Origin of the sequence: Paenarthrobacter sp. AR 02 (assembly GCF_021538675.1) — a bacterium.
Lineage (GTDB): Bacteria > Actinomycetota > Actinomycetes > Actinomycetales > Micrococcaceae > Arthrobacter.
The window spans coordinates 55,953-113,623 of the sequence record NZ_JAJUKH010000009.1 but is presented as its reverse complement, the minus strand read 5'-3'; the positions used below and the strand labels follow the sequence as shown (position 1 = coordinate 113,623).

Genomic DNA, 57,671 nt, shown 5'->3' with positions numbered 1-57,671 from the left:
TCCTACAACACGCTCGCCTACGACGAGTGGGACAAGACGTACGGGCACGTCTACCGCGAAATGATTGGCCACGGCGTGCAGTCCATCATGGTGGGCCACATCGGCGCGCCTGAGGTGTCCAGGCATTTCCGTCCCGGGTTGCCTGATGCTGACGTTCTGCCCGCGACACTGGCTCCGGAGTTGCTGCAGGATCTCCTGCGTGGCGAGCTTGGCTTCAACGGGTTGGTCCTCACGGACGCTTCCCTGATGGTAGGCCTGACGCAGGCCATGAAGCGTCGCGACCTGGTGCCGGCCACCATCGCGGCCGGTTGCGATATGTTCCTGTTCTTCCGGAACCCGGATGAAGACTTCCAGTACATGCTGGATGGCTACAAGTCCGGCGTCATCTCCGAGTCCCGCCTCCAGGATGCACTTCGGCGGATTCTGGGCCTGAAGGCGAGCCTGGGACTGCACCTCGCTTCCCGGGAATCGTTGGTTCCTTCCGCGGATGCCCTCTCCGTCATCGGCAGTGAAGCTCATCGTGCAGTCGCGGCCGAGGTAGCTGACAAGACCGTCACCCTGGTGAAGGACACGGCCCACAACCTGCCCCTCACTCCCGAAACCCACAAGCGTATCCGGCTCTACGGCGTCTCGGGTGGCGCGGACTTTACCCGCGCCGATCCGTTGGGCTATCTGGACACCGTCCGGGAAGAGCTTGAAGCTGCAGGCTTCGAGGTCAGCGTGTTCAAGACCGCTGAGCAGCGCGAAGCAGCGGGGGATTCCGGCATGAACTTCATGCGGGTCCTTACCGAGGAAGCCACAGGCGACTACGCGGAGCGGTTCGACGCTGCTTTCGTGTTCGCCAACGTCAAGGGCTTTGCCCAGGAGGCGGCGATCCGCATCAAGTGGTCTTCGCCCATGGCTGCTGAAATTCCTTGGTACGCCACCGAGGTCCCCACCGTGTTCGTCTCCTTGAACCAGCCGAACCATCTGATCGACGTGCCCATGGTCAAGACCGCAATCCATGCGCACGCGGATTCGCTCGAAGCCATCCGGGCAACCATCCAGAAGATCCAGGGAAAGTCCGATTTCCAAGGTACGTTCAACCAGAACGTCTTCTGCGATTCGTTCGACACCCGCCTCTGATTCCCTGTTCCCAGCAGGGGAGAGTTCCTCGTGCCATCACGGAGGAACGCCTGAACCCGGTACCGCCCACAAGGGGGTGCCGGGTTTTTGGCATTCCGCGAAGAATCGGACGCCAATTGTGAACGCTAACAACGTTTCAAGTCAAGGGTTGGGTACCCGACAGTAGCTTGCAACCATTTCGTGATCTACAGCACTTGACCGACGGTATTGTTAGCGTTCACAATGGCAGTCGCACCACCTTGAAGTGGCATGTGCCGCCCCCAAGCCCACAGGCCCACCAAAGCGTTACCGTGCCGGACGCGCAGATGCTCCGGCTGCATCAGAGTTCGCGGCAATGCTGCCGCGGAAGGAGAGCAACGTGAGATTGAAGAAACTCCTGGGCGCCGTAGCGGTTGTCCTCACCTTGACCGTCGGAGCCACTGGCTGCGGCAGCCGTGGAGGCGGTGCCGAGGCCAGCAGCGCCGCGAAACCTGCCGATTCACTGGTGGGTATTTCGATGCCGACGCAGACGTCCGAACGCTGGATCGCTGACGGCGCCAACGTTGAGAAGTCCTTGAAGGACCTCGGCTACAAGACCGACCTTCAGTTCGCCAACGATGACATTCCCACCCAGGTTTCCCAGATCGAGAACATGCTGACGAAGGGTGCCAAGGCACTCATCATCGCCGCGATCGATGGCACCACCCTGACCGATGTCCTGGCCAAGGCCAAAGAGCAGAACGTCAAGGTCATCGCTTATGACCGCCTCATCAACGGAACGCCCAACGTCGACTACTACACCACCTTCGACAACTACACCGTTGGCGTCCAGCAGGCTACCTCCCTGCTGACCGGCCTGGGTCTTCTTGACGCAAGCGGCAAGAAAGTAGACGGCAAGGGCCCGTTCAACGTTGAGCTCTTCGCCGGCAGCCCTGACGACAACAACGCCAACTTCTTCTGGACCGGCGCCATGGACACACTCAAGCCCTACATGGACGCAGGCACGCTGAAGGTTCCCAGTGGCCAGACCAAGTTCGAACAGGCAGCCATCCTTCGCTGGCAGGCACCCGTAGCCCAGAAGCGCATGGAAGACATCCTCACCTCCGCCTACAGCTCAGGCACCAAGCTCAACGGTGTTCTGTCCCCTTATGACGGTCTGTCCATCGGCATCATCTCCGCACTGACCAGCACCGGCGGTTACTCCACCGGAAGCCTGCCGGTAGTGACGGGCCAGGACGCCGAGAAGGGCTCTGTGAAGTCCATCATCGCCGGTGAGCAGTACTCCACGATCTTCAAGGACACCCGCCAGCTCGGCGCGCAGGCCGTGAAGATGGTTGACGCGGTCCTCAAGGGAACCGAGCCGGAAACCAACGACACCAAGACCTACAACAACAAGGTCAAGGTTGTCCCGGCCTTCCTCCTGAAGTCCGTCATCATCACCAAGGACAACTTCCAGAAGGAACTCATCGACTCGGGTTACTACAAGGAATCTGACGTCAAGTAGCACCCTGCGTGGCTCCGCCGTCCAGCAGCACGGCGGAGCCACGCCTCCTCCAGAGCCTGTCGAGTCCTCGGCCCGGCCAAGTTTCAACCAGTCAGCGGGAATTGACGATGAACGTACCCATTCTTCAAATGCGAGGAATCACCAAGACTTTCCCCGGGGTGAAAGCCCTTCAGGACGTCACCCTGGACGTCAACAGAGGTGAAGTCCACGCCATCTGCGGTGAGAACGGCGCCGGGAAGTCCACCCTCATGAAAGTCCTGTCCGGCGTTTACGCCCACAACACTTTCGACGGCGACATCCTCTTCGAGAACGAACCCTGCGAATTCTCCAGCATCACGGACAGCGAGAAGCGCGGCATCGTGATCATCCACCAGGAGCTGGCTTTGAGCCCGTACCTGTCCATCGCAGAGAACATCTACCTCGGCAACGAGCTGGCCAACAACGGCTGGGTGGACTGGCGGAAAACGAACCTGGAAGCCGCAAAGCTACTGGCCCGGGTGGGCCTCAGCGAAAACCCGGTCACCCCCATCCAACACATCAGTGTCGGCAAGCAGCAGCTGGTTGAAATTGCCAAGGCGCTCTCCAAAGAGGTGAAGCTCCTTATCCTTGACGAGCCCACGGCGGCCCTGAACGATGAAGACTCGGACCACCTGCTGGACCTGATCCTGCACCTCAAGGGCCAGGGCGTCACCAGCATCATCATCAGCCACAAACTCAACGAGATCCGCAAAGTGGCAGACGCCGTCACCATCATCCGCGACGGCAAGTCGATCGAAACGCTGCGGCTCGACCAGGGCCAGATCACCCAGGAACGCATCATCCGCGGCATGGTGGGCCGTGACCTTGAAAGCCTGTACCCGGACCGGACTCCCACCATCGGTGAGGAAGTCCTCCGCATTGAAGACTGGACCGTCCAGCACCCACAGGACCACTCCCGCATGGTGGTCAACAACGCCAACCTCAATGTCCGCAAGGGCGAGGTTGTTGGCCTGGCAGGACTCATGGGAGCTGGCCGGACCGAGCTGGCCATGAGCGTCTTCGGCCGCACCTACGGCCGCGCCGTTTCAGGCAAGGTCTACAAGTACGGCAAGGAAATCAACACTTCCACGGTGTCCGACGCCATCGATAACGGGATCGCCTACGCCACCGAGGACCGGAAGCACTATGGCTTGAACCTGATCGAGGACATCAAGCGGAACATCTCCATGGCGTCCCTGGGCAAGCTGGCCAAACGAGGCTGGGTGGACGGCAACAAGGAGACCACGGTTGCCAACCAGTACCGGAAGAGCATGAACATCAAAGCACCTTCGGTTGCGGCCATCACGGGCAAGCTCTCGGGCGGCAACCAGCAGAAGGTGGTGCTGAGCAAATGGATGTTCTCGGACCCGGACGTCCTGATCCTGGACGAACCCACCCGCGGCATCGACGTGGGCGCCAAGTTCGAGATCTACACGATCATCGCCCAGCTCGCTGCGGCTGGGAAAGCCGTCATCGTGATCTCATCTGAGCTTCCGGAGCTCCTGGGCATCTGCGACAGGATCTACACACTGTCGGCAGGCCACATCACCGGCGAGGTCCCCATCGCCGAAGCCACCCAGGAAACCCTCATGCACTACATGACCAAAGAGAAGGAATAGCGAACATGTCCGCCCTACGAGAATCCCTTGGCTTCCTTACAAGCCGCCTCCGCCAGGTTGGCATCTTCGTCGCCCTGATCCTCATCGTCATCCTCTTCCAGGTCCTGACCAACGGCATCCTGCTGGAACCGCAAAATGTCACCAACCTGGTAGTACAGAACAGCTACATCCTGATCCTCGCCATCGGCATGGTCATGGTGATCATCGCAGGCCACATCGACCTTTCCGTTGGTTCCATTGCCGGCTTCATCGGTGCCGTTGCCGGCGTGATGATCGTGCACTGGGGCTGGGCGTGGTGGCTTGCCATCCCCGCTTGCCTCCTGGTGGGTGCACTGGTGGGAGCATGGCAGGGTTACTGGATCGCCTACGTGGGCATCCCGGCCTTCATCGTCACGCTTGCAGGCATGCTGATCTTCCGCGGCCTGACCCTGATCACCCTGAAGAACCAGCAGATCACCCCGTTCCCCAGCGAACTGCGCGCCCTGGGCGGTGGCTTCCTCCCGGACATTTCCGGCGGCACGTCCGTCCTTGAATGGCTGACGGTCATCCTGGGTGTTGGCGGCACGGCAGCCATCCTGTTCCAGGCCCTGAAGGAACGCCGGGTCCGCCGCAAGTTCAACCTGGAGAATGAGCCGATGGCCTGGTTCGCCGTCAAGAACGGGTTCATCGCAGTGCTGATGCTCATCATCACCTTCCTGCTGGCCAGCTACCGTGGAACCCCGATTGTCCTGATTGTCCTGGCCGTCCTGGTGATCCTCTACTCGGCGCTGATGAACAACAGCATTTTCGGCCGGCACACCTACGCAATCGGTGGCAACCTGCACGCTGCTGAACTCTCCGGCATCAAAACCAAGAAGGTCACCTTCCGCCTGTTCGTCAACATGGGCGTCCTGGCAGCACTGGCCGGCCTGGTCTTCACCGCACGTTTGAACTCGGCACAGCCAGCAGGCGGCACCGGCTTCGAGCTCGACTCCATCGCAGCTGCCTTCATCGGTGGCGCTGCGGTCCAGGGTGGTATTGGTACGGTGGCCGGTGCCATGATCGGTGGCCTGATCATGGGCGTCCTCAACAACGGCATGTCCATCCTGGGCCTTGGCACGGATTACCAGCAGCTCATCAAGGGCCTGGTGCTCCTGCTCGCCGTCGGCTTCGACATCTTCAACAAGAACCGGACCGGGGCCGGGGGAGGCTCCGGCATGGCCCGCCGCTTCAAGTGGAAGACCACACCGCCGGCCACCGAAGCCGCTCCGGCGGCCAAGGCCGAACCGGTCGGTGTCGACGCCAAATAGGCGCAGCATCCAGGTGGCCCGCGTTGCGTTCCGTGACAACTGAACGAAACGCGGGCCGTTCCTGCCCCTTCAACGCAGAAGCGAGGTGCGGATGTCTTCACATGCATCGCACGGCCGACCTCCCGTGATGGGCGACGTTGCCAGGATGGCCGGTGTCTCGCACCAAACCGTCTCCCGGGTCCTGAACAACCACCCGAACGTCAGCAGCAAAACCAAGGAGCGCGTGGAAACCGCCATCGAGCACCTTGGCTACCGCCGCAACACCGCCGCACGCAGCCTGGTGACCCGACGGTCCCGGACCATCGGAGTCCTGGCCTGCGAAACGGGCCAGTTCGGGCCAGCGAACACCCTCCTCGGAGTCGAGCAGGCCGGCAGGGAAGCGGGCTACTTCGTCAGCATCGCCAACCTCCGCGAAGTGACCAGCGAGAGCATCAACGACGCAATCGCACACTTCCGCAACCAAGCGGTGGACGGCATGGTCATCCTGGTCCCGCACCCCGACGTCCTCGCCGTCATGCGCGACGTTTCCGTGCCCGTCCCGATCGTCGCGGCCGGTTCCGGCGCGGGAACCGAGTTGGCTGGTGCTTCCCTGGATCAGCGCATGGGTGCCCGCCTCGCCGTCGAGCATCTGATCGGGCTGGGGCATCGGCGTATTGCGCACATCTCCGGACCGCCCCACTGGATCGACGCCGCCGAGCGCATCAAAGGATGGCAGGAAGCCCTGGGGGCTGCCGGCCTGGATGCCGACGTGCTCCTCCAAGGCGGATGGGACGCGGCCTCGGGCTACCGCGCAGGCCTGGCCCTGGTGGAACACCGCACGGTCACTGCCGTGTTCGTCGCCAACGACCAAATGGCGGTGGGTGTCCTCCGCGCAGTCCAGGAAGCCGGACTCCGGGTCCCCGGCGATATCAGTGTGGTGGGCTACGACGACCAGCCCGAGGCGGAGTACTTCATACCACCCCTCACCACCGTCAAGCAGGACTTCGAAGAACTCGGCAGGCGATGCATGGAAGCTGTGTTGGAACAGCTCGGCGGAGAAAGCGGCAGCGAAGCGCAAATCGTCAGCCCCCGGCTGGTAGTCCGCTCCACCACGGCTGCCCCCACCCCAGACACGGAGCCGGGCCCCGACGACGGCCCCGCTCCGTCCCCACTAAACTAGGACCCATGACTTCCACGCCTGACACTGCCGCTGCCCGTGCCCGCCTTCTTGAACTCATCAAAGAGCTGGCGGTTGTCCGCGGCAAAGTGATCCTTTCCAGCGGAAAGGAAGCCGACTACTACATCGACCTGCGCCGCATCACCCTCCACCACGAAGCCTCCAAGCTGGTGGGACAGGTCATCTTGGCAATGATCGACGACGCCGGCGTTTCAGTTGAGTGCGCTGGCGGGCTCACCATGGGTGCCGACCCCGTCGGTACCGCCGTCATGCACGCCGCCGCAGACGCCGGCCGCGCAGTGGACGCCTTCGTTGTCCGCAAGGCACAGAAGTCCTATGGCATGGGTCGCCAGGTGGAAGGCCCCTCGGTGGAGGGACGCAACGTTGTTGTCCTCGAAGACACCTCCACCACGGGCGGGTCCGCGCTGACCGCCGTCGAAGGTGTCCGCAAAGCAGGCGGCAACGTCGTGGCCGTCGCCGTTATTGTGGACCGCAACACTGGTGCCAAGGAGAAAATCGAAGCCGAAACCGGCGTCCCGTACCTCTTCGCTTTCGGCAAGGACGAGCTCGGCCTCGACTAAAGAATATTGGTGCGGCCGATGCCTTTGTAGGGGCATCTTAAGGGCATTGGCTGTCCACAATCCACGGGGCTGCAAGGCGGCCCCGCGAAGCCTATGCTTGCTGCGTGGACGTTCAAGTAGGGAAGCTCCCGGCGCCGCCGGAGGTGAACGAAGACCTCCCGACGCCGGTGGCTCCGCAGCCGGAGAAAGTTGAGGATCCGGGCTCCTGGGCCCGGATCCTGCCTTACGCTGCCAGGCTCAAGAAGACGTCCCGGCGAAACTTCCTTGTGACGGCCGGGGTGTCCGCCGCGCTCGCCGGGGACATGCTTTTTACCCGCCATGTGCAGGCTGAGCGCCGCGCCACCAAGATCCTCCGCGTCCCCGATTCCTACTCGGACCTGTACTTTCCGAAGGCCAGCTGGATCCTCTTCCCTGGGTACAAGACCAGTTGGGAAGAGGCCCAATGGATCCTCAACTCGCTCCGCCCCGCGCTGCACCAGCGCGGCCGGCTCGCGGCGATCGGGTACTCCAACCTGGGACTGGATGTGGACGAAATCGTCCGCGAACTCATCCTCCATGTCCGCGAACTCGGTCTGGAGAAGCTGTACTTTTATGGCCACAGTTTCGGCGGCATGCTCGCAACCCAGGTTGCCGCCCGGCTGCTGGAGCTCCACGGTGTGGAAACCCAACTGATCGTTCTTGACTCGAGCCCGTTCAGCCGTGCCGACGTGCTGGACCAGAGTTGGTTCGACGGCGTGGTGTTCCTTTACGAGAATGGTTTCCGCATTCCGTCAGTCTTGCGGGGTGGCTACGAACTGGGGGAACGCGTGGCCCACAAGGATGAACGGACCTGGCGGCAGATCCTGGACCAAACCATGGAACAGTTGTCGCCGATCGCGCCGTCCAGCGTTCTCATCCAGACGGAGTCGGCCTATATTTACCACTTTGACGGGCTGCGGCTCGCGGGCAAGATCGGGGGGACCCGGATGGCTTTCATGGGCAACTCCGACGACGGCACCGTGAACTACGAGACGGCCCGTGCTGGCTGGAGCAAAGTCTTCGGAGCCAACATGGCCCTGCCCACGCTCAGCACCGAGGGTGCACGGCCTGCGCACGCCAGCCCGCAATGGAACGGCGGCCTGTACCGGCCGTTGCTGGAAAAAGTCCAGAATGAACTCGATCCGCTGCCTCCGGAACCCGAGATACCGTCCTACAAGGAACCGAACGGCAAGGTCGTCAGGCCCGTCTAGCCGTTAGCGGCCGTCCCTGAGCGCCTGAACCTCGACTTTGGTGAGGCCCGCCTGTTCCAGGAAACGGTGGACATCTCCGAATTCGTGCGTGAAGCCCGCGAGGAAATGCCGTATCGCGGCTTCCGGGCTCTGCAGGATCATGAGGTCCGGGCTGAAATAACTGGAGGGTGTCGAGGGCACGCTCAGACGCCACGTTTCGGCCATGATTTCCAGGACCCCGGGAAGGTTGGCGGTGGTTGCCGTGTAGTCCGCCACCACCTGGTCCTCGGTGCCACCCGTTGCGAGGAGCCCAATGGCCGACACCACTCCTGTCCTGTCCTTACCCAACGAGCAATGCACCAGGGTGCGCTTGCCGCGGGCTACCGGCCGCAGGGCATCCGCTACCCACTCCGGCCGCAACCGGACCCAGCCCAGATACAGCTCCCCAAGGTCCTCGGCCGTTTCAACAGCCTGCAGCGACCCGGCCACGGCATTGGGGTCGAGCGGATTGTTGATGAGCTCGACGTCGGGCGGGACGACGGCGGCTAGCCCACCGCCGTCGTCTGGCCCGGCCACATCCGGCGACGTGATGCTGCCCGAAGCAGTTCCGGCATCACCCACCAGCCATGGAACCAAGGAGCGCTCAAGCTCACTGCGCAGGTCCACTATGGCTTGGATGCCGTGCTCCGCCAGGAAACCGGACGTCGCTGCGGCATCCAGCCCGAACGGCTGGCTCCCCCTGAGTATCCGGCCGCCGGCCAAAGGACGCAGGTTGAGCACAGCCATGGTTGTTGTCCTTACTTAGATTTGGCTCTTGAGATCGGCCACGGAGTCCAGGATCTGGTTGGGCCGGAATGGGAAGGACACGATTTCCTCGCGCTGGGTGATGCCGCTAAGCACCAGGACCGTGTGAAGGCCCGCTTCCATGCCCGCAACGATGTCCGTGTCCATGCGGTCACCGATCATTGCGGTTGTCTCAGAGTGTGCGTCGATCTGGTTCATCGCCGAGCGAAACATCATGGGGTTGGGCTTGCCCACAATGTACGGTTCACGCCCGGTGGCCTTGGTGATCATTGCCGCGATGGCACCCGTTGCCGGCATGGGGCCGTCCTTGGAGGGGCCCGTAGCGTCCGGGTTGGTCGCAATGAAGCGGGCGCCGGCCAGGATGTGGCGAACAGCCATGGTGATCGCTTCGAAGGAGTAGGTGCGGGTCTCGCCGAGGACCACGAAATCGGGATCGGTATCGGTGAGGATGAACCCGGCCTCATGAAGCGCGGTAGTAAGGCCGGCCTCGCCGATGGTGTATGCGCGATTGCCTGAGTCGGATGACTGGACCTGGTCCTTGAGGAACTGGGCTGTGGCCAAGGCCGATGTCCAGATGTTTTCCTCCGGTACTTCAAGCCCCGATGCCCGGAGACGGGCTGCGAGGTCGCGCGGGGTGAAGATGGAGTTGTTGGTCAGGACCAGGAACCGCTTGGAGGTATCGACCCAGCGCTGGATGAGTTCAGCTGCGCCGGGAATCGCCTGGTTCTCATGGACCAGGACACCATCCATGTCCGTGAGCCAGCATTCGATCTCGTGACCGTTCCGGTAAACCGACGTGGACGTGTGGGGCGTGGATTCTTCTGCCATATTTGCCTCCGGCTGGGGTTGTTCCTGCACTGCGTCCCAGTCTTCCATCAATCCGGCAGACAGACATCCCGGGTTGCCGCGTATGTGGATAGTTCTACCCATGTGGAAAAGGGCCTTGACTTGTGCCGCGCGCCCACGACTGAACTACGCTTGGGTGCGGCGCAGGCGTGCTGCCACCGTGGGTCGGGGGATCGACACGGCGGATCCAGGATGCCGCCAGCGCTACAGCAGGTCCCCTTTTACCGCATTGTCCATCGGTTCCCAGTACACAGCCGGTGTCCCACAGCATCTGAAAGGGCCAGCCATGAGCAACGACAACGGGGCACCCCAGCCTCCCTACAACCCCAACGGCGTCCCGCAGCCGCGCTACGGATCGGGCCAGGAGCCCTACCGCCAGTACCAGCCGGGGCAAACCCAGCCGATCTACCAGCCGGAAGAACAGCAGCCGGGCCAGCCGCAGCAGCCACCGACCCAGGCTTTCCCCACGCAGCAGTACCCAGCGCAGCCGGGCAACCCCACCCAGCAGTACCCAGCGCAGGCGTTTCCCGCACAGCCCGGATACTCGGGGCAGCCGGACAACCCCGGCGGACCCCACCAAGGCCCCGGCGACCACAACAAGAAGTCCCTGTTCCTCATCCTCGGCGGGGTCGCCGTCGTCGTTATCATCGCCCTGGTGGTTGCGTTCACGTGGCTCATTCCGTCGATGACCAAGCCGGTCGCTGAGAACACTCCGGCGCCCTTAGCGACCTCATCCAACGAGGCCTCGGAAGCGGCGGCCGAGCCGTCCGCGGAAGCTGAGCCGTCCGGTGACGCGTCGGCGTCCACCGACATGCCTGCCGGTGCCATCCCGCTGCCCGCAGTCTGGGAGCAGCTCGCCGGACCTTCGAACGTCCCGGCCGACGGCGATCCGCTGTTCAGCAAGTGGGTCACTGGCGAATCCTCCTTCCAGTATCTGGCCGAATGGACGCACGACGAATCTTTCGGCATCACCAAGGACCCCACCACAGGTGAAGAGATCCAGAAGAGGGCCCAAGGCACCGTGGAGACCGATGCCGACGGAATCGCGCTCGCCTACGCGTTCTTCGCGGAGTCGGAGGAAGGCAAGTTCGGGAAGAACCCTGAGGACGTCAAGAAGGCAATCAAGGACATCGAAGCCCGCTACAAGAACATGACCGCCACGGAGTTGCCGCAGAACCTGGTGGGCCACAAGTGCGCGTCAGACTTCAAGACCAGCATGCCGGAGGCGCGCGAGTTCCGCCGAGGCGCCGCAGTCGTGGTGGGCTTCACCTGCAACAACGCCCGCGGCGAAGCGATCCAGGCCGTGAACCTGTTTTCGGTGACCCCTTGGGGCACCCCGCAGATGCTGGGTGTCAGCGGACACAAGGAATACTGGGATGCCCACCCGGGACTGTTCGAGCAGCTGGCCAACTCGTACCGCATCAACAAGTGGAAGATGGGCTAGGTCCGGCCAAGCACCAACACGGGCAGGGCTAAAGTTGAGGGGTGACTGACCTTCCCCCCAACACTGCCCTGCCCGCCCCTGCCGAGGACCTGACCGGGACGACGCATGACGGCGAGGCAGAAGCGAAACCCGAGGTCGGCGTCGGGCCTTGGGAAGGTGAGCTGCCCGAAGGTGAGCACTGGGACCCGGACCTTTTGAGGGACGGCGACCGCCGCAACGTGGTGGACCAGTACCGTTACTGGAAGCACGAGGCAATCGTGACCGACCTCGATTCCAAGCGCCACGAATTCCACATCGCCATTGAGAACTGGCAGCACGACCTCAACATCGGCACCGTGGTGCGGACCGCCAACGCGTTCCTCGCCAAAGAGGTCCACATCATCGGACGACGGCGGTGGAACCGCCGCGGGGCCATGGTCACCGATCGCTACCAGCACGTCCGCCACCACCCCACCGTTGAGGATTTTGTCCAGTGGGCTGAGGGGGAGGGGCTGGCGGTGATCGGCATCGACATCTTCCCGGATTCCGTGCCGCTGGAAACCTATGACCTCCCAAAGAAGTGCGTCCTGGTGTTCGGACAAGAGGGCCCAGGCCTCACCCCCGAGGTGCACGACGCCGCCGTCGCAACCCTGTCCATTGAGCAGTTCGGGTCCACACGTTCCATGAATGCGGCGTCGGCCGCGGCGATCGCCATGCACGCCTGGGTCCGCCGGCACGTTTTCCAGCAGCCCGTGTCCTGACCAACTCGGCGGAAGTGTTAAGGGCCCCAGTGACCGGAAACACGGCGTCCCGGCGGATATCGCTAGGATGGTGCTAGCCGTAAGCGGTCTACTCCAGGGCTACCCGCCCACAGACGAATTCAGCATAGGAGTCACCATGCCCATTGCAACCCCAGAGATTTACTCCGAGATGATCGACCGTGCGAAGGCTGGCGGTTTCGCTTTCCCCGCGGTGAATGTGACGTCGTCGCAGACTCTGAACGCTGCGATCCGCGGTTTCGCCGAGGCCGAGTCGGACGGCATCATCCAGGTTTCCACCGGTGGCGCAGCGTACTGGTCCGGTGCTTCGGTCAAGGACATGGTGGCCGGTTCGCTGGGTTTCGCCGCGTTCGCCCGTGAAGTTGCCAAGAACTACAACGTCAACATTGCCCTGCACACGGACCACTGCCCGCAGGATAAGCTGGCGGACTTTGTCCTGCCGTTGCTGTCCGCGTCCGAGGAAGCCGTGAAGGCCGGCAAGGACCCGATCTTCAACTCGCACATGTGGGACGGCTCGCACGAGACCCTGGAAGATAACCTGCGCATCGGCCGTGAACTGCTGCAGCGCGCGGCTGCTGCGAAGATCATCCTCGAGGTTGAAATCGGCACCGTCGGTGGCGAGGAAGACGGCGTGGAGAACGAGATCAACGAGAAGCTTTACACCACCACCGAGGACGCCCTGGCCACGATCGAGGCCCTCGGTGCCGGGGAGAACGGCCGTTACCTGACCGCGTTGACGTTCGGTAACGTGCATGGTGTGTACAAGCCGGGCAATGTGAAGCTTCGCCCGGAACTGCTCAAGCAGATCCAGGCCGAGGTGGGTGCGAAGATCGGCAAGGAAAACCCGTTCGACCTCGTCTTCCACGGCGGTTCGGGTTCTACGGAGCAGGAAATCGCTGACGCTGTTTCCTATGGTGTGATCAAGATGAACATCGACACCGATACCCAGTACGCGTTCACCCGCCCGGTGGCCGGACACATGTTCTCCAACTACGACGGCGTCCTGAAAGTCGACGGCGAAATGGGCAACAAGAAGACCTACGACCCCCGCGTGTGGGGTGCTTCGGCCGAAGCAGGCATGGCCGCACGCATCGTCGAAGCCGCCCAGCAGCTCGGATCCGTCGGCAAGACCTTCTAATGTCCGACGAATTCCGCAAGAACCTAATGGGGCCGGAGCCCACGCTCCTGCCCGCTGAAAACGAGATCTACCAGCACCTGGCCCTCGGCAAGGAAGCACTGGACCTCGTAGCGCAGAACCCGACGTCCTCACTTTTGTGGGCGATCCTCGCCGAGGAAGCCTGGGCGGAAGGCCGGACCATCGAGTCCTACGCCTACGCCCGCGTCGGCTACCACCGCGGCCTGGACTCCCTGCGCCGCAACGGCTGGCGCGGCGTTGGACCCATCCCGTGGGAGCACGAGCCCAACCAGGGCTTCCTGCGTGCTCTCTACGCATTGGGCCGTGCAGCGTCGGCGATCGGCGAAGCTGAAGAGCCCGAGCGGATCGAGAAGTTCCTGAACGACTCTGACCCGAAGGCCAAGGCAGCGATCGAAGCCCGCTAAATCGGACGCAAGCAAGAAACGACGACGGCGGCCCTCACCAAAAGGTGGGGGCCGCCGTCGTGTGTGTTGTGTGGCCCGGTCTGCTTGCTGAACCGGGAGTTTAGGGCGCAGAGCGGGCCCCGCAACGAAAGTGTGTGTGTTGTGTGGCCCGGTCTGCTTGCTGAACCGGGAGTTTAGGGCGCAGAGCGGGCCCCGCAACGAAAGTGTGTGTGTTGTGAGGCCCGGTCTGCTTGCTGAACCGGGAGTTCAAGGCGCAGAGCGGGCCCCGCAACGAAAGGGGTGACTAGGCCTTGCGCGGGATACCCGTGCGGGCCATCGCCTCGGCGTACGCACCGTGGATGGCGTCCAGGTATTCCTGCTGGCGTGCCGGGGTACCGGCGAAGGAGCGGCCACCGAGGGAACGGACCTTGAAAGTCTTGAAGCCGCGGCGGGCGATGCTGGCCGGTGCGGCCTTCATGAGCTGGTCGGCGAGGCGGTGGGCCTCGTTGCCGTGTGCCACCAGCGCGGAGGTGCGGGGCAGGAGCTGGAGAAGGCGCAGCAAGGGCTTGAGGCCCTCGGTGATGTTTGCCGGAGTGAGCTTGCCGGGTTCCTCGTTGGGCTCGATCCAGGGGTACGCGTTCCACGGGATCATGAGCTCGGGACGGAGCCCCAGCTGCCACTGCATGCCCAGCATGCGGGTGGTTGCTTCGGCGTCACCCGGTGTGATGAAGCCCTCGCCCGAGGTGGTGCGCTGATTGGAGAAAAGGCTGACGATGCGGCAGTCGTCCATGCTGTGGGCGGGGTCGATGTAGAGGACCTCGCTGCCTGGCTTCTGTTCCTTGATGGAGTCGCACAGCTCGTTGACCTCAGCGATGTGGGGTTCGTAGCGGCGGTTCCAGAGGAGTTCTTCGGGTGATTCAGTCGCCAGGTCTTGCATCAGGGGTTGTGTCTCCTAGGTGTTACAGCGCACCAGTCCGAGCGGCCGCGGGCATGCCGCAGCAAAATCTCAGGGGGTGCTGTTGGGGGCTAACTAACCTTACCGGACTAAGCGGGTGAACGGGGCCCGCTCCGGCGCGCCTCCAAATGCGACACGGCGTGTTGCCCTGGAAACGTGTCGGGCGTCTCGACAGCTGGATTAACCCTTAAGTGCAGGTCACCGCCTCCGTCACCGGGCTGAGTGGATCATGGGTTCGAAGAGGCAGCCATGTTGATACCCGTCGACGCCGACATTGATCTTGGGGGAACCATGTTCGCACAGGAAACAACCACAGCCGAAGCCAGCCAGCGCCTCCGTAAAGCGCCGAAAATCAGGGCGATCCTGGCCGGTGGATTGGTCCTCGGAGTGGGCGCGGCCATCACCTTGGCAGCCTGGAATGACTCCGAATTTGCCCAAGGCACCTTCACCGCGGGTGCTTTCAACCTTGAGGGCAGCACGGACGGATCCGATTTCGGCGAGAACCCGGTGACCGCGCCGGCGACGCTCGGCTTCACCGCGAACACTGCCAACATGGCTCCCGGCGACGTTGTCACGGCACCCTTCGCCGTCCGGCTGGACAGCACCACAACCAGCGACGCCACAGTTACCGTGTCCACGGAAACCTCCACAGGCGGCCTCGTGGGCCTCACCTACGCCTTGACGCAGTCGACGGCGTTCGGCTGCGGCCAAGCGGTGACAGCCACGTTGGTTCCGGCCGGCCAATCATTGGGTACGACGCCGGGCAGCGTCACCTTTGCGTTGACCCAAGGAGCCGGGACTGACCCTGGCGCACCGGTCAACCTATGCTTCCGGATCACGGCCGATCAGGACCTGGTCCAATCCCAAACCGGGAGCACCACCTGGGAATTCGCGGCGCAATCGCAGTGATCCATGGGTCGCCGACAAGCCGCAAGCAAGCCCAGCGCAGCTTACCTCCGCCTGCGTGCGCTCCTCGCAGGGGCATTGGTGCTGGGAGTGGGCAGCTCCGTGACGCTGGCCTCCTGGACTGACAGCGACTTCGCTGCCGGTTCCTTCGGCGCGAGCGTATTCCAAACGGAATCCAATGCCTCCAAGCCATACGACGTCCAGGGCGCGTGGAGTGCCAACGACATCTCCCCGGGAGCCACGCTGGTTTTCACCGCATCCGCCATGAGCCCCGGAACGGTGGTTTACGCACCGTTCGCCATCCGGACCAAGGCCGCGTCGGTTGCCGGCGAAGTGGTGCTCGGAACGCCTGCCGTGACCAGCAGCGGGACGGGGAACGCGGACTTGGGGGCCGCCCTTCGCTACCGCGTAATCCGTTCGGCCACGTGCCAGGCGTCGTCCTTCACGGGAACGCCCACCTTTGTGGTGGGCAGCGACGGGGCCAAGCCGTTCACGCAGGGGCAAGCGGCCGGCGTCGTGAATTCCTTGGCGGCCGCCACCGCCACCCTCCCCGGTGCGCCGACGCAATTCTGCTTTGAAGTGACGCTGCCCGCGGGTGCCAACAACGCCCTTCAAGGCCAGACAGCCACGGCCATCTGGCACTTCACCTCAACGTCCAGCTCATGAGCCGCCACCCGTACCGGAGCCGACTGCGGGAAGCCGTGCTGAATGTCGCGGCCGCTGGGGGTGCTGTCTGCATTCTCGCGGTGGTCTGTGCGCTGCTGTTCAACATCACCCTGATCATGTTCAAGACAGGATCCATGGCGCCGACCATCCCGGCTGGTTCCGTTGCCGTGGTGCGGGAGATCCCCGCAGGCGAGATCAACGTTGGCGATGTTGTGACGGTGGACAGGCCCGGGAAGCTGCCCATTACCCACCGGGTCCAGAGCGTGGCTCCCGCCGGAGGGAACGCGCAGGCCATCACCATGAAGGGCGATGCCAATTCCGAGCCCGATCCAGCGCCGTATGTGGTGGAACGTGTCCGTCTGGTTCTTTGGTCGGTGCCCGGGCTGGCGCGCCCCGTGGCCGCGGCCGCCAACCCGGTGGTTCTCGGTGCCACCACCGTTGCTGTGTCGGCTTTGGTGACGTGGGTACTGTGGCCGCGGGATGTGCGGCGCAGAAGCGGTCAGCATGTTGCGGCGTAGTGTGGTTTTGCTGTCCGTGCTGGCGGGCGCGTGCCTGTTGGGACCGGCTCCCGCGGTTGCGGATGGCGGGCCTTCCGGCTGGTTGGAGCTCGACGCCGGTCCCGCTGGGCAGGGGCATCGTCTCACCCCGGGCGGGAGCGCGGATTGGGAAGTCGATGTCCGGGTCCGTGGCGAGCCCGCGAAATCACTCCACCTCGGGCTGCAATCCGAGCCGGCGCTGACCGGTTCGCTGCGGGATTACCTGACCGTAGGGCTTCGTTCCTGCACCCTGCAATGGGCTGGGAGCACCTGCTCCGGTGCCCAACGCGTCCTGATGGAACCCGCAGCGCTGGCCACCGCGGAGGGTGTGCGGGTGGACCTCATGGACCCCGGGAGCCTGGAGGCTGCAAGCGCCCATGTCCTGGTGACCGCAACCTTGGCCAAGGACGCGCCCCGGGACGTCCAGGGCAGCAGGACGCACATCGTCGTGGGCGTCCACGGTTCCGGGGACGACGCAGATGGAGCTGGCGCCGGGGGCGGCCCGGGCGGGAACGCCGGAAACGGGACCCCTCCCGGAATGCCAACCCGACCGCCGTCGGGCGTCCTGGCCGACACCGGAGCCCGGCTGGGCGGGTTCGCAATCCTGGCGTTGGTGGCGGTAGCCGCGGGATTCGGGCTTGCCCGGGTGCGGGGTGCCGCAGAATGAACCTGTTCTTGAAGACCCGGGCGGCGTTCCTGCTTGCTGCGCCGCTCGCCGTAGTGCTGGTGGTGTCCAACCCGCCTGCCGCGACGGAAGCGGCGTGGCAGCAGGAGACGTACGGAACGGGAACGTTCGGCACCATCACCATCCCCGCCCCTACCTTGAACGGCACGTGCACCTACAACCCGGGCATCGCGGGCCTTGGCGCCTATGTGCGGATTTTTTGGAAACCGCCGGCGGGCTACACCCTGGCCAATGCCGAGATGCAGGCCTCCACCAGTGGATTGGGTTCCTTGCTTGCGCCGCTGACGGGCTTCTCCATCACCTCCAGCACCACGGGGTCGGCGGCCGCCGGTTACGTCACGGACGTTCCGGTCAATCTCCTGGGCGGCCTCCTGGGCCTTGGGACAGAGCTCCAGCTGGCAATCGTCGTCCGGGATCCCGTGAATCTTTGGGTGTCCAAGCCGGCGTCCGTGGCAACGAACGCGGGGCCCATCGCCGGGTTGGGCGCCAGCTGCCGGAACCTCCCGCCGGGTACCTGACCACGTGCGGCGCCGCCGCGCACAAAACTTCACCCGACCGCCGTCGAACGTTCCTTGACACCAGACTTTCAGGCCGCATCCGCTAAACTTGGCTGGTAAGAGCCCCGAACTCTTGCGTTGGTCACCGCCCGCGGTGGGCTGCACCGGTTATGTCGGGGCATTCTCATGTACGGCGCCAGGCCCCGGTCATCCCGCTGGGGTCAGCCCGAAAGAATGGGGGAGGATCCCATGCCCGCTATCGTGATCGTCGGAGCCCAGTGGGGCGACGAAGGCAAAGGCAAAGCAACCGATCTGCTCGGTGGCCGCGTTGACTACGTGGTCAAGCCCAACGGCGGTAACAACGCCGGGCACACCGTGGTTGTTGGCGGTGAGAAGTATGAGCTGAAGCTCCTTCCCGCGGGCATCCTGAGCCCCAACGCAATTCCCATTATTGGCAACGGCTGCGTGGTGAACCTGGAGGCACTGTTCCAGGAAATCGACGGCCTTGAGGCCCGCGGCGCGGACACGTCCCGCCTGCGCGTTTCGGCCAACGCCCACCTCGTTGCGCCCTACCACCAGGTGCTGGACAAGGTGACCGAACGCTTCCTCGGCAGCCGTGCGATCGGCACCACCGGCCGCGGCATCGGGCCGGCGTACATGGACAAGGTGGCCCGCCTGGGTATCCGCGTCCAGGATGTTTTCGACGAGTCCATCCTCCGCCAGAAGGTGGAAGGATCGCTGCGCCAGAAGAACGAACTGCTGGTCAAGGTGTACAACCGCCGCGACATCATCGCGGACGAGATCGTGGAGTACTTCCTGTCCTTCGCCGAGCGCCTGCGCCCGCTGGTCATCGACAGCACACTGGTCCTCAACAACGCGCTGGACGAGGGCAAGGTTGTGCTCATGGAAGGCGGCCAGGCCACATTCCTGGACGTTGACCACGGCACCTACCCGTTCGTGACCTCGTCCAACCCCACGGCAGGCGGCGCCTCCGTTGGCTCGGGCATCGGGCCCACCCGCATCTCACGCTCGATCGGCATCATCAAGGCCTACACCACCCGTGTTGGCGCTGGCCCGTTCCCCACCGAGCTCTTCGATGAGATGGGCGTTTACCTGCAGAAGACCGGCGGCGAATTCGGTGTGAACACCGGCCGTCCCCGCCGCTGCGGCTGGTACGACGCCGTACTGGCCCGCCACGCTTCCCGCGTCAACGGTTTCACGGACTACTTCGTCACCAAGCTGGACGTGCTCACGGGCATCGAGCAGATCCCCGTTTGTGTTGCCTACGACGTCGACGGCGTGCGCCACGACGAGATGCCCATGACCCAGACCGAGTTCCACCACGCAGTGCCGATCTTCGAGTACTTCGATGGCTGGACCGAGGACATCACCGGCGCCCGCACCCTGGAAGACCTGCCCGAGAATGCCCGCAACTACGTGCTGGCACTGGAGAAGCTTTCCGGTACGCGCTTCTCCGCCATCGGCGTTGGCCCGGACCGCGACCAGACGATTGTTGTTCACGACCTGATCAACGACTGATTGCTGCAGCAGGCCAGGGATCCTGCTGAAGCGAAAGCGTCGGCAGGATCAGCCGGCCGGCGGGGACTCCCGAAGCGCCAAGGTGGTCTCAAGTCCTGAAGACCTCACCGTCAAAAGGAACGCAGGGCCCAAGCCCGCAGTCGGGTGGCCGTCCGGCGCATCGTCGGCCGCGAGCATAGGGTTTTCGGCGACGGGTACTGGTTGCCAACTGGCTTTTTGCATGGCGGAGTCAGTATGCCTCGATATGGGCGCGGACCAGGCTGCCGTCCTCGCTCAGCCAACCTTTGCCGGCGGCGTAGACAAGCATGTTGGCAAAGCGGTAGTTCCACCCCATGCCGATCCGGCCGGCGGATTCGTTGCGTATCCAATCCACCGACACCAGGACATCTCCCTTGTCCAACCGTCCTGCGGTGGTGGTTTTGAGCAATCCGGGCAGGTTTTCCCGGGCGTCTTCGGACAACAGGACTTTGAAGCTTGTGCAGTCATCGGGTTCGTCCAAAGCTACGGATCCAGGGCTGACGCGAACGTGCACGGCAGTTCCTTTCGGTCGACATTATGTGGTTGTTTCCACTATGCCGAGGCGCAGGAAGTGTCAGGAAGACGAGCTTTTGGATAGCCGGTATCGCTGGCAGTTATGCCGCGTCCGTGGGGTCCTGCGTGGTGTCCATCAGATATGAAGCAACCATGCCTGCGAGCTTCTCCGAAATTTCGGGCCACTCGAACTTTCCGCTGCCCTCCATGGTGCTGCCCAAGCCAAGCCTACGGGCAATGACGCTGTAGGAAACGTTGAAGCACCAGTCGATTTCGTCCTGCCCAAGGTAGCCACCCTGCCAGGAGCGCAGCACTTTGGCGAAGTTCTCGGCAAGGACAGCGTGGGAGGCCGCCCCGCGTCGGGAAATGGTTTCATCGTTGGTGGCCCTAAGCATGAAGGGCCGGAGGATATCGGCATACTGCCGGAGGACCTCGATGGTCTTGTCCATGGCCTCGCGGACTATGGCTTGGAGTCCGTCCCCAGGGCGGGATGGCAATGACTCAAACAGGTAGTTGGACACGGCATCGATGTCATCCATCTTGCGGCCGTGGGCCACGCTGACCAAGTCATCTTTGCCTTCAAAGCGGGCGTAGATGGAGCCTATGGACACACCCGAACGGGCGCTGACATCGGCCAAGGTGAATTCGTCGTTACCGCGCTCTTCCAGCAGGGCCAGGGCCGCCTCGATCGTCTTTTCAAACGACTGGCGGCTCCTGGCCTGCTTTGGTTCGCGGGACTTGGTCTCCGGAAGGGTCACACTGTGATCCTACAGAGCATTCCTTCGGCGGAAGCGTTCCGGGACACCCGGACCTCCCATTCGCCGGACGGGACAACCCAGGCCGACACAGAGGAGTCCCAGCGCCTGAAGTTCAAGGGCTCCAGTGCGATGTCCACCTCACGGCTTTCCCCGGCGTCGAGAGTGATACCCGCGAATCCGGCCATCCGGAAGTCAGCCTCATGCGGCGCCCTGAGATACACCTGGACAACGTCCCGGCCCCCGGAGGCACCGGTGTTGGTGATTGTTGCCTGAACCGAGCCTCCGCGCAGCCCCTCCGCGGGCTCACCCTTACCGGCCGAACCGGCATGGGCACTGGCGTCCACCAGTTCAAAGGTTGTATAGCCAAGCCCGTATCCGAAGGGGTAGCGGGGCTGCTGTTGCGCGGTGTGGAAGTGCCGGTATCCCATGGGCTCGCTGGCCGCGTAGTCCAGCGTGAGGTCGGCATCCAGTCCGGTTCCCCAGCCCGGAATGTCTTCGTCCCGCCGCGGAAAGGACACCGGCAGCCGGCCGGAAGGAGACCTGCTGCCGCTCAGGACCGCAGCCAACGCCGGGCCGAACTCCTGTCCGGGGAACCATGCCATCAGCACTGCCTTGACCTTGTCCACCCATGGCAGCAGCACCGCGCGGGAGGCATTGACCACCACAATGGTCTCGGCCGCGACGCCGGCAACAGCGTCAACCAAGCGGTCGTCCGATGGGTCAAGTGCCGCCGTCGTGCGGTCCGCACTTTCACGCGACGAACCTTGCTGGTCGCCGACAACAACCACCACAGCGTCAGCCCGCGCTGCCAGCTCAACCGCGGCAGACAACGGATCGGTGACTTGCTCCGGCGTGGCTACGGCGGTGATCGCCTGTACACGTCCCGGCTGGAACGCCATATCGATCACCAGTTCCACCGTCCCCGCAGGCAGGTCCAGGGCGATTTCCTGGGTGTCGGCCCGCGCCACTACCCCCATGACGTCATCCGGCGCTGGGGGAGGAACAACCAGCACCTCGCGGCCATCAATCCGGAGGGAAGTCACGCCAGTCCCGCCCGCACCCACTGCCCAGCGGGCCGGGGCGGGAAGGTGGACATGCGCGGTGATGCGTGCCCGGCCCGGAACGCCCGCGCCCAGTCCCGGCACCGGGCCGAACCAGACGAACGCAGAGGATTGGCGGACTTCGCTGTACAAAACCTCTTCACCGTCCGCCGGCAGGACTTCCAGAAGGACACCCGGTGTTCCGTTCGGTGCCTTGCTTCCAAGTTCCGTTAGGGACAAAGCCGACGCCGGTGCAGCACCGGGTTCGTAGAGAACTTCGACGCCGGGACCAGCCGCCGCTCGGATGGCGTCCAGGGGCGTGACTACCTCGCCCTCCGGACGAACCGTGGCGAAAGTTCCGCCTTGGAAGCACGGCTTGTGCGCGTTGTGTCCCAGCACTGCCAGCGTCTTGACCGCAGACACGTCCAACGGCAGGATGGCGTCCTTGTTCTCCAACAGCACGAACGACTGGGCGGCTGCCTCGCGGAGTACCTCCCGCTGCTCCTCCTGGTTGCGAAGGCGGGCAGGCGCCGGAGGGGTGGTTCCGGTGCGTCGGCCGGTTCGGTCAGCAAGACGGGTAATGCGTTCCACCGCATCATCCAGGCGCTCGGGTGCCACCGCACCGGAGGCCACAGCCTCGGCAAAGCGTGCGCCAAGGTAGGTAGCAGGACCGGGCATTTCCAGGTCCAACCCGGCAGTGGCTGCCGCAACAGTGTCATCCACGCCGTACCAGTCGGACACCACCACGCCGTCGTACAACCACTCGTCCTTCAGGACGCTGATAAGGTCCGCGTTCTGGGAGCAGTGGGTGCCATTGACGCGGTTGTAGGCCATCATCAACATCCACGGGTTGGCAGCGCGGATCGCTACCTCAAACGGCAACAGGTACGTCTCCCGCAAGGTGGCTTGCTCCACGCTGGAGTTCATCCGGCGTCGTTCTGTTTCGGTGTCATTGGCAACAACGTGCTTGGTGCAGGAACCAACGCCTTGCGATTGCAGGCCCTTCACCCACGCGGCACCCAGGATGCCGGTCAGGTAGGGGTCCTCCGAAAACATCTCGAATCCCCGGCCGGTCAGCGGTGACCTGGGCATGTTCAAATTCGGGCCGAGGATGGCCGAAACGCCGCGTTCGACGCCCTGCTGGCCGATGACCTGGCCTATCTCCGCTACCAGATCAGGGTTCCACGTGGCGCCCAAGGCTGTCCCGGAAGGCATGATCAGGGAGGTATCCCGTTCATCCATGGCCTTGCTCACAATCCCCAAAGGGCCATCCAGCAAAACCATTTCCTGCACGCCGGCCGCCTCGCTTGCGGCGGTGCTCCAGCCGTTCAAACCGCCCGTAAGGCTGGCGCCAACAATCCCGGGGGCGTGTGGATCAATGTGTTCGCTGGTGGCAGCTCCGGCCGTCACAGAGCTGCGACCTTTTCTGCATCCTTGAGGGCTTCGTTGGAGCGGAGCAGGGGTTGGACGCGCTCAGCGAACAGCCGCATGGTCTGGGCTGTGAAGCGGCGGCGTTCCTCCGTCAGGGGCCCACCCATTGCCGCCATGAGAACGTTGCCGATGCCCAGATCGGCGTACTTCTGAAGCTCGGCGGCCACGGTCTCCGGGCTGCCGTAAAGGCACCAGGTTCCCTTGTAGCCCTGGGTCCTGGCATCTGGAGTGGGTCGCAGATCAACGCCACTGATGGCTTCGGCGGCCTTGTTCGCTGCGTGCTCGCGCTCAACGGTTTCCTGGTACTGCTCAAGGATGATGTCCATTTCGGCTGCGGCTTGCTCGTCGGTTTCGGCGATGTGCACATGCTGGTAGGAGTGGGTGGTCCATTCCAGGGCGGCGCGGACGGCCTCTCCCGGGTGGCCCGCTGCTTCAAGGGCGCTGCGGTAGATACCGAAGTTCTTTTTCACTTCCTCGAAGGCGTTTCCGCTGTCTATGACCGGCGGGGTGAAGGCGAGGATGAAAGCGGGCTGCGCCTTCTTGGCCGCGCGCTCAACACTGGAAGGCCGTGCGGCCACGGACATGACGCGCGGTTCCGGCTTGGTGTACGGCGTGGGCACGATCCGGGACACCACTGCACCCCGGTAGTGGCCGTTGTCGAATGTCACTGCTTCGTCGCCGGGCTGCTTGGCCCAGAGGCGCTCTGCGATTTCCAGGTTCTCGTTGGCCAGGCGTGAACTGTCCTGGTAGTTCACCCCAAAGCCGATCATTTCTTCAGGCGTGGTTCCGCTGCCAACGCCAACCAGAAGTTTGCCGTCGGTCAGCTGGTCCAAGAGAGCGAGGCGCTCGGCGAAGCGGACCGGGTGGTGCAGGGCCAGGGTTTGGACGGAAAAGCCGAAGTGCATGCGTTCCAGTTTGCCTGCGAGGTATGCCGCGAAGACGAAGGGATCGCTGGCCGGTGGAGCGTAGCCGGTGAAGTGGTGGTCAGGGAGGAACACGGCGTCGAAGCCCTTTTGTTCGGCGTCGGTGGCGTGCTCCACCATCGCCTGCATCACGGCGCGGTCTTCTTCCGGACCGCGGGACCGGGAGGTGAGGAACAGAGAGAAATGCATGGAAACTCCTGAAGTATTGGTGTGTCAGGCAGAAACAGCGTGTGCCGTCAGTGGCTCGGCGTGTTCTGCCCCGGATGGTTCTGTGGTGTGGGTGGACGTTGGCTCAAGCGGTTCAAGGCCGGGCTCGGCAGCAGCGCCGGGTCCAGCGGCTGCGTCGAGTTCAGCTGCCGCGCGGGCAACAAGCCGCCGGAACCACTGGTGCCCCGGGTCCGGGGTCTTGGAAGGATGCCACCAGGCGCACTCCACCAAAGTGGGGAGGCTGATGGGCAGTTGCATGATCCTGACGCCGGCCACGGATGCGAGCATCCGTGCGAGCCGTTCCTGGACCAGGGCGAGCCGTGAAGTTCCTGCTACTGCGAAGGGCAGCATGAGGAAGCTGTCAACAATGATGTCCGTCCTCTCGCCCAGCTGGAGGTCATAGACCCTCCGGTCAGCCAGGGTTGAGTCGACCTCCGTGCCAAACAGCCTGGCCCAGCGGGCATCGCGCATTTCCTCAACCGTCAGGGTCTTGTCCGGCGTGGTGTCTCCCGTGACGCACACCCAGTTGTCGGTGAACAACTCTGTGTGGGGGAAGCCGGAGAAGTGCCCTTTAGGTATGAGCATGAGGTCCGCCGTCTGGAGTGTTTCCTTGATGCGTTCTACGGCTTGCGGGGTGACGGCATCGAAATGCACTTGAACGCCCGGAGCCTCCTGCTGCAGCATGCTCATCAACCTGCCGGACAGGGCTGTCAGGCAATAGTCGGATGTCACTATGCGGAAGCTGCGCGTTGAGAGAGCAGGATCAAAGACAGCTTGCGCATCGAAGGTACGTTCAACCATCCGGAGTATCTGCGAGACGTCCTCCTTGAGGACCTGCGCCAGGGGAGTGAGTTCGTATGCTGAGCCGATCCGGGTCAGCAACTGATCATCGAATTGCCGGCGCAGCCGCTGCAGGGATGAGCTCATGGCCGGTTGGCTGATGCCGATCCTTGCACCCGCCCGGGTGACGTTCCGCTCCATGAGCAGGGCGTCGAGGGCAACCAGGAGGTTGAGATCGGCAGTCAGTAGGTTGACCATGGGATTCTCCTAATCCGAATTAGAATACTGATACTAATTATGAGGCGCGTCACATCCAAGGTCAATAGCCGGCTTTGGTCTAGGGAGTCTGGGGCGGGGGGTTACCTCCGATCGCTTCCGTGATGGACCGTGCAGCTCCGAGCAAGCTGTCGCGGCACTCCTCCAGGCGTGACAATGGTTCATTTCCAGGGAATCCGTTGAGCGTGAGCGTCACGGCAACCTGCCCTTCGGAATCGAAGACCGGGGCATGCAAGGACGTGACCCCCGCAGGATCATCCAGCCCGGCAGGCCCGGAGGACGCTGCCCTCTCGATAAGGAGGGGCAGAACGCCGCTGAGATCGGGTGCTGCGGTGTCGCTGGGTACGTAGACAATCCGCTCAAACTCGGCTGCAGCGCCAACATCCACGGAGACGGCGTATCCCAGAGAGCGGACCTGTTCCAGCTCAGCGTGTGCCAACGTGGCGTCGACCTCACCTACGACATCGCGGGCGTTGTCGATCCAACGCTTCTCCGCAGCCTCTCCCGCCCATGCCACGTAGAGGGGCGCCAGGGGAGCGGCGAGGCCGAAAGAGACCCCCACCCGTGACGGCGAACCACCGGGAGAGCTGTCCACGCCGGCCGCTGTCAGTACCACCACGGAATCATCAACAACTCCGCTGACCAGGACCTCAAGCTTCAAAGCATCCGCCAGGGCTTCAATGACGGGACGGGCGGCGTCAGCGGCTTTGACATGCCGGGTCAGTGCCGTTGCGGGAGAGATAATGGAGGGAATGGTGAACGAGCCGTAACCGCCACGAAGGAACAGCAAGGGCAGTTCCCGGGAGGATCCCACGCCCAGGGCTTTGACGCGCCCAATCACGATGTCGTGGTCCCCGGAACGGATCACGTCCTCGATGTCGCAGTCGATCCAGGCCGCGGCACCTTCCAGCCGCGGGCTGCCGGACGGGGTATCGCCCCATTGGTTGGCCGTGAAACGGTCTTCGGCTTTGCGGGAGAAGGCCCGGCAAACATCCTGTTGCCCGGCGGTCAGGACATTGGCGCAGAAGGACCCCGTTTCGCGGATTTTGGGCCAACTCGTCGAACGGACGTCGGGCATGAAGGCCACCAACGGAGGATTCAGTGATACGGAACTGAAGGTGCCCACCACCATTCCCACTGGTTCGTCGTCATCGGTTGCGGCGGCGATCAGCGTGACACCGGTGGGGTATTGGCCCAGGACATAACGGAACCAGGCTGCGTTCTCCGGGCTGGTGTCCTGGGTTTCTGTGGTGGAAGCGCGGATGCTCTGTGTCATCGTGGTGCTCTCCTCTTCGTTGAGATTTCCTCCAGTAAACGCGGGAGAGAGGGGGCTGCGGAAATAGTTCCGGGGTATGCGGAGTATCGCGAATTCCGATGTTGGAGCACCCGGCGTTGCGGCCCACGCCGATGATAGATTCGTTGCGATACCGGGGCTCTTGGGCCCGTCGGTTGGGGGTCAACGTTCCTCCGGGCGCGCATCTGGCCGGTATCGAGCCGCCTTTGCCGGCTCTCCCGGAACGAGGTTGCGGTGCGCCGTTCAAACGTGTCCCCATCCACCATCCCGGACGATGTGGATGGTTCTCCTGCCCTTGGCGTGACAGCGGAAACAGGTCCGTCCACGCCGTCCGATTCAGTAGCCCAGCCGCCACCCCAGGTACGGGTCGGCCCGATCTACGCAGCGTTGCTGATCATCGTGTTGCTGGGCGCGCTGGACCACACGATCGTGGCCACTGCGCTGCCCACTGTGGTGGGTGAGCTGGACGGTGCGCGCCACATGGCATGGATCATCACGGCCTATACGCTGGCGATGACTGTCGGCATGCCTGTCTACGGGCGGTTGGGGGACCGCTATGGCCGGCCTTTGCTCCTCATGGTCGCGTTGACAATCTTCCTGGGCGCCTCCGTTCTGTGTGGTTTCGCCCAGGACATGTTCCAGCTCTCCCTCTACCGGGGAATCCAGGGGCTGGGTGGAGCAGGGCTGGGTGTTCTCCCGCCGGCGATCATCGCAGACCTCGTGCCGCCACGGCAAAGAGCCAAATACCTCGGCCCCTTGGGATCGGTGTTTGGCGTTGCCACGGTGATCAGCCCGCTGGTTGGCGGCGCCATCACAGACACCGTTGGGTGGCGGTGGGTGTTCTGGATCAACCTTCCCGTTGGTCTCTTGGCGCTGGCCATGGCGTTTTCCCTGCGCCGCCTGAAAACCGCGCGTGGCTCCGGCGGCGTCGATTGGCCGGGGACCCTCCTGATGGTTCTTTTCACCTGCTCGTTGGTGGCTGTGGTCTCGTTGGGCACCGAGCCGGGCATCTCCGCGGGCATTCTCTGGACCATCGGCGCGGTGGCGGCGATTTCCGGCGTGCTCTTCGTGGTGGTGGAGATCCGCTCCAAGCACCCCCTGATCCCGATGAAGATGTTCAAGAGCTGGCCTGTAGTCAACGCTGCCGGCCTGGGCCTGGTTATCGGTGCGGGTCTGTTCAGCGTGGTCGCATATCTCCCCAGCTACGTGCAGATGGTGTACTCCACCTCGGCTTCAGTTGCCGGAATGATCCTCCTGCCCATGGTCCTGGGGATGATGGTGTCCACCAACCTCACCGGATGGCTCGTCAGCCGTACAGGGCGGTACAAGATTTTCCCCCTGGCAGGCTCGGCATTGGCCGTTGCGGCAGCCATTGGCCTCAGGCTCCTGCAGCCCGGTACCCCGCTTCCCGTAGTGGGGATCTTGCTGGCACTTTTGGGATTGGCCGTGGGCAGCTTCATGCAGATCACTGTCGTGGCAGCGCAAAACGCCATGCCGCATTCGGTGGTGGGCAGCGTCACCGCATCCCTTGGCTACCTGCGTGAACTGGGGGTCACGGTGGGCACGGCGGTGTTCGGAGGCCTTTTCGCCGCCATGCTGGCGCGGGGTGCGGCTGAGAACACTTTGGGTGTCCCACCCTCCACCATCACTGATCCGCACGCGGTCCAGCAGTTGCCGGCACATCTGCAGGCCGGGGTGGCGGTTATCTACACCGACACCTTCCTGCCGATCTTCGGATTGCTGGCGTGCATCTTTGCGGTCGGTGTTCTGCTGTCCGTCTTCATGCCGGAGCAGCGTCTGGCGGACCATAAAGACCTGAAATAGCAGCGCCCGTTACTCCGCCGCCTTGTGTTGCGGAGTAACGGGCGTTTCACTTGGCTTTTCCGGGTCAGTCGTCCAGGACCAGCAACCGCACCGGGCCGTGCAGGCCGGCAGGCATGGTTGGTGCATCCGGCTCAAAGATGGAGGCCGCAGGGCGGGTGAAGTTCCCCTCTGCGGCATCGCCGGCAAGCCGGTTCCACCAGGTATTGGTCACAGCTATTTCCACCTCATTGGTGCCGGCCCGGATCGCGTCTGTGATGTCGATGCGGAACGGGCAGGTCCACAAAGTGCCCACAGTGCTGCCGTTGACCCTGACCTCAGCCAGTTCACTCACCCCGCCCAGATCCAGCAGAAGCCGCTTGCCGGGTTCGGTCAGAATCCCATCGCTTGAGAAAGTGTGGCGGTACGTTCCTGTTCCCGAGAAGCCGGTCACATCGGACCCGTGGGCGTCGGCTCCGGGTCCGGCCCAAGGGGCCACGACCGGCATCACAATGGCGGATGGAGCCTGGCCATCGCCGTCGAAAGTCACTTCCCAGGGGCCTTCAAGCGTGTGCTCTGCGGCGATCTCCTCGCCAGCATCGGGGACATTCACGGTTGCCCCACCGCTCTTGTGCAGGAGGACGAAGGCCGAACCGAAGGGTTCCAACTGCAGCTCCACTGCGGTTCTTCCGGCCTCCGGGCGAAAGACGATGGGAGACCGGGAAGCGGTCACCGGATCCCAGCATTCGGCAGCGGTCGCCGTGCCCCTGAAAGAGGCGCTGACCTGTTCGGCACGATCGCGCTGGTTGCTGACGAAATACAGTTCTGCGTTCGGCAACTGCCGGTGGATAACGGGCAGGTTCGCTGCCGCCGCGGCCTCCAGAACCCAGTCGGGCTCTACCCCCGCCCGGGCCAACGCAGTGGACACGCCCTCTTCTGCAGCCACACCCGCGAGGTCAATCAAGCCCGGATGTCCGGCCCAAAGAAGGTCGACGGCGGCTCTCCACTCAGCGGGATCGTCGCTTTGGCTGGGGGAGCGTTCGGGACGCCATCCGGCCACGAGGGCTCCGTCCTGCAGCAGTTCGATGAGTCGCCGAACCGCCCGGAGCGTCATCCGGTGGCTGGTCCCTCCGAGATAAAGGAGCCGGTAGGTGGTGCCGCCAGTGGTGAGAAGGCCGCCGTCGGGCGTTACTGTGAGGTGGTTCAGCAGACCGTCCAGGTTGATGAGATCAAAGCCGTGGCCTGCCGGGACTTCGGGGGCGGTATCGCCGAAAACGCCGGTGACAGGCGCTTCCTCACCGTAGAAGTAGGCGACGTCGGCCGCGTAGGTACCCTGCTGCAGCAGATAGCTGCAGCGACCGAGGTAATCGAGCCACGGCTTCGCCGCGTGCGCCCAAGTCTCGTTACGGGTAAAGGACTGTCCAAGGTAAGGGGACAGGGTGACTCCGGGCTTGGGCACTGCCTCGGGCTGATGGGGTGACGTGTGGATGTTCAGGAGGTTGACCCCCAAAGCGAACTCCAGATCCGCGATTGGTTTGAGCGTCCGGGGTGCAAAAGCGAACGGTTTGCCAAAGGCGCTCATGGATTCCGCCCCGGTGGCTGCCTTTCCGTATACGTGGGCAACCGACGCGGCCCCACGAAGATCGGCAACGTAGGTGGGCTGGGGTCCCTTGTCCGGCTCGAAGCACCACATGGCACCCATGGGAACATCAGCGTAGGAGCGCATCCCAACGTCGTCACCCAGCTGGGGCCGGTGATCTTCCAAAGCCTCCGCGTAATACGTCAGGCCCCGTTCCCGGGCGATGTCCGCGATGGTTCCATAGTGGTTCTCCGCGAGGAGTTCGGAAATGGTCTTCCGGAGGTCCCACAGGAAGGAATCGCTCTGCTCCGGGGTGCCAACAACTATGCCGCTGATGGCCGGAAGCCACGGCAGCAGATCGTAGCCGCGGCGCTTCGTGAACTCGGCGCGCATCGCACCGGTCCAGTTCTGGGGGCCCGATTCGATGCTGTCGCTGAGCAACGCAGACACCCCATCCAGGCAGCTGCCGAGGGCTTCTTCGAAGAAACCCAGGTAATCGCCGAAGTACCGGGCAACCAAAGCGGCGTCCAGCTTGTCCACTTCCAAGCCGGTGGCGTCGACAGGTGCCGGGGCGTTGAGGTGCCCGGTCAGGGCATACCCGTACCGCAGGATGGTCCAATCTCCGCTCTCCGGTGTCCAGTCGAGGATTCCGTCGGTTCCAAGGAACGCGGTGACATCAATGACGTCCTGCGGCTGGACAGCGTCGGACGGCTGGCAAGAGCCGCCGTCGAGCGCGTAGTAATCGGGCACCGGCGCGTAGCCGGCCTTTTCCTCCGACCTGGCCACGCGCCCGCCGGAGAACAGCTGGAAAGCTGAAACCTTGAACGTCCCGCTGCCCTTGGAAGTTGCAAAAGGCAGCGGCTTTATCCCCTGCGCCAGAGGGAATTCGTGGCCTTTTCCGGTCTCCAGGACCAGCCGAAAACAGCGTGCTGAGATCGTGGGGAAACTTGCGGACCGGACAGGCGACCCCGATGCCGGGAGGTCGGCCACCTTGCTGAACGTAACGCCGTCGGCGCTGGCTTCCACGTACGCTTTCGGTGCCGGCGCTACGCCGAAACCACGCGAGGCAGGGAGCCCCACACGCACCGAGGAAACGGGCGTTGGCTGGTCGAATTCTTCCGTTATCCATGCAGTGCCGGAGGCTGCCGTAACCTCCGTCGTCGGCCAGAACGTGCCGTCGGCCAAGGACTCAGGATGCCTGTCCCCGGAAGTGGTGCCACTGGCAACCACCCGTGAAGGCGTCAGCTGGAAGTGTCCGCCGCGCCGGGGCAATGCCAGTACCGCCACGTCGTCGTAAAACTCCGGGACGCCAACAGGATCATTGCGGATCGCTCCGAAGGGGACGTCCTGGAAAGGGCCGGATACCGACGGCGGCAAGGCCAACCGGGGCAGTGCCGGCTGGCCGGCGGTCACCGCCGTGGTGCTCCAAACGAGCTTCTTCATTCCGGCGTGGGGTGCCACCCAAGGCCCGCCCGTCGCACTCCAACCGGCGGAGGTGGCCACGGCCAGTTCCAGTCCCAGCCTGGTGGAAGTGGACGCCGCGCAGGAGATGGCCGTTTGCCATGCCGGGGAACGGAAAGAGACGCGCTCCCGGGTGTACTGGGGGATGCCCATGGAACCGGTGAAGGCCTGGACTCCACCTGCGCCGGAGGAGGCAAGCCACTCAAGGTCCTTGACGATCCCGGCGGGGTCGATGTTTCCGTCCATCCAGTGCCACCACACCCGGGGGCGGGCCGTGACGGGTGGGTCCGCGAATCCGGGAAACAAAGCATCGGCAGCTGACGGGAGGGCAGGCGTGGCATCGTCGCTCACGGAAACATCCTTTGGTGGTGGGTGGGGAAGCGGCTCAGGCCGGAGCATCCGGATTCAGCCTAAACGCAGGCATTTGCCAGTGGGAGGAAACAGGCATGCAGAGAGAAGATGGTGAGCATAGACGATAACTATTTCCATGGCTGCTCTGGCCTGCCCTACCTTGAATGACAGGAGCCAGCTTGTGATCCAGGAAACACAAACTGACGCAAGGCTCGAATCCACTGATCACTAGATGGTCAGGACAACGACGTCATGAAAGGCCACATCATGAAGAAAGCACCAAGCCCGGCTGGCCGGAGGTTTCTCTCCGTTGCGGCACTGGCATCCGTTACCGCATTGGCGTTGAGCGCCTGTGGCGGGGGCGACACCAACAGCAACGCACCCATCGCTGAAGAAACCGGCCCTGTTGAGATCACCCTCGCAACCCCTGCCTTTACAGGTGGTGGCTCAGGAAACCCCTACCTGACATTGATCGACGCCTTCAAGGCCAAGAACCCAAACATCACGGTCAAGCTGGTGGAGTCGCCCAATGACCAGCACGGTCAGACCATGCGCACCCAGCTCCAGGCAGGCAACGCGCCGGACATCTTCTACGTCACGGCAGGGCGGGGAAACAACCAGTCGTTCGCCTCGTTGGCTGAGGCAGGCTACTTGCAGGACCTGACGGACCAGAAGTGGGCAGCCGACGCGATCCCCGCTTCCGCCAAGAACCTGTACTACGACGACGACAAGGTCTTTGCCGTTCCGGCCGACCTCGCACCGATCACCATGCTTCAAAACACGGGTGTCTTGAAGCAGCTTGGGCTCCAGGAACCCGCCACCCTGGATGAGCTGATCACCCAGTGCAAGACTGCACGGGCAGCCGGCAAGTCGTACTTCGCAGTGGCAGGAACCTCCGGCGCCAACACGGGCCTGCAGGCAATGCAACTCGCGGCATCACTGGTTTACGCCAAGGACCCCCAGTGGGACGCCAAGCGCGCCAAGAAGGAAACCACCTTCGCCGACTCGGACTGGAAGAAGGTACTGGAGCAGATCGTGAAGTTCAAGGACGCCGGCTGCTACCAGGACGGTGCCGCGGGTGCCGGCTTTGACCAGCTTTTCCCGTCAGTTGCCCAGGGCAAGGTGGCGGCAGCATTCGCCCCCGCCGGCGCTGTTGCCGCACTCCGGGCGCAGGTCAAGGACGGATCCTTCGATGTAGCTGTTCTGCCGGGCGAAAAGGCCGAAGACAGCCGGCTGATCGCAAGCCCGGGCAACGCCCTGGCCGTCAACGCTGCGGGCAAACACAAGGGCTCCACCCTTAAGTTCCTTGAATTCCTGGCCCAGCCCGCCAACCAGGATGCCCTGGCGAAAGCAAACGGAAACGTATCAGTCACCTCGGCACTTTCAGGTACCGTGCCCGAGCAGTTCCCGCTGCTGGAACCGTACTTCTCTGAGCCCGAGAAAAAGATCGTCACCCAGCCCAACTACCTCTGGCCCAACAGCGGCGTCTACGACTCGCTTGGTACCGGCATCCAAGGCCTTCTGACCGGGCAGGCCACCCCTGACCAGGTTCTGAAGACCATGGACGAGCAGTACGACCGCGGCGCCTAGCCCACGGCGTCGAACCTGATTGGAAGAACTTCCCATGACCGCACAACTTGAGCAGAAAGCGGAGGGCGCCCGGGTCACCGGGCGCCAGCCCCGCTCCAGCAAACAGAACAGCCGCAAAAGCGAACGCAGCACCGAGCGTCGCTTCGCAACGTGGTGGTGGTTCACCCCCGCACTTCTGGCCCTGGTGCTCATCCACTACGCCCCCAGCGCCATTGGAGCATTCTTCGCCTTCACCAACTGGAAAGGCCTGGGAAAGTGGAAGTTTGTCGGCTGGGAAAACTTCGCAGCGATAGCCGACGGCGGCCCCACCACCGCAGCGCTGATCAACACCTTCATCATCGGCATCTCATTCGTGGTTCTGACCAACGTCCTTGGCCTGCTGCTTGCACTGGGCCTCAACCGGACCGTCAAGTCCCGCAACGTCATCCGAACCCTGATCTTCGCCCCCGTGGTGCTCAGCTCGCTGGCTACGTCCTACATTTGGAAGTTCATCTTTGAACAGGACGGCCCGCTGAACGAATTCCTGCGTTCCGTTGGATTGGAATCACTGCAACGGACGTGGCTCGGTGACCCGTCCACCGTCCTGCCGGCCATCATCATCGTCATGGTTTGGCAGAACGTCGGACTGGTGATGGTCATGTACCTTGCCGGGCTGGCCACGGTGTCCCCGGAACTCGAAGAGGCAGCTTCCCTGGACGGAGCGAGCCTGTGGCAGAGATTCAACTACGTGGTGCTTCCGGCCATCATGCCCTCGGTGGTGATTGCCATGACGCTCATGCTGATCAATGGCCTGCGGGTGTTCGACCAAATCCAGGCTTTGACGGGCGGCGGACCCTACGGTGCGTCGGAAACACTCGCCGTCACCATTTACAAGGAGACGTTCGTCATGGGCCGTTTCGGTTTCGGTGCCGCGCTCGCCTTGGTCATGTCCTTGATCATCATCATCCTCACGGTGGCCCAGCGCCTCCTCCTCCGCACGAGTTCCAAAGGCTAACCGATCATGTTCCGTTACACGAAGAAGACCTTGCTTCGCGAGGCATTGCTGATCCTGGTTGCCCTGATCTTCCTGCTTCCCTTCTACTTCCTGATTAACCTGGCCTTGAAGAACGGCAACGACGCACTCACGACGTCCGCGATGCAGCTGGTCACCAACCCCACTTTGGATGCCTTTGGACAAGCCATCCGCGGCGGACGCCAGGCAACCCTGATGGATGGGATGCTCAACAGCATCATCATCACCGCCGGCAGCGTGCTGGTGCTGGTAGCTGTGGGCTCCATCTCGGCGTATACGCTGAGCCGCCGGACAGGAAAGCTGAGCAAGGCAGCCATGGGCCTCATCCTGGTCACCATGGTTCTGCCGGCCCAGGCCGCCATCATCCCCATCTACGTGGGCATGAGGAACGTCGGCTTGGTGGGTACCCACGCCGGAACCATCATCATGTATGCGGGCGCACTTCTGCCTATCTCCATCTTTTTGTACATGGGGTTCACCAACGGCATCGCCCGGGACTATGAAGAAGCCGCACAAATTGACGGGGCGTCCCGGTTCACCGTGTTCCGCAAGATCATCTTTCCGCTTCTCTCGCCCGCAACGGGAACCGTGGCGATCTTCACCGGCCTGATTGTCTGGAATGACTTCTTTACCGGCTTGATCTTCCTTAACGGCTCGGACGCCGTGACGTTGCCGGTGGTGATCTACAACTTCGTGGGGGAGAGCGTCTCTCAATGGAACGTGATTTTCGCGGCCATCATTATTTCAATGATCCCCATCCTTGCGTTCTTCCTGGTGGCACAGAAGAAGTTCATCCAAGGCTTTACCGGAGGGGTTAAGTCTTGAGTACGGCAGAAGTCCTTGCTGAGGGCCAACGGCGCGCCGATCTTGGCGACGGCAGCTATGTGAACCCGGTCTTTGCCGGCGACCATCCGGACCCGGCCATCCTGCGGGACGGGGACGACTACTACCTCACGTTCTCTTCCTTCGAGTCCACTCCCGGCCTGATCATCTGGCACTCCACGGATCTCCTCAATTGGCGTCCCCTGGGTCCTGCGTTGCCCACACCCATTGGCAACGTCTTTGCAGTGGACATGTGCAAGGTGGATGGCCGCTACTTCATTTACGTCCCCATCATTTCGACCTCCGTCTCGCCTGATCCCGGTGCCCCGCCCCAGATTTATGTCATTCATGCCGACTCCATGGCCGGCCCTTGGAGCGAGCCGATCAATCTGGGAATCAACGGCCACATTGATCCCGGGCATGTGGTGGGCGAGGATGGTAGACGCTACCTGTTCCTGAGCGGTGTCAGCCGTGTCCGTTTGAGCGCGGACGGTTTATCCACCGACGGCCCTTTGGAGCATGTCTATGACGGCTGGCGTTACCCGGACGATTGGGTGACCGAGGCGTACGCCTTGGAAGGACCGAAACTCACCAAGCGCGGCGAGTGGTTTTATTTGACGACGGCGGTAGGCGGTACTTCCGGTCCGCCCACCGGGCACATGGTTACGGTGGCCCGCTCGCGCTCGGTTCACGGGCCTTGGAAAGACTGCCCCGCGAACCCCATCATCCGTACCTGGGATGCGGCCGAGCCGTGGTGGAGCAAGGGACACGCCACGCTTTTTGAAGGCCCGGGCGGTCAATGGTGGAGCATCTATCACGCCTATGAAAATGGGTTCACCACTCTGGGACGCCAGACCTTGTTGGAACCCATCGAATGGGACGAAAACGGCTGGCCCCGTGCAACCGGAGGTGATCTCTCCAAGCCCCTGCCTGCACCTGTGCCGGGTGCTTCCGCAGCCGGAGGAACACGTCACGGAATACAGCTTTCGGATGACTTCGCGGAAGCCCGCTTTGGCATCCAATGGTCATTCCATGCCCCTGCAAAGGATGAATACTCGCGGGTTTCGGTCGACGACGGCCTGGTTCTCGCAGCAAGGGGCAGTGATCCTTCAGACAGTTCGCCGCTGACCTGCATCGTGGGAGACCAACGCTACGAGGTCACTGTCGAAGCGGAGATTTCCGGCGGCGCCCAAGGCGGGCTGCTGCTCTACTACAGTGATCGGCTGTTCTGCGGGATGGGCCATGACGGAGACCGGCTGTGGAGCTACCGCGCCGGAAAGAACATTCCTTACTGGCGGGAGCCGGCCCCTGCGGCGTCAACAATCCACTTCCGGATTGTCAATGACGCCCACATCGTCACGCAGTACTACAGCACCGATGGGGTCAACTGGACCCGCCATGGGCTGCGGTACGAAATGTCCGGCTACAACACCAACACGGCCGGCGAACTCCTGAGCCTGCGGCCCGCACTGTTTGCCACAGGGTCCGGCCAGGTGCGCTTCCGAAACTTTCAGTACAAGGCGCTCCACGGATAACGTGCCGACCACCACGAAAAGCTAATGATAGGCGAGCCGAAAATGCCAACCATCCCCACCCTTGAACGCCAATCCGGGCATGCCCGATTAGTTGTTGACGGCAAACCATTTCTCTGCATTGGAGGGGAGCTGCACAACTCAAGCTCCTCCGATCGCGGGTACATGGCCCAATACTGGGGAAAGCTGGCCGCGTCCAAGGTCAATACCGTTATTGCAACGGTGTCATGGGAGCAAGTGGAACCAACGGAAGGTAACTTCGATTTCTCGATCGTTGATGGGCTCATCGAAGACGCAAAAGCTGCTGGACTAAGGCTGGTACTTATCTGGTTTGGTGCGTTCAAGAATGCTTCATCCACTTATGCCCCGTCGTGGGTACGGGGCGATCCTTCGCGTTTTCCCCGTGCTGATCGTGGTTTGGAACCCATGCAAACACCCTTCTCCTATAAAGGTTCGATGCCTCGTCCAACCCTTTCCGTATTCTCGGTAGACCTCTTTGAAGCCGATAAAGCGGCTTACTGCCGCTTTATGGCTCACCTTGCTGAAACAGACGAGGATCACACCGTAATCATGGTCCAAGTGGAAAATGAGGTAGGGCTCCTTGGGGCGGCCCGCGACCTTTCAGCTGCTGCTCTGGCGGCCTGGCAACAACCGGTTCCGGAAGCTCTGAGGAAGGCGTTGGTGAGCCGCGAAAGTTCATTCGACCCCGGACTGGCCCAGACTCTCCGCCCCATTGCCGACTCCGACGGCAGTTGGGCCGATCATTTCGGCGACGGCAACCCTGTTGCAGACGAAACCTTCATGGCTTGGGCATTTGCTGAATATGTGGGCGGCCTTGCCGCTGCCGGTAAGGAATTTCTAAATCTTCCGGCCTACGCCAATGCTTGGATCGGTCCGCAACCCGGCCAAGACCTCCCGGGCAATTACCCAAGTGGCGGCCCGACGGCAAAGATGCTGCCGGTTTGGAAGGCCGCAGCACCGGCCCTCGATTTCTTGGCCCCGGACATCTACGTACCGTATTCCGCCGAGGTCATGGCACAGTACGCATCTCCTGAGAATCCGCTCTTCATTCCAGAAGCCCGGTTCAGGGCAGGAGATGTCTTCCTCTCAGTGGGCCGGTTCGGAGGCTTTGGATATCACGTCTTCGGGCTGGAAGACGGCCGGGAGGGTAACCAGTTCAGCTCGGCGGCCCAGGCGATCATTTCCCTGACCCAGGAGATTGTTGACGCGCAGCGGGAGGGCCGGATCTTTGGATTCGCCTTGGAAGAGAACGAAGACGATGTGGTCACGGAATTCGGCTCTGTCACTGTCAGCATAAGAAACGCCGCGAAGCTCTACACCGCTATGCTCTTGGACGCAGGAGTGGTGCTTCCACCCCCTCCGGAGTTGCCGGGGGAGACCGAGGGGGCAGCCCATGGCCACACTCCTGGGGACAACCGACCCTTCGGACTCGTCATCGAGACTGGCCCTTTGGAGTACCTTGTTGTCGGTCAAGGCGCGTTGTTCGATTTCCATTCGAAAGATTCCGTGCTTGAGGTTGATTCAGTGCGGGAGCTTCGGCTGACTCCCGATGGTTGGCAGGAAGGGCGCCTCCTCAACGGTGACGAGCGGCTACAGGTTCTACAGAGCGACCGGATCAGTGCCTCATTTATCAGGTTGCTGGACGTCGGCCGGGACTGACGCTCCACCACGAAGTCACAAAAAGGGGCTGGTCCACCATCATGGTGGACCAGCCCTTTTTGGTTTCCTTTTACTTCATACTCCGGGCTATTGCCCGGGCCCCGATGACCGCGAGGGCCACGGACGTCAGCGTTGGGTTGCAGGCGGTGGAGGTCGGAATCACTCCGTTACCGGCCACGTAAAGCCCCTCAGTACCCCACACCTGACTGTCGGGACCGCATACCGAGCGGCCGTCGTCGTACTGTCCCATCCGGACCGACCCCTGGTAGTGGAGCGACGAACCTGCGGGGAGCAGGAAAGGCGGCCTGTCATCCAGGAAGGTACCCAGGACCTTGCCAGCGCGGGTCACCGCCTCCTTGGCCTGCTCGATGACCCGGAGGTCCTTCCACGTGAGGTTGTAGTTGATGGTCATGCGGGGCATCCCGTAGTGGTCCAGGCTGGTGTCATCGAACTCCACCCTGTTTTCTTCCACGGTCTCAGTCGCGCAAAACCAGCCGAGGCCAATGACGGATCCCGGCACTACGGGGTCGTCTTCGGCGAGGGGAACAGGCGAAGCATCAAGCTGCATCACCTGGCCGTGGAACGGTTCCTCGTCCGTGTAGGGAACCCAGGAAACGCCGCTGTGCACCGCGGCGCCGGCAGTGGCCTCTCCAGCACCGGCCTCGCCGTCTCTTGACTGCACAACATCGGCCGGTAAACGCACAGCACTGATGACTTGCGGCTGGTCGTTCAGGTACCGGCCCAGAGCCCGCGGCCGCACGCCCGAGGCGAACAGGAGCTGCGGTGTGCGGAGGGCATCGGCCGCCACCACCACTGCAGGGGCATGGACCTTGGTCACCGTACCGGTGGCGAGGTCCTTCAACTCCACTCCGGTGACGTGTCCGGCGTCGAGCATCACCCGTTGGCACAGCGTCTGGTCACGGAGCTCAAAGAAGTCACCGCGCGTTGTCGGTTCAGCCAGCGGACCCATGACGACGTCGGTCCCGGACCACGTGATGGTGCCGTCAGGATGCTTTCGCACGGCAAGTGGCATGGGCTGGATGGCGGCAGCGCCGGTGCGGTGAAAGGCGTGTTCGAGCCGCTCGCGGACGTCACCGGAGAAGGGAGCGTCAGCGAATGCCTCCGAGGTGACGGACAAAAGCCGTTCGGCCTCTCCGAGCGCCGCATCAAGGGTTCCGTCGTCCAGGAAGGAGATCCGCTCGGATGCTCCGGGCCTTGGGCAAGCGCAGGTCCAGTGGGCGCCCATGCCGCCGACGTTGCTGGACATGGCGGCCGCCGGCATTCCGGCCAGGGGAGCCAGTTCGTCCGGCCGCAACAGGAAAGTCCCCGGACGACCGGGACCGGGGACAGGGGACTCGGGGCTAAGTGAGGTGACCGGTCCTTGCGATGCCAGTTGGGCCGCCGCCCGAGCTTGTGGATCCGGCAGGTTCTTGACGTGCAAACCTGGTGGTTTGGACAACGACGGGCCGGCTTCCACCATCAGGACCCGCAGTTGCGGAGCCTCCTCATGGAGGGTTCGGGCATAGGCGGCGCCTGCGGGACCGCTGCCAACAATGACGACGTCGTACTCATGGGTTTTCACGGGAATCCTTCACGGATCACTCAGTGCCCGGCCTGTGAACCTGCGGCACGGTGCCCGGGAGCATCAGCGCGCAGTGCGCGCGGTGGTCGATGCAGGCACCTGGTAAAACGCTAACTGGTGAAAGGTCCTTGGAGCACCTCCGGCATTCATTCAATCTGTGGATGCGCGGCATAGGCGTTCCTGATCCTGGGGCCACTGCCATTTGCCGGACGCCCCCAGTAGCGTTGGACTACGCCCGTCGTAGGTCGGTGCGAAATGTCGCGTCCAGTGCGCGCCAAACACGAGGAGCTGGGTGTTGAGTACCGCCCATCAGATCAAGCGTGGAGTCAGTTTCTACAGTTACCAGGAAGAGTGTTTCCTGAAGAAGATGTCCTTGGAGGACTGCGTCAGCGAGGCTGCGGCCATAGGGGCCTTGGGGATCGAGATCATTCCCGAACAATCCATGACCGGGTATCCGGATCCTGGCGAAGCCTTCTACCGCACGTGGGATGGTTGGATGGAAAAGTACGGAACCACCACGGTGGCCACGGACCTTTTCCTGGATACCAAGCGCTATCCCGGCCGGGTCATGACCCTGGACGAGATGACGGAGTCCGTTCGCAAGGACCTGGATATCGCCAAGAGAATGGGCGCCAAGCACGTCCGGGCCATCATCAACACGCCGCCGGAGGTCATGGAAGCGTGCGCCTCGTACGCTGAGAAGCTGGGCCTGAAGCTGCTCCTGGAAGTGCATGCGCCCTTCCATTACGAACACCCCTGGGTGATCCGGCATCTGGAGGTCATGCACCGCTTGCAGTCTCCTGCCCTGGGTTTCATGCCTGACATGGGTACGTTCGTTGAACGTTTCCCGCGGGTCATGTCCGACCGGGCGCTGCGCGATGGAGCCCGGTCCCGGTTTGTGGAGCTCGCGGTGGAAACGTACAACAGCCGCGGGGACGTTCACGGGCTCATGGATACCTTCAATTACATGGGCGCCAACCCGGTGGAGCAGGGCATCGCCAGGCTTTCCACTTTCCTCACCTGGAATGATCCGCGGGTGATGTTGGAGCACATGCCGCTGATCCACCACATCCAGGCGAAGTTCTACGAGATGACCGATGAGGGCACGGAATACAGCATCCCGTACGACAAGATCATCCAGGTGCTGATCGAGGGCGGTTACAACGGCTACCTCTCCAGCGAATACGAGGGCAACAGGCACATCCAGGACATTTTCGAGGTAGACAGCGTGGAGCAGGTCCGCCGCCAGCACAGGATGTTTGAGCGTTTGCTCGGTGAAGACGACGGGGTTGCTGCAGGCGCCCCTGCCCAGGGAGGCCACAGTGTTCGATAAGTACATGATTGTTGAGGACACTCTCCGCAACGTGGTTGACGGTGATCGCGTCACGGGCTTCGAACTGGGCGTACGGCTTCCCTACTACCGCGGTTTGGGACTTTCCATGGTGGAGGACGTGCAAGTCACTGTGGACGGCGAAACGGCCCCAGTCTCTGCGGTGTCCCTCACCGTCCACGGAAACACCTACAAACTCACCGACCTTCCCGGCATCTTTGACGACCGCTGGGAAATGGGGGAGGTCGCAACCGTGGCGGTGGACAAGCCCGGCGGACTGGGCCGGGGCGAGCACTCCGTGGCCGTTCGCGAGAGGTTGCGGATCTCCTACATGCCCGTCCCGGGCGGCGGCGCCGACCAAAAGGTACTGACACTCCGGGACTGATCGCCGGAGCCGGCGCGATGTCCCACCATCAAAGAAAGGACCAACGGTGACATCAGCGCCGGTACAGGACCAACTTGTCGAAAACCTCCTGGAGGCCATGACGTGGGAGGAAAAGCTGGGCCAGCTCCAGATAGCCTTCCGCCCCCGTCTGGAGGATGCTGCGGATCTGGTCCGCGGCGGGATCGGCGCAATCTTCTGGCCGCGCAGTGCCGCGGCCACCAATGAACTGCAAAGGATAGCCCGCGAAGAAACTGCTCATGGCATTCCGCTCCTGGTGGGATTGGATGTCATCCACGGGCAGCGGACAACCTTTCCTGTCCCTTTGGCCCAGGCGGCCAGTTTCGATCCTGCAGTTTCTGAAACTGACGCCCGCGTCACAGCGCAGGAAGCGGCGTCCGGGGGAGTCAACTGGACGTTCTCGCCCATGATCGACGTATCCAGGGATCCCCGCTGGGGCCGTGTTGTTGAAGGCTTCGGAGAAGACACGTACGTCAACAGTGTGTTCGGAGCCGCCAAGGTGCGCGGCTACCAGGGCGACTCGCTGGGCGATCCGGATTCCATCCTTGCCTGCGCGAAACATTTTGTGGCTTACGGCCAGGCGGAGGGCGGGCGGGACTACAACACCGTTGACGTTTCCGGCCAGCGGCTCCGCAATGTGTATCTGGATCCGTTCAGGGCCGCGGTTGACGCCGGCGTGGCGACTGTCATGGCGGCCTTCAACACGGTTTCCGGGCGGCCGGCGCACGCCAACCATCACCTGCTGACCTCCATCCTGAAGGATGAGTTTGGGTTCGAAGGCGTGGTGGTGGGTGACGCCGATGGCGTCGTCAACCTGCTGGACCACGGAATCGCCGAGGACCTGGATGACGCACTGAGGCAGTCGTTCGCGGCGGGCCTGGATATTGAAATGGGCGGTAGCGTCACAACGTCCGACGACGGCACCCGCCTTGGTCCTGGACACGTGCCGTTGGCGCGCGTGGACGACGCCGTGCGCCGGGTTCTCCGCCTGAAACTTGCGTTGGGCTTGTTCGCCGACCCGTACAAGTCACCCGGGGATGAGGTGGTGGTGCCGTCTTCCGAAAGCCGCCGTGCTGCGTTGGCAACCGCGGAAAAAGGCTTGGTCCTGCTCAAGAACCATTCCGTTCTTCCCCTTGGAACGGCACGCCAGCGGGTACTTCTGGTGGGGCCGTACGCCAACAGCACCGATCACCTCGGGGCATGGGTGCAGTCCTTTGCAGAACCTGCCGGTTCCTTGGCCGAAGCGATCCGGGAAGAGTGCCCGGAATGGGATGTGACGGTTCGGGAAGGCACGGGTTTCTTTGGTGGCGACCCGGACCTGATCGGACAAGCAGTGGCCGACGCAGCCGACTTTGATGCAATCGTTGTTGCTGTCGGTGAGCCTTCGGCACTGACGGGTGAAGCCAGTTCCCGCAGCGATCTCCGGCTCCCTGGTGCCCAGGAACAGCTGATCCGGGCTGTCGCTGCTACCGGCAGGCCATCGGCAGTTGTCATGTTCAACGGACGTCCGTTGGTCACCTCAGATTGGATTGACGCGGTGCCGGCACTCCTTGAGGCCTGGCACTCGGGATTGGAAGGGCCACGCGCTGTGGCCCGTGCACTGAACGGCGCAGTGAACCCGGGTGGCCGGCTGCCCATGACGTTCCCCAGGTCTTCCAGCCAGGTTCCCATCTACTATGACCACGAGAACACGGGGCGCCCGGCCAAAATTTCAGGAAGAATCGACGCCGCCACCGTGGATGTCGGCCTGATGGGTCCTGGGAACACGGACGACTTTTACACGTCCAAGTACAGGGACCTTGACCTGGGACCGCAGTTCCCGTTCGGGCACGGCCTCAGTTACACCACCTTCGAGTACGGTACGCCCAGTGTGACGCCGGCAAGTATCTCCTTGGACGATCTGCGGGCCGGTGGATCGGTTCAGGTGGCGGTGTCCCTCACGAACGCCGGGGCCGTGGCAGGGGACGAAGTCACCATGGTGTTCATCCGGGACCTGGTGGCCTCGCTGGCCCAGCCTGTCCGCCGGCTGCGCTCTTTCGCCCGGTCAACCCTGGATCCGTCCCAGGCCACAATGCTGACTTTCGAGCTGGGCTGGAAAGACCTCGGTTTCTGGGACAACCAGGACCAGTACGCCGTGGAGGCGGGTACTTTCGAGATCCATGTGGGAGGCGGGCTGGAGCACGCGCAGGTTGCTGAACTCCGGGTCACCTGACCCGGCCGGGACTAATCTGGGAACCGGGGCGGTTACGCCATGCGGGGAACAGAACTGACCAGGACGGAACGGAACCAGATGACAACAGAGACCAGTGACGGCGTCGGATTCCGCTCCAAGCGGGGGCCCATCCTCATTGCGTTGATGCTGTCCACGGGTTTGGTGGCGATCGATTCCACCATTGTTGCCACGGCCGTGCCGTCCATTGTGGAAGACATCGGCGGGTTCTCATCCTTCCCCTGGTTGTTCTCGGCATACCTGCTCGCCCAGGCCGTATCGGTTCCCATCTACGCCAAACTGTCGGACATGGTGGGCCGGAAACCGCTCATCCTCTGGGGCATCGGGCTGTTCCTGCTCGGCTCCATATTGTGCGGCCTGGCGTGGAGCATGCCCGCGTTGATCGCGTTCCGCGTCCTTCAGGGTCTGGGCGCGGGCGCGGTCCAGCCCGTATCGATCACCATTGCAGGGGACATCTACACGCTCGCGGAACGGGCAAAAGTGCAGGGGTACCTCGCCAGTGTTTGGGCGATCTCCTCAGTGGTGGGGCCAACATTGGGCGGCGTTTTCTCCTCGCTGGGGATCTGGCGTTGGATCTTCCTCATCAACATCCCGCTCTGCCTCCTGGCCGGCTGGATGCTGGTCCGCACCTTCCATGAGGATGTTGAACGCACCAAGCACAGGGTGGATTACGCCGGCGCAGCCCTGCTGACGGTGTCGCTGAGCCTGCTCATCCTGGGCGCTTTGGAAGGCGGGCAGGCCTGGGAATGGAACTCGGCCATCAGCATTGGAGTCTTTGTTGCCGGTGCGGTCCTGTTTGGGTTGTTCCTCCTGGTGGAGCGGAAGGCTGCCGAGCCCGTCCTCCCGCCGTGGGTGGTTTCCCTCAGACTGCTCGCGACGACGGCCCTCATCTCCTTCGGCGTGGGTGCGGTTCTGCTGGGGCTGACCTCCTATGTGCCAACCTTCCTTGAAGGCTCCATCAAGACTTCTCCGATCCTGGCGGGACTTGCGCTCGCGGCCCTGACCCTTGGCTGGCCCATCAGTGCCTCGCAGGCGGGCCGCTTCTACCTCCGGATCGGTTTCCGCAGGACCGCATTGATCGGCATCTCCATTACGGTGGTTGGCGCCTCCATTCTGGCGCTCACTGCCTCCTCACCCAATGTGCTGCTGGTCGCGGCATCGTGCTTCATTGTTGGCCTGGGGCTCGGGCTGGTGGCGACTCCTACCCTCATCGCTGCGCAGTCCAGCGTGGAATGGAACGAGCGCGGCGTTGTCACCGGAACCAACCTCTTTGCCCGGTCAATCGGCAGCGCCATCGGTGTGGCCGTGTTCGGTGCCGTCGCCAACGCGATTTACGCCAACGGAAGCCCTGCCGGAGTGGAAGGCGGCCACGGGGCGGAAACCACGGTGGCAGCATCCTCCGCGGTGTTCATCGCGGTCCTGATAAGTGCCGTGCTGACCGTTGTCGCAGTGATTGCCATGCCGGCAACGGAAAAGAACCCGGGCGAGTCCCCTGCCCCCGAAACCACAGGTGCCGCAGCTGTGGAGGACTAGTCTCGGAACCATGGACAACGAAACAGCCACCCCACTCATTGAAGGCAGCCTGGAAAAGCTGTTCGAAGGCACCGTCTGGGCCGAAGGGCCCGTGTGGGTCCCGGAATCGCAGACCGTTCGGTGGAGCGACATCCCCAACAACCGCATCCTGGAGTTCAATCCTGCCACCGGCAGCACCCGCGAGTACGCCACCGCCGTCGAATACACCAATGGCCGCACCCTGGACCGGGACGGAAGCGTGGTGCAATGCAGCCACGGCCGCAGGCGCGTGGAACGCGATCACGACGGCGCGGTATCGGCAATCGTGGAGTCGTTCGGTGAGCATCGGCTCAACTCGCCCAACGATGTTGTGGTGGCGGGAGACGGTAGCGTGTGGTTCACGGATCCGCCCTACGGCATTCTTCCCGGCACTGTTGAGGGCCACGAAGGGGACCAGGAATACGGCGGCTGCTACGTCTTCCGTTTCGACCCGGCGACAGGCGGGTTGCGTCCGGTCATCACCGATCTGGTCCATCCAAACGGCCTCGCGTTCTCGCCGGACGAATCCCTTTTGTACGTCTCGGACACCGCTGGACCGTCTCACGGCCTGCCGTTCCGGATCGCGGTGTTCCCGGTAGCCGACGGACGGTGCGGGGCGGGGGAGACCTTCGCGGAGCTTGATGAGGACAGCGTGTCTGACGGCCTCCGGGTGGACATCGAGGGCAGGGTGTGGACTTCCGCTGGAGCCTCCGTGCGCGTGTACGCTCCCGACGGCGGGCTGCTGGCCGCCGTCGACGTTCCCGAACGGGTTTCCAACCTCTGTTTCGGTGGTCCGACCGGCAGGGATCTCTATCTCACGGCAACGACGTCCCTGTACCGGCTGCGGACTTCTGCGCAGGACTCAGCGCGGCACGGTTGACGGGTGCCGACATAATAAGGTTGCTGTAGTTCTGGGGGCGGCGGTTCGATAGGCTTTACAAAAGCATCACCTGCTAACAGGGGAGTGAGCGTGTCAGGACCAAATCCAGATCCATACGAGGACAAGATCACAGGCCTGGAACCCGGCGGCGGAGTTCCGCCCGGGGAAACGCCACCGGGCGAAGCATCCACGGCAGGGCCGCAGGGCCACGATGAAGGCGGCCCGCGGAAAGGCACCCAGGTTCTGTGGATCTCCATCATCGGCGTGGTTGTCCTCCTCTCGATGCTCTACTTCATCGGGTACATCGTGGGATTTTTCGACTAGAGGAATAGACCTATCCAACGCACGGTTGTGCGAAGGATGAAGGCAATCACTTACAGCGAATACGGCAATCCCGACGTCCTGGAACTCACCGATCAGCCCATGCCCAAGGTAGGCCCCGGCATGGTCCTGGTGAAGATCAAAGCCACCTCCGTGAACCCGGTGGACTGGAAAATCATGGGCGGCCACCTGGACCCCCTCATGGACATCCAGTTCCCGGCGATCCCCGGCTGGGACGTGGCCGGAGTGGTGGAATCAGTGGGAATCGACTCCCACCGGTTCCAGCCCGGCGACGAAGTGATCTCCTATGCCCGCAAGGACTATGTCCACGGCGGCAGCTTCGCCGAGTACATCGCCCTGCCCGAGCGCGTCCTGGCCCGCAAGCCCGCCACGCTGGACTGGAACGAGTCCGCAGGCCTTCCGCTGACCGGGCTGACAGCTTTTCAGGTCCTCAACCGGCTGGACGTGAAGAGCGGCGAAACACTGTTGATCCACGGCGGATCCGGTGGTGTGGGTTCCCTGGCCATCCAGATAGCCTCGGCCCGGGGCGTGAAAGTCATTGCTACCGCCTCGGAGAAGAACCACGGGTTCCTGCGCTCCCTGGGTGCCGAGCCGGTCACCTACGGGGAGGGGCTGGCAGAACGCGTCAAAGCCATCGAGCCCGACGGCGTGGACGTAGTTGCCGATTTCGCCGGCGGCAGCCTTGAAGCCACCGTGGCCGTGCTCAAGGACGGCGGCCGGCACGCCTCCATCGCGGACGGCGAGGTGGAAAAGCATGGTGGAACCTGGATGTGGGTGACACCGGTTGGTGCAGACCTCCAGGAACTGGCTGACTCGGTGGACCAGGAAAACTTCCAGGTGGAAGTGGCCCAAACCTTCCCGCTGGCCCAGGCCGCTGAGGCCTTCCGACTCAACATGGAAGGCCACACGCGCGGCAAAGTTGTGGTGACGGTCAGCTAACCGGCCTTTCCGGAAACGGTGTTTCCCGCCACCACCATCCCCTGTGTGGTGGCGGGAAAGAAGGCATGCAGCTGCGCACAGGCGCGCTGCACAACAGACCTGAGCCACACGCTGGCCGGATCTTCGGTCTGTGAGGGGTGCCAGTACATCGCCTCCACCAACTCGGCTTCAAGATCCTCGTGGAACTCCAGCACCGCTATCTCCGCGCCACGCTGGCTCCTTGCCGCCAGCATCCTGGGTACCAACGCCACCAAGTCGGTTCCCTCAACCAGCAGCGGCAGCGACAGGAAGCCGGCCACCACGGCCGCCACCCGCCGTCGGACGTCTTTGCTTTCGAAGATCTTGTCCGCGGGCGTGCTGATTCCTTCGCCAAAGTAGCCCACCGCATGAGGTGCCGACACCAGATCGGCCAGAGTTGGGGAAGCCAGCTGCAGGATCGGGTTGCCGGTGTCCACCACGGCCACAAAGCTGTCCCTGAAGAGCTGCTTCGAGTCGCCCGGCATGCCGTAACCCTGGGGACCTACCAGCAGATCGATTTTGGAGTACTCGGCCAAGTTGCCTTCCAAGCCCGGCGTGGGGACGAAGTCAACGACGACGTGCGGGGCCTCCCGCTGCAGGATCCCCCGCAAGGACCTCACCATGAGGACCGCCGCGTAGTCCGAGGCCGCAATGATGAACTCGCGCTCGCTGGTTGCGGGGTCGAACCGTGAGCGGACACGGGCGGCGCGCTGGACGTGCTCCATGGCGTCATTCACCAACGGCACCAGCGATTGCGCGAAGGGGCTGAGATGGTAGTTGCGGCCGTTGCGCACCAGCAGTTCGTCGTCGAAATGACGACGCAACCTGGCCAGTGCGGCACTGGTTGCAGGCTGGCTCAACTGGAGCCTCTCGGCTGCTTTGGAGACGTTGCGCAGTTCCAGCAGCACCTGCAGTTGGGGGAGCAGGTTGAGGTCCAGATTCTTCATTCCTTCAGGGTAGCCAACCATTCACGGGACAGATAGTTCCTATCCGTAAGTAGCTCTTCCCCGGATACGTGATCTGCCTCATTGTTGTCTGTAGACGCTGCAGTCCGTTGACAGTCATCAGCACGTAAGAAGGAATTCACCGTGGAAACTCCGCTCTCCCACCTTGCCCACCTCGAGATCACCACGCCGGATGTTGAAGCCTCGGCCAAGTTCTACGAGGAAAAATTCGGCATGCGCATCATCGACCGCGTGGATGGCAACGTCTACCTGCGGTGCTGGGGCGACTACTACCGTTACAGCCTGGTCATTACCGAAGGACCCGAAGCTTCCCTGGGCCGCATGGCCTGGCGCACCAACTCCCAGGACGCTCTTGAAGCGGCAGCTGCGCGCGTCGAATCCACGGGTGTACAGGGCAGTTGGACTGCCGGCGGCCACGGCTTCGGCAAGGCCTACGAATTCACCGGCCCCTACGGCCACCACATGCGCCTCTTCTACGAAGTAGAGAAATTCGTGGCCGAGCCCGGCTTCGAATCCACGTACCCGGACCGTCCCGAACGCCGCAGCAGCCATGCTGCTGCGCCCCGCTTCCTGGACCACGTGACGGTTGCGTGCTCGGATGTCCGCGGATTTGCCAAGTGGTACAACGAGGCCCTGGGCTTCCGCGTCATGGCGTTCGTTGACCTGGACGAAGCCCCCATCACCGTTTTCTCCGTGCTCACCACCAACGAGAAGTCCCACGACCTTGGCGTGGTCATGGACACCTCGAAGCGGGCCGGTCGCGTCAACCACATCGCTTTCTGGGTGGACGCCACCGAGGATCTGCTCCGCACTGCGGACGTCATGATGGAAAACGGCACCCCCATGGAATACGGACCCTCCATCCACGGCGTTGGCGAGCAGAACTTCCTCTACTTCCGTGACCCGTCCGGCATGCGCGTTGAGCTCAACTCCGGCGGTTACCGCAACTACGTACCGGACTGGGAAGCCAACACCTGGAAGCCGTCCGAGGGCTCCAACAACTTCTACAAGAACGGTGCCATGCCGCACTCCATGACCGAGTCCTTCCCGCCCGCCGAAGGTTTCACGGCCACTGAAGAAGGCGCTTCTCCTGAAATGAAGGAAGCCCTGCTCAACCCCTACGCCCAGCAGGGCCGCGGCTGATGACTGAGGCAAGCTACTCGCTGGTCCGTTTCCTGGAAGCCGGCTCGGACAAAGCCCGCACTGGCTTGTTGGTGGGCGGGCGTGTCCTTCCATTGGACTCGGATATCAACTCCCTGATCCAGCACTGGGACAGCATCGAAGCGGAACTGGACACCCTGGCGGCTTCGGCCGGTGCCGACACCGGCCTGGACCGTGCCGTCGTCGAAATTCTTGCTCCCGTTGAACCGGCGCAGGTCCTGCAGACCGGCGCCAACTACCGCAAGCACGTGGTTGACCTGGCGGTGGCACACCGCGAAGACGGTCAGGATGCGGAGGAAGTCAGGGCCAAGACCGCCGCGATGATGGATCAGCGCGCCGGTCAGGGAACGCCGTACTTCTTCATAGGACTCCCGACGGCGATCGCTTCCGCCACGGATCCGCTCACCTTGCCCTCCTACAGCAAGTCGCACGACTGGGAACTGGAACTGGCAGCGGTGATTGGCAAGGAGGCGTTCCGGGTCACCCCGGAGGAAGCCCTCGACTACGTTTTCGGTTACACCATGGTCAATGACATCACCACGCGGGAGTTCGTCTTCCGCAGGGACATGCCGGCCATTGGTTCTGACTGGTACCGGGCCAAGAATGCGCCGGGCTTCCTGCCCACAGGCCCGTTGCTGGTTCCCGCCAAATTCTTCGGCGATCCGCAGGATGTCCAGGTGACGCTGAAGCTCAACGGCAAGGCAATGCAGGACGAGTCCACCCAGGACATGATCTTTGGTGTTGCCAAGCTGGTCAGCGAAGCCTCCCAGACCATGCCGCTGCGCCCGGGCGATCTTGTCCTCACAGGAAGCCCCGCAGGCAACGGCCAGCACTGGGGCCGCCTGCTCCAGGACGGCGATGTCATGGAAGGCACCATCACGGGGCTGGGAACACAGCTCATCCACTGCCGGGACGAGAAATGACAGCCAACCCGGTTGAGGTGCCGTTGATCCGGCGCAACGATCCCTTGGCCAGCATCATGGCAGCAGCCGGGCAGTACAACAACTGGGGCCGTTGGGGTGAAGGGGACGTGCTGGGGACGTTGAACTTCATTGATGCCGGAAAGAGGATCGAGGCAGCAGCGCTGGTTACCTCCGGCGAGGCTTTCTCACTCTCGCAGCCGTTCGACACCAACGGCCCGCAAAAGGGCTGGCGGCGCCGCACCAACCCGGTGCACACCATGACGGACACCGGGGTTGACGCCGAACGCGGGAACCAAGGTTTTCCGCACGGTTTTGGCGGGGCCGATGATGTCATTGCCATGCCTCTCCAATGTTCCACGCAGTGGGACGGGCTGGGGCACATCTTCGATCGCGGCAAGGCCTGGAACGGCAGGGCAGCGGGCGATGTCGTCACCTCCGAAGGCGATCTGGTCACGGGTATTGAAACGGCAGCGGCAAAGATCGTCACCCGTGGCGTGCTGCTGGACGTTGGGCGCGTTCTGGGCGTCGACGGGGAGTTGCCGGATGGTTTTGCCATCACCCCGGAGCACCTCGAGCAGACCATCCAGGCCCAAGGTTCCAGTTCGGAGGTACGGCGCGGGGACATCGTGATCATCCGCACGGGCCATTACAGCCGTGTTCGCCGCGAGGGGTGGGGTGACTATGCAGGAGGCTCCGCCCCTGGCCTGTCCTTCACCACGGCACCGTGGCTCCACGCATCCGAGATCGCGGGTATCGCAACGGATACGTGGGGTTTCGAGGTCAGGCCGAACGAATTCGAGGGTGCTTTCCAGCCACTCCACCAGGTCGCCATTCCCAACCTGGGCCTGTTCCTGGGCGAAATGTGGGATCCGGACGCCCTCGCGGAAGCCTGCGCCCTGGACGGCAGGTACGAGTTCATGTTGACCGCAGCCCCGCTCCCCATCACGGGTGCGGTGGGGTCCCCGGTGAACCCGATCGCCGTCAGGTAGCCGGCCCGGTTCCGGAACCGGGCACACAATGCAATAAACGCCGTCCTAACAAAGGAGTCAACGATGGCAGCAGTACAGACAGTGGGTATAGCCGGAGCCGGAGCCGCGGGCCTGGCTGCTGCCATCCTCCTGGCCGACGCCGGCGTGGACGTCGAAATCCTGGAGAAGGCCAGCGAGCCGCAGGTTCTGGGATCAGGAATCACGCTGCAGGGAAATGCGTTGCGGATCCTCCGCCAGTTGGGCGTCTGGGACCAGGTGGAAGCCAAAGGGTATTCCTTCAGCAACCTTGGGCTCCGCGCTCCCGATCCCGCCGGGACGGTAATTGCGGTTCTGGAGGACATCCGTACTGGCGGCGATGACCTTCCCGCCACCCTCGGCATGTACCGCCCGGACCTCACGGCCATTCTCCGCGAGCGAGCACTCCAGGCCGGTGCCAGGATCTCCTACGGCAAGGCCGTAGCCGAGGTCATTGACGACGGCGGCAGCGTCACCGTCCGTACGACCGACGGCGCCAGCTCACGCTATGACCTGCTCATCGGTGCTGACGGGCTGCACTCCTCGGTGCGCAGGGCCATTGGAATCGACGTGGAGCCCACCCCCACCGGCATGGGCATCTGGCGTGCTTTCGTTCCCCGCCCGGCGGAGGTTGTCCGCACGGATCTGACCTATGGCGGACCTTGCTTCATCGCCGGGTATTGCCCCACAGGTGAAGACAGCATTTATGCCTACCTGGTGGAAAAGGCCCAGGAACGCAGGCCAGAAGACGGCCCGCAGACCATGTCCGGGCTTGCCGCCGAGTACGGCGGTCCGTGGCGGGAGATCCGCGAAAACCTGGATCACAGTGCCCGGATCAATTACACCTGGTTCACTTCACACCTGGTTGAAGGGCCATGGAACCGGGGCCGGAGCGTCATCATCGGCGATGCCGCACACAGTTGCCCTCCCACGGTGGCGCAGGGCGCGGCAATGGCCTTGGAAGACGCGGCCGTCCTGGCCGAACTCCTGATCGCCGCCGACCATGTGACGGAAACCCTGTGGAAGGAATTCACGGACCGCCGCCAGGACAGGGCAGCGGCGGTTGTCACGGCCTCGGTCCAACTGGGCCAGTGGATGCTGGACGGCGTCCGCGATGCTGACGTGCCCGGCCTGATGAACTCGCTTTCCACCATGGTGAAGGAACCCGCATGAACACGAACACTTCGATTCCCAGCCAGCCGGTAGTGGACGTGCACGCACATGTCCTGCTGCCCGCGCTCCAGGAGTTGGTGTCAACCAACGACCCCCAGGGGTTCGCGGCACTGCAAGCACTGGAGGCTAAGAGGAACGGGCCTGAGTCCATGGCATCCTCGGGCCGCATGATCAAAGAACGGTGGCCCCAGCTGACGGATGTGTCACGCCGTTTAGCAGACATGGACACCCAAGGCGTCGATGTCCAGCTGGTTTCCCCGTCCCCGTCGCACTTCTATTACTTCGCCAACGAAGAGTTGGCACTGCAGTTGGCGCACCGGGCGAACACGGCCGTGCGGGATTACGTGGACCAAGCGCCGGAGCGGCTCAACGGGCTGGGCCTGGTGCCCCTGCAGCACCCGCACCTCATGGTGGAAGCCCTTGAGCACGCCGTGGTGGAGTGCGGACTGCTGGGTGTGGAGATTGGATCATTCGCTGCCACGCCGGCCTCCGCTGAGCGCACCACCGTGGAACTTTCGGACCCCCGCCTGGAGCCCTTCTGGGCCCGGGCGGAGGAACTGGGTGCCCTGGTGTTCCTCCACCCGTTCGGATGCTCGCTGGACGAACGGCTGGACAGCTTCTACCTGGCCAACACCGTGTCGCAACCTGCGGAAAACGCGGTTGCCCTGTCCCATCTCATTTTCAGCGGAGTGCTGGACCGGTACCCGGACCTGAAAGTCCTGGCAGCCCACGGCGGCGGATACCTTCCAACCACTATCGGCCGGTCCGACCGCGCATGGAAAATGCGCCCCGAAGCGCAAACCTGCGCCCACCCGCCGTCGAGCTACCTGCGGAAAATCTTCTTCGACTCTTTGGTCCACAACCCGGAAGAGCTCAAGGCGCTTGTCAACGCTTCAGGTGCAGGGCAAGTCCTGCTGGGCTCGGATTACCCGTTCGACATGGGCTCGGATGATCCCGTGGGTGAGGTCCACGCGGCGGCCTTGGAGGAGGATTCCGGGCAGCAGGTCCTTGCCGGGAACGCCCGAAGGCTGGGTATCACGGCCGCGTCGGACCAATCCACCCGCACCACCGTTTAAGGACGATTCACATGGTCAAGATTGCGCGCTGGAATCACGGCGACGGTACGTACGCAGGATTCGTCGACGACGGGAAATGCTATGCGCTCCCGGACGGGCATACCGTCTCCACCCTGCTGGGAGCAGGCCTTGCGGCGACCTTGGAGCGCGCCGAAGAAACGATCCGCTCCGCAGCCGCCGTCTCCTTGGATGACGTAAGGCTCCTGGCACCCTTGCAGCCCTCCACCATCCGCGATTTCGTTGCCTTCGAGGAGCACGTTGAAGGCGTGCGAAAGAGTATCGACGGAGCAGCCGGCGTGGTGGACGAGTGGTACCAGGCGCCCACCTTCTACTTCACCAATCCGCACACTGTCAGCGGAACGGGTGAGGTGATCGGAATTCCGGCGGGCTGCGAGGAACTGGACTTCGAAACCGAGGTAGCTGCCGTCGTCGGGCGTGTTCCCGGCAGTGAGGGGCGCAATCTGACTGCGGAAGAAGCCCACGGGCATATTTTTGGCTACACCATCCTCAACGACTGGTCCGCCCGGGACCTGCAACGCCGTGAAATGAAAGTCAGCCTTGGCCCTTGCAAAGGCAAGGATTTCGCAAACACCCTGGGGCCTTGGATTGTCACCGCGGACGAGTTTGAGGACCTCCACGACGACGAGGGTTTCCTGCCCATTTCCATGTCCGTTGAGGTCAACGGCGCATTCATCGGCCAGGACCTGCTTTCCAACATGGGCTGGCCGTTTGCCGAACTGGTTGCCTACGCTTCCCAGGATTCAGTGGTGCGGCCGGGGGATGTTCTGGGTTCCGGGACCTGTGGCAGCGGCTGCCTGGCGGAACTGTGGGGACGGAACGGATCCAAAACGCCACCACCGCTGGAAACCGGGGACGTGGTCACACTGACGGTTGAGGGAATCGGAGCCATCCACAACACGGTGGGGGAGCGCCGGGAAGCGTCCACACGGGTGCCGGCACGTCCCCGTCCGCGCAACAGGACCCGGGAGAAACCGCCGGGGTGATTGATGGTCCCCGGGCGTGGATTGACCAGCGGGTTTGGACAACGGCGTAATACCCGTCACTATGGGAAAAGGTGAATGAGTCCCCAACCCCCATTCCCCGGTTAGGCCCCATGTTCAGTTTTCGGCCACTCTCCAACCTCGCTTCGGTCCTTACAACGCCCCTTGCCCCCGAAGATGTCCTTGCCTTGTTCAACCCGGTCTATTCCTCGCGGCAGTTGCGGGGAGTAGTGACCCGGGTGGTCCAGGAGACAGCCCAATCGGCGACGATATTCTTCCGACCCGGCCGCGGCTGGCGCGCCCATTTGGCTGGCCAGTGGGCGCGCATCGGCGTCGAGCTGGACGGCGTCCGCCAGTGGCGGTCCTACTCCTTGAGCGCGCCCGCCGGCAAGGACCCCGCCATCACCGTGACCGACGTCGGCTCCGTGTCCGGAACTTTGGTCCGCAAAACCAAAGTTGGCGATGTCCTCTTCCTGGCCCCGCCGCAGGGTGACTTCGTCCTCCCCGAGCACCCGCGGCCCCTGTTGATGCTCACGGCAGGCAGCGGCATCACCCCGGTCATGTCCATGATCAGGACGCTCATTCCCAGCCGGCCGGACGCAGATGTGGTCCTCATCCACTCGTGCCGGACCGAGAAGTAAAGCATCTTCCGGGAAGAGCTGGCCGAACTGGCAGACCAGTTTCCCAACTTCCGCCTGGCCCAGTGGTTCACCCATGGCCGCGACCGCCTGGACTTCACAACCACGGCGGAGATCGGCGAGATTTGTCCCGACTGGCAGGAGCGGGCCGCCTATGCGTGCGGTCCGGAGAGCTTCCTGGACGACGCCGAGGCCATGTGGCACCAGGCGGCCCTGGAAGCCGCGCACACGTCCGGCAGCGAGGTTGGCACGTGTGGCAGCCAAGGCACGCTGACCATCGAGCGTTTCAGCACCAAACTGGTCTCCGGTGACGGCAGCGAAGGTGGAACCGTCACCTTTGAGGCGTCCGACCGCGAGGTGGAGGCCGACGGCGGCACCCCCATCCTGGACATCGGCGAGGACGCCGGGGTTCTTATGCCAAGCGGCTGCCGCATGGGCATCTGCCACAGCTGCCTGACTCCCCTGTTGTCAGGCAGTGTCCGCGACCTGCGCACTGGCGAGGTCCACGGGGAGCCCGGCCAACTCATCCAAACTTGTGTCTCGGCAGCTGTCGGGCCCGTCAACCTTGAAATCTGAGAGTCCCACTTTATGTCGATAATTTCAGCGAACAGGCGAACAACAGCCCCGCGAAGACCCGCCCGGGTGCGCTTGCCGAGTCCGGCAGCCCCACCCTGCGTCCGCCCGCAGCGGCCCACCTCAGCGATGAGCAGGTAGCGGAACTGGGCCGTGAGCTCGACGCCATCCGCGATGACATGCTGGCCAAGCGCGGTGCCACTGATGCCACGTACATCAAGCGGATGATCAAGATCCAGCGCGGCCTGGAGATCTCCGGACGCGCTGCCCTGCTGGTCAGCAAGAACAAGGCTGCCTGGGTGACCGGCACGGCGCTGCTGAGCGTTGCCAAGATCCTGGAAAACATGGAGTTGGGCCACAATATCCTGCACGGCCAGTGGGATTGGATGCGCGATCCTGACATCCACTCCACTACGTGGGAGTGGGACTTCGTCACCCCTTCGCGGTCGTGGCAGCACACCCACAACGACCTCCACCACCGCTGGACCAACGTTGTTGGCAAGGACCGCGATGTCGGATACAACCTGCTGCGCATGGACCCGGACCAGGAATGGAAGCCTTACAACCTGGGCAACCCGCTCTACAACGCCTTGCTGGCGCCGGTGTTCGAATGGGGGATCGCCATCTATGACCTGGAGATCCCGGAGTACAAGGAAGGCCTCAAGTCCAAGGAGTCCATGGTCAAGGACCTTAAGGCTCTGGGGCGCAAGGCTGCCAAGCAGTTCGCCAAGGATTACGCTGCAACGCCCGCTGTCGCCATGCTGACGGGCTCGGGCAAGCAGGCCTTGATGGGCACCCTCACCGCCAACGCCGTGCGCAACGTGTGGGCTCACGCGGTGATCTTCTGCGGCCACTTCCCGGAAGGAACGGACACGTTCACCGAGGAGATGGTGGAAGGCGAAACCCGTGGAGATTGGTATGTCCGGCAGATGATCGGGTCAGCCAACATTTCCGGCTCGAAGTTCATGCACTTGATGACCGGGAACCTTTCCCACCAGATTGAGCACCACCTCTTCCCGGACCTGCCCTCGCACCGGTACGCGGAGGTGGCCCCCAAGGTCCGGGAGATCTGCCAACGCTACGGCCTGAAATACACCACTGGCCCGCTGCTGAAGCAGGTCGGTTCCGCATGGGCCAAGGTTTTCAAGCTGGCCTTGCCGC

The 57,671-nt window shown here is 63.2% G+C and carries 49 protein-coding genes and 1 pseudogene (2 of these 50 cut by a window edge); 38 read left to right on the top strand and 12 right to left on the bottom strand.

Features of this window, described 5'->3' with window-relative positions; translation table 11 throughout:
- The 7 genes from LRQ04_RS16000 to LRQ04_RS15970 form a co-directional block, all read left to right on the top strand.
- On the top strand, positions 1 to 1,125 hold the final stretch of the coding sequence (locus LRQ04_RS16000; RefSeq protein WP_235521358.1) for a gluconokinase, GntK/IdnK-type. 1,140 nt of this gene lie to the left of the window's left edge; 1,125 of the gene's 2,265 nt are visible here — the last part of the coding sequence; its start codon lies beyond the left edge, outside the window; its stop codon occupies positions 1,123 to 1,125.
- A 358-nt stretch (positions 1,126 to 1,483) separates the two neighbouring features.
- Positions 1,484 to 2,608, top strand: a complete 1,125-nt coding sequence (gene chvE, locus LRQ04_RS15995; protein ID WP_350309812.1) for a multiple monosaccharide ABC transporter substrate-binding protein — start codon at positions 1,484 to 1,486, stop codon at positions 2,606 to 2,608.
- A 107-nt stretch (positions 2,609 to 2,715) separates the two neighbouring features.
- Positions 2,716 to 4,245 (top strand): multiple monosaccharide ABC transporter ATP-binding protein, encoded by a 1,530-nt coding sequence (gene mmsA / locus LRQ04_RS15990; RefSeq protein ID WP_235521356.1) that lies wholly within the window; start codon positions 2,716 to 2,718, stop codon positions 4,243 to 4,245.
- 5 nt (positions 4,246 to 4,250) lie between these two features.
- Positions 4,251 to 5,534, top strand: a complete 1,284-nt coding sequence (mmsB, locus tag LRQ04_RS15985) for a multiple monosaccharide ABC transporter permease (RefSeq protein WP_235521355.1) — start codon at positions 4,251 to 4,253, stop codon at positions 5,532 to 5,534.
- A 127-nt stretch (positions 5,535 to 5,661) separates the two neighbouring features.
- Positions 5,662 to 6,693, top strand: coding sequence for a LacI family DNA-binding transcriptional regulator (locus LRQ04_RS15980; protein WP_235521418.1), 1,032 nt, complete (start codon positions 5,662 to 5,664; stop codon positions 6,691 to 6,693).
- 5 nt (positions 6,694 to 6,698) lie between these two features.
- The gene (gene pyrE, locus LRQ04_RS15975) at positions 6,699 to 7,271 is read left to right on the top strand and encodes an orotate phosphoribosyltransferase (RefSeq protein WP_235521354.1); all 573 of its coding nucleotides are present in this window, start codon (positions 6,699 to 6,701) and stop codon (positions 7,269 to 7,271) included.
- 104 nt (positions 7,272 to 7,375) lie between these two features.
- Positions 7,376 to 8,500 (top strand): alpha/beta hydrolase, encoded by a 1,125-nt coding sequence (locus LRQ04_RS15970; RefSeq protein WP_235521353.1) that lies wholly within the window; start codon positions 7,376 to 7,378, stop codon positions 8,498 to 8,500.
- 3 nt (positions 8,501 to 8,503) lie between these two features.
- On the opposite strand, the gene LRQ04_RS15965 is transcribed toward LRQ04_RS15970, so the two are convergent.
- Both LRQ04_RS15965 and LRQ04_RS15960 read right to left on the bottom strand, forming a co-directional pair.
- Complete coding sequence (locus LRQ04_RS15965; RefSeq protein WP_235521352.1) at positions 8,504 to 9,265, bottom strand: tyrosine-protein phosphatase; 762 nt, start codon at positions 9,263 to 9,265, stop codon at positions 8,504 to 8,506.
- A gap of 15 nt (positions 9,266 to 9,280) precedes the next feature.
- Positions 9,281 to 10,111 (bottom strand): HAD-IIA family hydrolase, encoded by an 831-nt coding sequence (locus LRQ04_RS15960; RefSeq protein ID WP_235521351.1) that lies wholly within the window; start codon positions 10,109 to 10,111, stop codon positions 9,281 to 9,283.
- A 304-nt stretch (positions 10,112 to 10,415) separates the two neighbouring features.
- On the opposite strand from LRQ04_RS15960, the gene LRQ04_RS15955 reads away from it, so the two are divergent.
- From LRQ04_RS15955 to LRQ04_RS15940, 4 genes are all read left to right on the top strand, one after another.
- The gene (locus tag LRQ04_RS15955) at positions 10,416 to 11,573 is read left to right on the top strand and encodes a hypothetical protein (RefSeq protein ID WP_235521350.1); all 1,158 of its coding nucleotides are present in this window, start codon (positions 10,416 to 10,418) and stop codon (positions 11,571 to 11,573) included.
- Between the two features lie 41 nt (positions 11,574 to 11,614).
- Positions 11,615 to 12,313, top strand: coding sequence for a TrmH family RNA methyltransferase (locus LRQ04_RS15950; protein ID WP_374198961.1), 699 nt, complete (start codon positions 11,615 to 11,617; stop codon positions 12,311 to 12,313).
- Positions 12,314 to 12,449: 136 nt separating this feature from the next.
- A complete protein-coding gene (gene fbaA / locus LRQ04_RS15945; RefSeq protein WP_235521349.1) occupies positions 12,450 to 13,469 on the top strand; it encodes a class II fructose-bisphosphate aldolase in 1,020 nt (339 codons plus the stop codon).
- Positions 13,469 to 13,891 (top strand): DUF3151 domain-containing protein, encoded by a 423-nt coding sequence (locus tag LRQ04_RS15940; protein WP_235521348.1) that lies wholly within the window; start codon positions 13,469 to 13,471, stop codon positions 13,889 to 13,891. The genes fbaA and LRQ04_RS15940 overlap by 1 nt, the downstream gene beginning before the upstream one ends.
- 283 nt (positions 13,892 to 14,174) lie before the next feature.
- Here LRQ04_RS15940 and LRQ04_RS15935 read toward each other — a convergent pair whose 3' ends face one another.
- Positions 14,175 to 14,807, bottom strand: a complete 633-nt coding sequence (locus LRQ04_RS15935) for a uracil-DNA glycosylase (RefSeq protein WP_235521347.1) — start codon at positions 14,805 to 14,807, stop codon at positions 14,175 to 14,177.
- A 267-nt stretch (positions 14,808 to 15,074) separates the two neighbouring features.
- On the opposite strand from LRQ04_RS15935, the gene LRQ04_RS15930 reads away from it, so the two are divergent.
- The 6 genes from LRQ04_RS15930 to LRQ04_RS15905 all read left to right on the top strand — a co-directional run bounded on the left by LRQ04_RS15930 (position 15,075) and on the right by LRQ04_RS15905 (position 19,654).
- Positions 15,075 to 15,734 (top strand): SipW-dependent-type signal peptide-containing protein, encoded by a 660-nt coding sequence (locus LRQ04_RS15930; RefSeq protein WP_235521346.1) that lies wholly within the window; start codon positions 15,075 to 15,077, stop codon positions 15,732 to 15,734.
- Between the two features lie 3 nt (positions 15,735 to 15,737).
- A complete protein-coding gene (locus LRQ04_RS15925; RefSeq protein WP_235521345.1) occupies positions 15,738 to 16,397 on the top strand; it encodes a SipW-dependent-type signal peptide-containing protein in 660 nt (219 codons plus the stop codon).
- Positions 16,394 to 16,915 (top strand): signal peptidase I, encoded by a 522-nt coding sequence (locus LRQ04_RS15920; RefSeq protein ID WP_235521344.1) that lies wholly within the window; start codon positions 16,394 to 16,396, stop codon positions 16,913 to 16,915. The genes LRQ04_RS15925 and LRQ04_RS15920 overlap by 4 nt, the downstream gene beginning before the upstream one ends.
- A complete protein-coding gene (locus LRQ04_RS15915) occupies positions 16,902 to 17,600 on the top strand; it encodes a hypothetical protein (RefSeq protein ID WP_235521343.1) in 699 nt (232 codons plus the stop codon). Before LRQ04_RS15920 ends, LRQ04_RS15915 begins: the two co-directional genes overlap by 14 nt.
- Positions 17,597 to 18,136: a hypothetical protein gene (locus LRQ04_RS15910; protein ID WP_235521342.1), complete on the top strand. Its 540-nt coding sequence runs from the start codon at positions 17,597 to 17,599 to the stop codon at positions 18,134 to 18,136. The genes LRQ04_RS15915 and LRQ04_RS15910 overlap by 4 nt, the downstream gene beginning before the upstream one ends.
- A 228-nt stretch (positions 18,137 to 18,364) precedes the next feature.
- Entirely contained in the window at positions 18,365 to 19,654 is a 1,290-nt protein-coding gene (locus tag LRQ04_RS15905; RefSeq protein ID WP_235521341.1) for an adenylosuccinate synthase, read from the top strand.
- A gap of 229 nt (positions 19,655 to 19,883) precedes the next feature.
- Here LRQ04_RS15905 and LRQ04_RS15900 read toward each other — a convergent pair whose 3' ends face one another.
- The 6 genes from LRQ04_RS15900 to LRQ04_RS15875 all read right to left on the bottom strand — a co-directional run bounded on the left by LRQ04_RS15900 (position 19,884) and on the right by LRQ04_RS15875 (position 26,876).
- Entirely contained in the window at positions 19,884 to 20,186 is a 303-nt protein-coding gene (locus LRQ04_RS15900) for a hypothetical protein (protein ID WP_235521340.1), read from the bottom strand.
- Positions 20,187 to 20,286: 100 nt separating this feature from the next.
- On the bottom strand, positions 20,287 to 20,943 hold the full coding sequence (locus LRQ04_RS15895; protein WP_235521339.1) for a TetR/AcrR family transcriptional regulator: 657 nt from the start codon (positions 20,941 to 20,943) through the stop codon (positions 20,287 to 20,289).
- Positions 20,940 to 23,393: a glycoside hydrolase family 3 protein gene (locus tag LRQ04_RS15890; RefSeq protein ID WP_235521338.1), complete on the bottom strand. Its 2,454-nt coding sequence runs from the start codon at positions 23,391 to 23,393 to the stop codon at positions 20,940 to 20,942. Before LRQ04_RS15890 ends, LRQ04_RS15895 begins: the two co-directional genes overlap by 4 nt.
- Positions 23,390 to 24,526 (bottom strand): LLM class flavin-dependent oxidoreductase, encoded by a 1,137-nt coding sequence (locus tag LRQ04_RS15885; protein WP_235521337.1) that lies wholly within the window; start codon positions 24,524 to 24,526, stop codon positions 23,390 to 23,392. The genes LRQ04_RS15890 and LRQ04_RS15885 overlap by 4 nt, the downstream gene beginning before the upstream one ends.
- 24 nt (positions 24,527 to 24,550) lie before the next feature.
- Positions 24,551 to 25,582, bottom strand: a complete 1,032-nt coding sequence (locus LRQ04_RS15880) for a LysR family transcriptional regulator (protein WP_235521336.1) — start codon at positions 25,580 to 25,582, stop codon at positions 24,551 to 24,553.
- A 79-nt stretch (positions 25,583 to 25,661) separates the two neighbouring features.
- Positions 25,662 to 26,876 (bottom strand): flavin reductase family protein, encoded by a 1,215-nt coding sequence (locus LRQ04_RS15875; protein ID WP_235521335.1) that lies wholly within the window; start codon positions 26,874 to 26,876, stop codon positions 25,662 to 25,664.
- Between the two features lie 252 nt (positions 26,877 to 27,128).
- Between LRQ04_RS15875 and LRQ04_RS15870 the strand changes: the two genes are divergently transcribed.
- Positions 27,129 to 28,718, top strand: a complete 1,590-nt coding sequence (locus LRQ04_RS15870) for an MFS transporter (protein ID WP_235521334.1) — start codon at positions 27,129 to 27,131, stop codon at positions 28,716 to 28,718.
- A 64-nt stretch (positions 28,719 to 28,782) separates the two neighbouring features.
- On the opposite strand, the gene LRQ04_RS15865 is transcribed toward LRQ04_RS15870, so the two are convergent.
- Positions 28,783 to 32,085: a glycosyl hydrolase gene (locus tag LRQ04_RS15865; protein WP_235521333.1), complete on the bottom strand. Its 3,303-nt coding sequence runs from the start codon at positions 32,083 to 32,085 to the stop codon at positions 28,783 to 28,785.
- 267 nt (positions 32,086 to 32,352) lie between these two features.
- Here LRQ04_RS15865 and LRQ04_RS15860 point away from each other — a divergent pair, with 267 nt between their 5' ends.
- From LRQ04_RS15860 to LRQ04_RS15840, 5 genes are read left to right on the top strand one after another with little or no spacing between them, the layout of a single operon-like run.
- Positions 32,353 to 33,675, top strand: coding sequence for an ABC transporter substrate-binding protein (locus LRQ04_RS15860; protein ID WP_235521332.1), 1,323 nt, complete (start codon positions 32,353 to 32,355; stop codon positions 33,673 to 33,675).
- Positions 33,676 to 33,709: 34 nt separating this feature from the next.
- Positions 33,710 to 34,669, top strand: a complete 960-nt coding sequence (locus LRQ04_RS15855) for a carbohydrate ABC transporter permease (RefSeq protein ID WP_235521331.1) — start codon at positions 33,710 to 33,712, stop codon at positions 34,667 to 34,669.
- A 6-nt stretch (positions 34,670 to 34,675) separates the two neighbouring features.
- Positions 34,676 to 35,512, top strand: a complete 837-nt coding sequence (locus tag LRQ04_RS15850) for a carbohydrate ABC transporter permease (protein WP_223941673.1) — start codon at positions 34,676 to 34,678, stop codon at positions 35,510 to 35,512.
- Positions 35,509 to 37,044, top strand: coding sequence for a family 43 glycosylhydrolase (locus LRQ04_RS15845; protein WP_235521330.1), 1,536 nt, complete (start codon positions 35,509 to 35,511; stop codon positions 37,042 to 37,044). Before LRQ04_RS15850 ends, LRQ04_RS15845 begins: the two co-directional genes overlap by 4 nt.
- A gap of 42 nt (positions 37,045 to 37,086) precedes the next feature.
- Positions 37,087 to 38,721: a DUF5597 domain-containing protein gene (locus tag LRQ04_RS15840; protein WP_235521329.1), complete on the top strand. Its 1,635-nt coding sequence runs from the start codon at positions 37,087 to 37,089 to the stop codon at positions 38,719 to 38,721.
- Between the two features lie 70 nt (positions 38,722 to 38,791).
- On the opposite strand, the gene LRQ04_RS15835 is transcribed toward LRQ04_RS15840, so the two are convergent.
- Positions 38,792 to 40,303: a GMC oxidoreductase gene (locus tag LRQ04_RS15835; RefSeq protein ID WP_235521328.1), complete on the bottom strand. Its 1,512-nt coding sequence runs from the start codon at positions 40,301 to 40,303 to the stop codon at positions 38,792 to 38,794.
- A 292-nt stretch (positions 40,304 to 40,595) separates the two neighbouring features.
- On the opposite strand from LRQ04_RS15835, the gene LRQ04_RS15830 reads away from it, so the two are divergent.
- From LRQ04_RS15830 to LRQ04_RS15800, 7 genes are all read left to right on the top strand, one after another.
- A complete protein-coding gene (locus LRQ04_RS15830; RefSeq protein ID WP_235521327.1) occupies positions 40,596 to 41,636 on the top strand; it encodes a sugar phosphate isomerase/epimerase in 1,041 nt (346 codons plus the stop codon).
- The gene (locus LRQ04_RS15825; RefSeq protein WP_235521326.1) at positions 41,626 to 42,018 is read left to right on the top strand and encodes a DUF6379 domain-containing protein; all 393 of its coding nucleotides are present in this window, start codon (positions 41,626 to 41,628) and stop codon (positions 42,016 to 42,018) included. Before LRQ04_RS15830 ends, LRQ04_RS15825 begins: the two co-directional genes overlap by 11 nt.
- Positions 42,019 to 42,064: 46 nt before the next feature.
- Positions 42,065 to 44,248, top strand: coding sequence for a glycoside hydrolase family 3 N-terminal domain-containing protein (locus LRQ04_RS15820; protein ID WP_235521325.1), 2,184 nt, complete (start codon positions 42,065 to 42,067; stop codon positions 44,246 to 44,248).
- Between the two features lie 78 nt (positions 44,249 to 44,326).
- Positions 44,327 to 45,799, top strand: a complete 1,473-nt coding sequence (locus tag LRQ04_RS15815; protein ID WP_235521324.1) for an MFS transporter — start codon at positions 44,327 to 44,329, stop codon at positions 45,797 to 45,799.
- A gap of 10 nt (positions 45,800 to 45,809) precedes the next feature.
- Positions 45,810 to 46,697 carry an SMP-30/gluconolactonase/LRE family protein gene (locus LRQ04_RS15810; protein WP_235521323.1) on the top strand — a complete coding sequence of 296 codons (888 nt, stop codon included), beginning with the start codon at positions 45,810 to 45,812 and terminating at the stop codon, positions 46,695 to 46,697.
- Positions 46,698 to 46,787: 90 nt separating this feature from the next.
- Entirely contained in the window at positions 46,788 to 47,021 is a 234-nt protein-coding gene (locus tag LRQ04_RS15805) for a DUF6480 family protein (RefSeq protein ID WP_235521322.1), read from the top strand.
- 36 nt (positions 47,022 to 47,057) lie between these two features.
- Positions 47,058 to 47,978 carry an NADP-dependent oxidoreductase gene (locus LRQ04_RS15800; RefSeq protein ID WP_235521321.1) on the top strand — a complete coding sequence of 307 codons (921 nt, stop codon included), beginning with the start codon at positions 47,058 to 47,060 and terminating at the stop codon, positions 47,976 to 47,978.
- Here the strand turns inward: LRQ04_RS15800 and LRQ04_RS15795 are convergent.
- Entirely contained in the window at positions 47,975 to 48,943 is a 969-nt protein-coding gene (locus LRQ04_RS15795) for a LysR family transcriptional regulator (protein WP_235521320.1), read from the bottom strand. The two genes, LRQ04_RS15800 and LRQ04_RS15795, sit on opposite strands and share 4 nt — an antisense overlap.
- 141 nt (positions 48,944 to 49,084) lie before the next feature.
- Here LRQ04_RS15795 and LRQ04_RS15790 point away from each other — a divergent pair, with 141 nt between their 5' ends.
- From LRQ04_RS15790 to LRQ04_RS15755, 8 genes and pseudogenes are all read left to right on the top strand, one after another.
- A complete protein-coding gene (locus LRQ04_RS15790) occupies positions 49,085 to 50,104 on the top strand; it encodes a VOC family protein (RefSeq protein WP_235521319.1) in 1,020 nt (339 codons plus the stop codon).
- Positions 50,104 to 51,045 (top strand): fumarylacetoacetate hydrolase family protein, encoded by a 942-nt coding sequence (locus LRQ04_RS15785; protein ID WP_235521318.1) that lies wholly within the window; start codon positions 50,104 to 50,106, stop codon positions 51,043 to 51,045. Before LRQ04_RS15790 ends, LRQ04_RS15785 begins: the two co-directional genes overlap by 1 nt.
- Positions 51,042 to 52,034 (top strand): cyclase family protein, encoded by a 993-nt coding sequence (locus LRQ04_RS15780; RefSeq protein ID WP_235521317.1) that lies wholly within the window; start codon positions 51,042 to 51,044, stop codon positions 52,032 to 52,034. Before LRQ04_RS15785 ends, LRQ04_RS15780 begins: the two co-directional genes overlap by 4 nt.
- Positions 52,035 to 52,097: 63 nt before the next feature.
- A complete protein-coding gene (locus LRQ04_RS15775; protein ID WP_235521316.1) occupies positions 52,098 to 53,222 on the top strand; it encodes an FAD-dependent monooxygenase in 1,125 nt (374 codons plus the stop codon).
- A complete protein-coding gene (locus tag LRQ04_RS15770) occupies positions 53,219 to 54,298 on the top strand; it encodes an amidohydrolase family protein (protein ID WP_235521315.1) in 1,080 nt (359 codons plus the stop codon). The genes LRQ04_RS15775 and LRQ04_RS15770 overlap by 4 nt, the downstream gene beginning before the upstream one ends.
- A gap of 11 nt (positions 54,299 to 54,309) precedes the next feature.
- A complete protein-coding gene (locus tag LRQ04_RS15765) occupies positions 54,310 to 55,302 on the top strand; it encodes a fumarylacetoacetate hydrolase family protein (RefSeq protein ID WP_235521314.1) in 993 nt (330 codons plus the stop codon).
- Positions 55,303 to 55,412: 110 nt separating this feature from the next.
- A pseudogene (locus LRQ04_RS15760) lies at positions 55,413 to 56,513 on the top strand (ferredoxin reductase).
- Positions 56,510 to 57,671 carry the 5' portion of an acyl-CoA desaturase gene (locus LRQ04_RS15755; RefSeq protein ID WP_235521416.1) on the top strand. 11 nt of this gene lie beyond the right edge of the window, so the window shows 1,162 of its 1,173 coding nt (coding positions 1-1,162); the start codon lies at positions 56,510 to 56,512; its stop codon lies beyond the right edge, outside the window. Before LRQ04_RS15760 ends, LRQ04_RS15755 begins: the two are co-directional and overlap by 4 nt.

Coding starts and splice junctions, on each gene's coding strand:
- mmsA (WP_235521356.1), top strand. CDS start 2,716: ATGAACGTACCCATTCTTCAAATGCGAGGAATCACCAAGACTTTCCCC.
- mmsB (WP_235521355.1), top strand. CDS start 4,251: ATGTCCGCCCTACGAGAATCCCTTGGCTTCCTTACAAGCCGCCTCCGC.
- LRQ04_RS15980 (WP_235521418.1), top strand. CDS start 5,662: ATGGGCGACGTTGCCAGGATGGCCGGTGTCTCGCACCAAACCGTCTCC.
- pyrE (WP_235521354.1), top strand. CDS start 6,699: ATGACTTCCACGCCTGACACTGCCGCTGCCCGTGCCCGCCTTCTTGAA.
- LRQ04_RS15965 (WP_235521352.1), bottom strand. CDS start 9,265: ATGGCTGTGCTCAACCTGCGTCCTTTGGCCGGCGGCCGGATACTCAGG.
- LRQ04_RS15960 (WP_235521351.1), bottom strand. CDS start 10,111: ATGGCAGAAGAATCCACGCCCCACACGTCCACGTCGGTTTACCGGAAC.
- LRQ04_RS15955 (WP_235521350.1), top strand. CDS start 10,416: ATGAGCAACGACAACGGGGCACCCCAGCCTCCCTACAACCCCAACGGC.
- fbaA (WP_235521349.1), top strand. CDS start 12,450: ATGCCCATTGCAACCCCAGAGATTTACTCCGAGATGATCGACCGTGCG.
- LRQ04_RS15940 (WP_235521348.1), top strand. CDS start 13,469: ATGTCCGACGAATTCCGCAAGAACCTAATGGGGCCGGAGCCCACGCTC.
- LRQ04_RS15935 (WP_235521347.1), bottom strand. CDS start 14,807: ATGCAAGACCTGGCGACTGAATCACCCGAAGAACTCCTCTGGAACCGC.
- LRQ04_RS15930 (WP_235521346.1), top strand. CDS start 15,075: ATGTTGATACCCGTCGACGCCGACATTGATCTTGGGGGAACCATGTTC.
- LRQ04_RS15925 (WP_235521345.1), top strand. CDS start 15,738: ATGGGTCGCCGACAAGCCGCAAGCAAGCCCAGCGCAGCTTACCTCCGC.
- LRQ04_RS15920 (WP_235521344.1), top strand. CDS start 16,394: ATGAGCCGCCACCCGTACCGGAGCCGACTGCGGGAAGCCGTGCTGAAT.
- LRQ04_RS15915 (WP_235521343.1), top strand. CDS start 16,902: ATGTTGCGGCGTAGTGTGGTTTTGCTGTCCGTGCTGGCGGGCGCGTGC.
- LRQ04_RS15910 (WP_235521342.1), top strand. CDS start 17,597: ATGAACCTGTTCTTGAAGACCCGGGCGGCGTTCCTGCTTGCTGCGCCG.
- LRQ04_RS15905 (WP_235521341.1), top strand. CDS start 18,365: ATGCCCGCTATCGTGATCGTCGGAGCCCAGTGGGGCGACGAAGGCAAA.
- LRQ04_RS15885 (WP_235521337.1), bottom strand. CDS start 24,526: ATGCATTTCTCTCTGTTCCTCACCTCCCGGTCCCGCGGTCCGGAAGAA.
- LRQ04_RS15880 (WP_235521336.1), bottom strand. CDS start 25,582: ATGGTCAACCTACTGACTGCCGATCTCAACCTCCTGGTTGCCCTCGAC.
- LRQ04_RS15875 (WP_235521335.1), bottom strand. CDS start 26,876: ATGACACAGAGCATCCGCGCTTCCACCACAGAAACCCAGGACACCAGC.
- LRQ04_RS15860 (WP_235521332.1), top strand. CDS start 32,353: ATGAAGAAAGCACCAAGCCCGGCTGGCCGGAGGTTTCTCTCCGTTGCG.
- LRQ04_RS15855 (WP_235521331.1), top strand. CDS start 33,710: ATGACCGCACAACTTGAGCAGAAAGCGGAGGGCGCCCGGGTCACCGGG.
- LRQ04_RS15850 (WP_223941673.1), top strand. CDS start 34,676: ATGTTCCGTTACACGAAGAAGACCTTGCTTCGCGAGGCATTGCTGATC.
- LRQ04_RS15840 (WP_235521329.1), top strand. CDS start 37,087: ATGCCAACCATCCCCACCCTTGAACGCCAATCCGGGCATGCCCGATTA.
- LRQ04_RS15815 (WP_235521324.1), top strand. CDS start 44,327: ATGACAACAGAGACCAGTGACGGCGTCGGATTCCGCTCCAAGCGGGGG.
- LRQ04_RS15810 (WP_235521323.1), top strand. CDS start 45,810: ATGGACAACGAAACAGCCACCCCACTCATTGAAGGCAGCCTGGAAAAG.
- LRQ04_RS15800 (WP_235521321.1), top strand. CDS start 47,058: ATGAAGGCAATCACTTACAGCGAATACGGCAATCCCGACGTCCTGGAA.
- LRQ04_RS15795 (WP_235521320.1), bottom strand. CDS start 48,943: ATGAAGAATCTGGACCTCAACCTGCTCCCCCAACTGCAGGTGCTGCTG.
- LRQ04_RS15785 (WP_235521318.1), top strand. CDS start 50,104: ATGACTGAGGCAAGCTACTCGCTGGTCCGTTTCCTGGAAGCCGGCTCG.
- LRQ04_RS15780 (WP_235521317.1), top strand. CDS start 51,042: ATGACAGCCAACCCGGTTGAGGTGCCGTTGATCCGGCGCAACGATCCC.
- LRQ04_RS15775 (WP_235521316.1), top strand. CDS start 52,098: ATGGCAGCAGTACAGACAGTGGGTATAGCCGGAGCCGGAGCCGCGGGC.
- LRQ04_RS15770 (WP_235521315.1), top strand. CDS start 53,219: ATGAACACGAACACTTCGATTCCCAGCCAGCCGGTAGTGGACGTGCAC.
- LRQ04_RS15765 (WP_235521314.1), top strand. CDS start 54,310: ATGGTCAAGATTGCGCGCTGGAATCACGGCGACGGTACGTACGCAGGA.